Source organism: Marinitenerispora sediminis, assembly GCF_003336425.1.
Taxonomy (GTDB): domain Bacteria; phylum Actinomycetota; class Actinomycetes; order Streptosporangiales; family Streptosporangiaceae; genus Marinitenerispora; species Marinitenerispora sediminis.
Genome location: NZ_QEIO01000007.1, coordinates 1 through 57,671, shown reverse-complemented (window position 1 = coordinate 57,671; position 57,671 = coordinate 1). Strand labels below are relative to the sequence as shown.

The following is a 57,671-nucleotide window of genomic DNA, read 5'->3' as shown; positions in this document are numbered from 1 at the left end:
GGAGTCGAACTCGCCCCACCTGCGCAGCGGGGGGACCTCGATGAACCCCTTGGCGGCGAGTACGGCGTAGTAGGCGGCCGGCCCGTGCCCCTTGGAGAGCAGGAAGCGGTCGCGGTCGGGGTCGTCGACGCGGTCGGGGGTGATGTCGAGCACCCGGTCGTAGAGCACCCACAGCACGTCGAGGGTGGACACGGCGGCGGCCTGGTGCTTCTCGTCACCGGTCATGAGTCCGATGAGCGCTGGCAGGTCGGCGTACCTCGTGAAGGATTTCGTGGGCATGCGACCAGTCTCGGACTTCGAGTTAACTAGAGGTCAACACGAAGGAGCACCGACCGAGTGGGAAGTGACATGGGACACCTTCCGGTACGGCTCACCATCGGCCAGTTGGCCGAGCGCAGCGGTGTGCCGCACACCACCCTGCGGTTCTACGAGGAACGGGGCCTCATCCACGCCGAGCGGACCGCCGGCAACCAGCGCCGGTACCACCGGGCCACGCTGCGCCGGCTGGCGTTCATCGCCGCCGCGCAGCGGGTGGGCCTGACGCTGACCCAGGTCCGCGACGTGCTGGCCACGCTGCCGGACGGCCGCACGCCGACGGTCGAGGACTGGGCGCGGCTGTCCGAGCAGTGGCGCGCGGAGCTGGACACCCGCATCGACGCGCTGCACCGGCTGCGGGACCGCCTCACCTCGTGCATCGGCTGCGGCTGCCTGTCGCTGCGCTCCTGCCAGCTGCACAACAGCGACGACGCGCTGGCGGCGCTCGGCCCCGGCGCACCGCTGCTCAAACCGGCACGCGAGGGCGGCATCTGACCCTCGCGGGCGGCGGCGCGGGCGTCAGCCGGCCGACGGGGGCAGCACCGTCGCCCCCGGCACGTCGCCGTACGCCTGCACGGTGCGGGCGCAGTGCCCCGACTCCGCCAGGGCGGCGGCGATCTCACCGGCCGCGGCGCCGTCGGCGGCCAGGAAGGCGCAGGTGGGCCCGGAGCCGGACACGATCGCGCCGAGCGCGCCGGCCGCGCGGCCGGCGTCCAGGGTGCGGCGCAGTTCCGGGCGCAGCGAGAGGGCGGCCCGCTGCAGGTCGTTGGAGAGCGCCGCACCGAGCGCGGGCGCGTCCCCCGCCGCCAGCGCCGCGGCGAGCGAGGGGTCGGGCTCGGGACGCGGCGCGTCCGGGCGCAGCCGGTCGTACTCGCCGAACACCGCGGCCGTGGACAGCCCGCCCTCGGCGAGGGCGAACACCCAGGTGAACCGGCCGCCGCACGGCATGGGGGTGAGGTGTTCGCCGCGCCCGGTGCCGACCGCGCTGCCGCCGAGGAGCGGGAAGGGGACGTCGCTGCCCAGCCGGGCGGCGAGTGCGTGCAGGTCGGCGTCCGAGAGCCCCGCCCGCCACAGTGTGTTGCACGCCACAAGGGTCGCCGCCGCGTCGGCGCTGCCGCCGGCCATGCCCCCGGCGACCGGGATCGCCTTGGCCAGGTGGATGCTGACCGCGGCCTCGACCCCCGCCTCACGTGCGAGGAGTTCGGCGGCGCGGGCGGCCAGGTTCGTGCCGTCGAGCGGCACGCGCGCCGTGTGGGAGTCCAGTCCACCGGCCACGCTCAGCCGCGAAGGCCCCGGTTCCGCGCGCGTGACGGTAACCTCGTCGAACAGCGAGACAGCGTGAAAGACGTTCACCAGATCGTGGTAGCCGTCTTCACGCGCTGGCCCCACCGCCAACTGGAGGTTCACCTTCGCGGGGACCCGGACGGTCACGGCGGTCATAGCGGTCACGAGTCCTAGATCGTAAAGGAAACCCCACCTGCGTGAACCATGTCCCCGTACGGGTCACTTGTGCGGTTCGCGCGTCACACCCAGGATGGTGGGGCGTCCCGGTAGCGAGCCCTCCCCTCGCGGTGTCGCGGCGAACCCCGCTCACCGGGGCTCCGTGGCCTGCGCGGGTGGGTATCAGGACAGGATCCCCGCTACCTTTGGGGCCAGACGGAGTCAGATACCGTCACCGTCGGGGAGGGTCGCTTGCCGTCGGATGGGCTCCCGAAGAACCTGGAACCGTTGGCAGCCGGGGATCCGGCCACCATCGGTCCTTACGTGCTGGCCGGGCGACTGGGCAGCGGAGGAATGGGGACGGTCTACCTCGGCCGCTCCCCTGAGAAGGGTGCCCATGTCGCGATCAAGGTGATCCGCCCCGAGCTCGCCTTCGACGAGGCGACGCGGGCGCGGTTCCGCGACGAGATGGAGAACGCCCGGCGGGTCGCCTCCTTCTGCACGGCCAAGATCCTGGACCACGGCTCGTTCGAGAACCGGCCGTACATGGTGACCGAGTACATCGCGGGCACCGCGCTGGCCGAGCACATCGCCAACCACGGCCCGCTGGACTCCGGCACGCTGCACGGCTTCGCCCTGGGCGTCGCCGCGGCGCTGGCGGCCATCCACGGCGCCGGCCTGGTGCACCGCGACCTCAAACCGGCCAACGTGCTGCTCTCCCTGTCCGGGCCGCGCGTGATCGACTTCGGCATCGCGCGGGCGCTCAACACGGCGACCAACCACACCCAGACGGGCATCGTCATGGGCAGCCCGGGCTGGATGGCGCCGGAGCAGCTGCTGGAGGAGAAGGTCACCACCGCGGCCGACATCTTCGCGTGGGGGTGCCTGGTGGCGTTCGCCGGCACGGGAACCCACCCGTTCGGCAACGGCGACGCCATGACGCTGGGCAAGCGGGTGCTGTTCGCCGAGCCCCGGATCACCGGCCTGGACAGCCCGCTGGACCGACTGGTGGCCAAGGCGCTCGCCAAGGAGCCGGAGCGCCGCCCCAAGGCCCAGGACCTGCTCCTGGAGCTCGCCGGTGGCGGCGGCGACTCCTCCGGCGCCCACGACCCCAACGACATGGTGAGCCACGCGCTGCACCAGTCGTGGCGGCCGAACCACCTGCCCCCGATGCCGCCCATGCCCCCGCAGGGGCCGCCGCACGGGGCGCACCAGACGCTCACCGGGATGCGGCACGCGCCCGGTCCCGCCGGCCCGCCGCAGTCGTACCCGCCGCAGGGCGGCCAGCCGGCCGGCATGCCGCACCCGCCGACCGGCATGCCGGCGCAGCAGGCGCGGCAGCCGCACGGGCAGCCGCCCCCGCGGCCGACCGCCCCTCCGGCCGGGCAGCACCCGGGGCACCACACCGGCCAGTTCCCCACGGTCTCGCCGCAGCACACCGGGCCCATCCCCCCGGCCAGCGGGCAGCAGGGGCCACCGAACCACCAGCAGGCCCCGTCGCGGCCGCAGGCGCAGCCCTACGTCCCGCCGGTGCCGCCGCCCCCGCACACGCCGCTGCAGCCGGCGCGGCGCAACCGCTGGCTCGTGATCGCGGGGGTCGTCGCCGTCGTGCTGCTGATCATCCTGTTCAGCACGCTCACCGCGCTGGGCGCCAACGGGTTCAGCCTCCCGTGGAAGGACACGACGAGCCAGCAGGACGATTCAGACCAGTCGGACTCCGCCGACGCGCCGGACACCCCCGGAGGCGGCGCCGAGGAGGGCGACGCGCGGACCGACGGGGCCGTGCGGTTCCAGCTCGCCGACTACACCTGCACCACCCAGTTCGGGGACCGCTCCCGGCTGAGCAACGGCCAGTACTGCGTCTTCACCGTGGCGGCGCGCAACACCTCGGGCGACCCGGTCCGGCTGCGGCCCGAGTGGCAGCTGCTCAGCGGGACGGGCGGCCAGCTGGTCCCCGCCGAGGAGCCGTTCAGCGAGGAGGCGGCCGCGACCCTGTGGGGCACCATCGAGCCCGACGCCCGGGTCGAGGGCGAGATCGTCTTCGTGGTGAACCAGGGCGTCGAGCCGCTGCAGCTCGTCCTGCGCAGCCGCGAGAACGTGGAGGGCGCCCGTATCGACCTCACCGGCGCCACCGAACCCGCCTGACGGGCCGCCCGGCGGCGGGCACCGCCCGGTCGGCGGCCGGACCGCGCCGGGGGGCGGGACCGCCCCGACCGCCGGTTCCGCGGCGAACCGGCGGATCACCGGCCGGCAGGCGTGGCGCGGCCGCATGCGGTCGGGACGTCGCAAGCGCTGGTGCCGCTCGCGGCAGGCCTGCCAGGGACCGCGGCGTCCGGAGACGCCGACCACACCCCGGCCGCGGCCGTCGCCGCGCCGGCCGGCGGCCCGGATCCGGCCAGCTCGCCGCACCCACCGCGGCGGTTGCCCCACCGGCCGCCGGACACTCCGGCAGCGCCTTGCCCGACGCGCCCTACCCCGGCACCCGCAGGTGCTCGGCGATACGGGCGAACTCGGTGACGCCCAGCGCCTCCCCCCGGATGGAGGGGGCGACGCCGGCCGCGCGCAGGGCCGCCTCGGCGGCGGGGGCGGAGCCCGCCAGCGTCGCGAGCGCCGCACGCAGGGTCTTGCGGCGCTGCGCGAACGCGGCGTCGATCACAGCGAACACCTCGGCGCGGGAGGCCGTCGTCGCCGGCTCCGGGCGGCGGCGGAGTTCGACCAGACCGGAGTCGACGTTGGGCGCCGGCCAGAACACGTTGCGCCCGATCGCTCCGGCGCGGCGGACGTCGGCGTACCAGGCGGCCTTGACCGAGGGGGCGCCGTAGGTGCGGCTGCCGGGGCCGGCGGCCAGCCGGTCGGCGACCTCGGCCTGCACCATCACCAGGCCGCGGCGCAGCGACGGCAGCAGCTCCAGCAGGTGCAGCACCACCGGCACGGCGACGTTGTAGGGAAGGTTGGCGACCAGCGCGGTGGGCTCCGGGCCGGGGATCCCGGTGACCCGCATGGCGTCGGCGGTGACCACCTCCAGGCGGTCGGCGAGGTCGGGGGCGTGCTCGCGGACCGTGTCGGGCAGCGCGGCGGCGAGCGTCCGGTCGATCTCGACGGCGGTCACCCGGCGGACGTGCGGAAGCAGCGCCAGGGTGAGCGAGCCGAGGCCCGGCCCGACCTCGACCACCACGTCGTCGGCCGCCACGCCCGAGGCGCGGACGATGCGCCGCACCGTGCCCGCGTCGATGACGAAGTTCTGGCCGAGGGTCTTCGTCGGCCGCACGCCCAGGCGGTCCGCCAGCCGCCGGATGTCGGCCGGGGTGAGCAGCCGGGCGGAGCCGGCGGTGTCGGAGTGGGTCACCCCGCCATTTTCGCAGCCCCGCGGCGGCACCCGCGCGCGACCGCCCGCGGCATGGCGGCTCCCAGGCGGGAAAACCTGCTGCGGAAACCGCCGCGGCGGGTTAGCGTCGGCGGATATGGAGCCCTTTGAGCCCACCGAGCCCCGCGAGTCCGGCGCGTCCGCGGCCCGCGGCGACGACCTGCGGACCGTGCGCGACTACTACGCCGGCGGCGATGAGCACGACCGGCTGCGCACCGGGGCCGGGCGCCTGGAGCTGCTCCGCACCCAGGACGTCCTGCGCCGGCTGCTGCCCTCCTCACCGGTCTCGATCCTCGACGTCGGCGGCGGGACCGGCGCGCACGCGCGCTGGCTGGCCGGGGACGGCCACCGGGTGCGGGTCGTCGACCCGGTGCCGCGGCACGTCGAGCTCGCCCGGCGGCTGCCGGGGGTGGAGGCCGCGGCCGGTGACGCCCGCGCGCTGGACGCCGACGAGGGGTCCTGGGACGTGGTCCTGCTCCTCGGGCCGCTCTACCACCTCACCGACGCGGCCGACCGGGCCCGCGCGTGGCGGGAGGCGGTCCGCGTGGTGCGGCCGGGCGGACTGGTGGTGGCGGCCACCATCAGCCGATTCGCCTCGCTGCACGACGGCCTCCGCACCAGCCTGCTCGACGACGACGCGTTCCGCGGCATGGTGGCGCGCGACCTCGCCGAGGGCCGGCACCAGCCGCCGCCCGGCAGCCCGTGGTGGTGGTTCACCGATGTGTACCTGCACCACCCGGACGAGCCGCTGGAGGAGGCCCGCGCGGCCGGGCTGCCCGCGCCGGAGCGCTTCGCGGTGGAGGGCTCGGCCGGCCTGCTGCCGGAGGCGGAGATCGACGCCCGGCTGGACGACCCGGAGCGCCGCCGGCGCCTGCTGTGGGCGCTGCGCGAGGTGGAGCGCGAGCCGTCCCTGGCCGGCGTCTCCAACCACCTGCTGACGGTGGCCCGCCGCCCCTGACGGACCGCGGCCCGTCGGCCGCCGGGCAGACGTGGCCGCGCACCAAGAACGGGGCGGGAAGGGCTCCGCGCCGCCGCGCCCGGCCGAGGGCGGCGGCCGCCCCCCCCGTGAGCGGGTGGCGCCCCGGCCCGGGTCCACGGGCCCCGGCAACCGCCGGTGCGCCCCGCCGCCGCGCGGAGGAGCCGGTTCTCCGCGCTCAGCGGCCCCTCCCCCGTCATCTCGGCGAGGTACACCGCCCGCTCCGGTTCGGCGCCCAGAGCGCGGCCCGGTGGTGCTCGCCGCCGGCCTGGTTCGCCCCTCCGCCGCCCCTGACGGCTCGGCGGTGTCGCTCCCGGACGCCCTCACGGCGCTGGCCGGTCCGATCCGCCGCGCGGCCGTGCGCGTACGGCCGACGGCCGCGGGCACCTGGCCGGCGGCCTCGACCTCGGTGCCGCGCGGTCGGGCGCTGAACCACCACGTGGAGGAGCTCCGGCAGGGCGGCAGCTCCCTCGGCCGGCCGGAGGGGACCCGCCGCCGGGTCGCGCCGCGCCCCGCCGTTGTCGAGCGTTTCCCCGGCCCGCGCGGAGTGTGCTCCGTCCCGGCACGGACGGCGAGGGCGCGCACCTCCGCCGATGCCGCCCCGGGCCGCGACGACGGAAGGGGCCCGCCCAGCGTGGATCCGGGCCTGGTGGAAGAAGAACATCGGCCGGGGCAGACCGGCGGCCTTCAGCAGCACCTCCAGGCGGTGTTCGGCCTTGAGAGCGATCAGAGCGCGGACCTTCACTCTGGTCGGTGTTCCCTCAAGGCCCGCACTTTTCCCAGGTGGGCGTTCTGGGCGCGCAGGAACTCGTTCTCGCGGCGCGGCCGCTCCAGCTCGGACTCCTCAAGCGCAGGCGCGGTCGTGGGCGGGTGCCCCGCGGCTTGGGGCGCAGCCCGTTCTCGCCCTCGTTGCGATAGGTGCGCGCCCACACCTCCAGCAGCTTGGGCGAGGACAGCCCGAGTTCTCTGGCCAGGTCGGCCTTGGGCTCGCCGGCCAGGGCGCGGCGCACCGCCTCGACCTTGAACTCGAAGGGGTAGGACTTCTTCGTCCATTTGGCCACCAGCACTCCGGCCATGGATCCGCCACCGTCGGTACAGGTGCCTGATGGGCCACCGCTGCACCCCCAACGAGGTCGCCACCGCGTGATCGGCCAGGCCCTGCTCGAACCACGCTATCGCCGTCTCACGCTGGGCCGAAGTGAGCGAGCTATCCGCTCTCATACGACTGCTCCCTGGTAGATGGAACTGGATTCGCCAGTCCAACTTCCAGGGAGCAGTTCAGATCGGGCGGGCCCCTTCCGCGTCAGAGGCCGGCAGGGAGCGTGCGGACGCCGCTCAGTCGAAGAGGTGCACGCCGCACTCGGGCCACTGGCCCTGCCAGTTGCCGTTCACCATGTTGTACAGCGTCTTGGCCCGCATGGTCTGCTCGTTGGCGCTGGCCTCGCTGGGCAGGCCGCTGCCGCCCGCCGACTGCCAGGTGGGCAGGGAGAACTGGTAGAGGCCGTAGTAGCCGGCCGGGTTGACCGCCGTCGGGTCGCCGCCCGACTCGCACTGGGCCAGCGCGGACCAGTTCAGGCTGTCGGCGTCGCCGCCCACGTTGGGGCTGACGTCCTCCTTGGTGCCGATCTCGACGATGCCGTTGACCGGCTCCTCGATCACTTCCTCCTCGATGACGTACTCGGTCTCCTGACCGTCGCGCATGATCATCGCGGAGGTGACCTCCTTGATGCCGTCCTTCGGCTCTTGGACGACGTTCTCCTCGCCCTTCTCCAGGTCGGGGTTCTCCCGCTCCTCGATCTCGGCCTCGATGGGGACCTCTTCGGTCTTGGGCTCGGTGAGCAGCTGCACGACCTTGACGACCATGCCGTCGACCGGCTCCTCGTCGACGGCCGGGCTGACCTTGTCGTGCTCCCCGAGCTCGATGCCGTTCTCCGCCAGCAGCTCCTCGACCGTGCCGGCGGTGGTGTCGACCTCGGTGCGGACCCGGTCCCGGAGGATGACGACGTGCCGTCCCCGGCTCGCCTCGACCTCCAGTCCGGAGACCGGTACCTCGGCGGAGCGGTCCACCGAGAGCTCCAGCGCCTCGCCGCCCATCCCGATCTGGTCGAGCGCCTCGCCGACGGTCAGCGCGGTCACCCAGTGGGTCTGCTCCTCGCCGTCCACGTCGAGGGTGAGTTCGCGGCCGCTGCGCACCAGGACATGCGCCCCCTGGCCGAGCTCGGTGTCGAGCGCCGGCGCGACGGCGTCGTGCTCGCCGAGCTCCACGCCGGCGGAGTCCAGGACCTCCTGGACCGACGCGCCGAAGGTGTGCACGGTCTGGCTCTCGCCGTCCACGACGAGGTTGACGCGCTTGTCCATGGCGAACGCGGTGCCGCCGCCCGCGGCGATCAGCACCGCCGCGACCGCGGCGCCGATCACCACCGGGCGGGACCGGCGGGACAGCGGCGGCAGCGACGGGAGCTTCAGCTTCGGACGCGCCGCGCCCTTCGCGCCCTTCTTCGCTTGCGTCGCCGACGGCTGCCCGGTCCTCGGCAACCCGTTCGGGTCCGGCGGGGAGTTACGCGGCGCCCGGCGGGAGCCGCGGGAACGTGACGACCCAGTACGCACGATTTCAGACCTTCGCGATCACGGGGAGCAGGGGGCCGGGAGCGGATTCCCGGGTGACTACCGTGGCGGCCTTCGGTGCCCTCGCCCGGCCGGCACGCCGGATGCGCGGCTCGCTCGCCTGCCACACGGTGATACAGAGATATCGGGAAGTTACCACAGGGGCGGTGGCCCCGCTTTGGGTATGGCCGAATCCACCGGAATCCGCATCCGGCCGCGCGCCGGCCCCCTGGCCACCCCGCGTCGGGGTCCAGCCGGCGGGTCAGCACAATGGAGGTCCCCGTCCCCAGGCACGAAAGGTCCGCACACATGGGTCCACTGCACGGGATCCGGGTCGTGGAGTTCGCCGGTATCGGCCCCGGCCCGATGGCCGCGATGCTGCTCGCCGACCTCGGCGCGAGCGTCGTCCGGGTGGACCGGCCGGAGGCCGCGGCGGCCACCGGCCCGGCCCGGCCGCACATGAGCGCCGGCCGGCCGGTGGCCGGACTCGACCTGAAGTCCGCGGCGGGGCTGCGCGGCGCCCGCACGCTCGTGGCGGCGGCCGACGTGGCCCTGGAGGGGTTCCGGCCCGGGGTCATGGAACGGCTGGGGCTCGGCCCCCAGGAGTGCCTGGCGGCGAACCCCCGGCTCGTCTACGCGCGGATGACCGGCTGGGGGCAGGACGGACCGCTCGCCGAGCGCGCCGGACACGACATGAACTACATATCGCTGAACGGGTCGCTGCACAGCTTCGGCCGGGCGGGCGGCCCTCCGGTTCCGCCGGCCAACCTGGTGGGCGACTTCGGCGGCGGCGCGCTCTTCGTCGTCACCGGCATCCTCGCCGCACTGGTGGAGCGCGGGCGCTCCGGGCGCGGGCAGGTGGTGGACTCCGCCATGGTGGACGGCAGCGCGTTCCTGATGTCGATGATCCTCGACGACCGCGCCCGGGGCGCGTGGCGCGACGAGCGCGGCACCAACTACCTGGACACCGGGGCGCCCTGGTACGACGTGTACGAGTGCGCCGACGGCCGGCACGTGTCGGTCGGCTGCATCGAGCCGCGGTTCTACGCGGCCTTCCTCGACGGCCTGGGGCTCTCCGGCGCCGACCTGCCGGACCGGATGGACCCGGCGAACTGGCCGCCGCTGCGGGAGCGCTTCGCGGCGGTCCTGCGCACACGGACCCGCGACGAGTGGGCCGAGGTCTTCGCGGGCACCGACGCCTGCGTCCAGCCGGTGCTCTCGCTCGCCGAGGCGCCCGACCACCCGCACATCCGCGCGCGCGGCACGCTGCGCCGCGACGGCGAACGGGTCTACGCCGGCCCGGCCCCGCGGTTCGGCCGCACCCCCGGGGCGGTCACCCGCGCCCCGGACTTCCCGGAACCGCGGCTCTCCGACGTGCTGGCGGAGTGGGGCGTCCCCGGCGACCTCGGCCGCGACGGCGGCTAGGGCGCCGGCGGCCTACAGCCCGAACGCGCGGGCCGCGTTGGCCGCGACCGCCGCGGCCAGCTCGTCCTCGGCCATCCCCTTGGTCGCGGCGAGGGCGCGCAGGGTGTGGGGGATGAGGTACGGCGCGTTCGGCCGCCCCCGGTAGGGCTTGGGGGTGAGGAAGGGGGCGTCGGTCTCGACCAGGACCAGCTCCGCCGGCGCCACCGCGGCGGCGTCCCGCAGCGGCTGGGCGCTGGCGAACGTCACGTTGCCCGCGAAGCTCATGTAGTAGCCGCGCTCGGCGCACACCTTCGCCATGTCGGCGTCGCCGGAGAAGCAGTGGAACACGACGGTCTCGGGAGCGCCCTCCTCGGCGAGGACCGCCAGGACGTCGTCATGGGCGTCGCGGTCGTGGATCATCAGCGCCCGGCCGTGCCGCTTGGCGATGTCGATGTGGCGCCGGAACGACTCCTGCTGCGCGGCCACTCCCTCGGGCCCGGTGCGGAAGTAGTCCAGGCCGGTCTCACCGACCGCGCGCACCTGCGGCAGCGCCGCCAGGCGGTCGATCTCGGCGAGCGCGGCGTCCAGCGCCTCCGGGCCGCCGGGCGGGCGGCGGCCGCCCGTCCAGTCGGTGTCGGCGGCCTCGACCCCGGCCGCCCCGTCACCGTGGACGAGGCGCGGCGCCTCGTTGGGGTGCAGCGCGACCGCCGCCCACACGGTCGGGTGCTCGGCGGCGGTCTCCGCGGCCCAGCGGGAGGAGGGCAGGTCGCACCCGACCTGGATGAGCGGGGTCACGCCGACGGCCGCCGCGGCCGCGATGATCTCGGGCACGGCGGGGCTCTGCATGTCCATGTGGGTGTGGCAGTCCGGAACCGCCACCCGCAGCGGCTCGGGTGCGGGCGGCGGGGTCTGGGCGTTGCGGTTGCGGACGGCCTCGCCGCTGCGCTTGCTCATCTGCGTCCTCTCAGTCCTGTCCTGGGGGCGGGCGCACGTCCGGGGCGCGGCTCCGCCCGCACGCGCTCCGCGCGCCCGCCACCGGCGGACGCGCCCGTTCTGCGGCCGGCCGCACGGTGGTGCGGCCGGCGCGGGCGCGCCTCACTCCTCGGCGGCCAGCTCCAGGCGCCGGAAGATCGGCGACGGTGCGGTGACCCGGTCGCCGCCCTCGCCGGTCTGCGCGAGGATCTCGGCCGCGGAGGCGGGCAGGAACGGGGTGAGCAGCTCCCCGAGCAGGCGGCAGGTGTGCACGAGCTCGGCCAGGACGGCGTCCAGCGCGTCGGGCGCGGCGTCCTCCTTGCGCTCGGCCTTGGCCAGCGTCCACGGCGCGGCGGCCTCGACGTAGCGGTTGCCGGCGTCGCCGAGGTCGGTGACGACCTCGGCCGCCCGCCGGAAGTCGAACGCCGCCATGGCCTCGTCGATCCGGGCAGCGGCGCCGGCGCGCGCCGCGCGCAGGTCCGCGGCGGCGTCGTTGTGCTCCGGCAGCGGCGGGACCGCGCCGCCGCGGTACTTGTTCACCATGGAGACGGTGCGGTTGACCAGGTTGCCGATGTTGTTGGCGAGGTCCTCGTTGTTGCGGGTGACGAGCCGCTGGTCGGTGTAGTCGGTGTCGCCGGCCCGCGCGACGTCGCGCAGCATCCACCAGCGCAGCGCGTCGGTGCCGAACCGCTCGGCGATCTCGGCGGGGTCCTTGGCGTTGCCCGCCGACTTGCTGATCTTCTGGCCGTCGGCGGTGAGGTACTCGTGCACGAAGATGGTGCTCGGCAGCGTGAGGCCCGCGGAGAGCAGCATGGCCGGCCAGTACACCGCGTGGAACCGGATGATGCCCTTGCCGATGACGTGCACCCGCTCGCCGCCCTCGGTCCACCAGTGCGCGAAGCCGGCGTCGTCGCTGCCGTAGCCGGGCGCGGTGATGTAGTTGGCGAGGGCGTCGTACCAGACGTAGATGACCTGCTCGGGGTCACCGGGGACCGGGATGCCCCAGCCCCGCGCCCGCTTCATGCTGCGGGAGACGCTGAAGTCCTCCAGCCCGGACTCGATGAAGGACAGCACCTCGCGCTTGCGCGAGGCCGGTTCGATCCGCAGCCGGTCGGAGGAGATCAGGTCGATGAGCGGCTGCTGGTACCTGCTCAGCCGGAAGAACCAGTTGTTCTCCTCGACGACGTCCGGCCGGACCAGGTGCTCCGGGCACAGGCCGTCGACCAGCTCGTCCTCCGCGTAGAACTGCTCGCAGCCGTAGCAGTACAGGCCGGTGTAGCTCTTGCGGTAGAAGTCGTCGTTGGCGGCGCACGCGTTCCAGAGCTTCTCGACCCCGGGGCGGTGCCGCGGGTCGGAGCTGGTCCGGATGAAGTCGTCGAAGCGCAGGTCGAGCGGCCGCTGCAGCCCGAGGAACCGCTCGGCGACCCGCGCGACGTACTCGGTCGGGCTGACGCCCTCGGCCTCGGCGCTCTGCACGTTCTTCAGCGCGTTGTCGTCGGTGCCGGTCTGCGCGCGTACCTCGTCGCCGCGTTGCCGCCGATGCCGGGCGAGCACGTCGACCTGGAGGAGTTCGAGCGCGTGCCCGACGTGCGGCCTGCCGTTCACATAGGGAATGGCGGTCATGACGAAGTAACGACTCATCGGCAACCTTTCCGCCCCACCGACGCCCGATCCGCGGAGGCACCGGCCGGGCCTCCTTGAGCGGTGGGTTCAGGGCACGCGCGGGAGGCCGGAGACCATCATCATCCGGCTCGCCATCATGGCCATGCGTGCCCGCTGCATGCCTGTAATGCTACATCCGGCGGGAAGCGCTCCCCCGCGCCGCGGGAAACCGCCGGTCCCGCGGCCCGCGGCGGGACCCGGTGGCGCCCTCCCCCCGAGGTCAGCGCGCCGCCGCGTGTCGGCGCCGACACGGTTTCGGCCACTCGTGCGGATAAGGTATGGGGCCAGAGTCCGTCGTCGCCCTGTCATGCCCGGAAGAAGCCGGAGGAAGGTGCCCGCCACGGTGTTCCGTGCCCTGGCCACGCTGCTGACGGCCGTGCTGGTCACGGTGAGCGCGCCGGTGCTGCCGCTCGCCGCCGTCGCCCAGCTCGTCGCGCCCGCGGCGCCCACCGCCCCGTCCGAGCACCGGACGGCCATGGTGGGCTTCGGTCCGCACGCCGTGGTGGGGCCGGCGCAGGACTCCACGTCGGTCTCGCTCGCGCTGGCCAAGTGGGGCGGCGACCAGCGGCCGCTCGCCCGCGACCTTCCCGACGGCTACCTGCCCGGGCGCGCCGAGCTTCCCGGCCGGGGCCGGTGGGAGCACGTCCCGCCGGCGGGCGCGGTCGCCGGGCCGGAGACCGCCGGCGCCCGCACGCTGCCGCTCGGCCGCGCCCCGCCTCCCACGACGCGCACCTGAGCCACGCCCGGACGTGGACCGCCGTGCGCACCCGCCATCCCCCTCCGGCAGGCGCCGGACGTCCACATCCAGTCGTGAGAGGTTTACCAATTGTCCAGTTCTACGGGAGCAGGCGGCCGCTGGTTGCGCGGCGTCATCTCCCTCGTCATCGTGGTCGCCGCGTTCGGCGCCGCGTGGTTCGTACCGCCCAAGCTGGGGCTCGACCTCAGCGGGGGCACGCAGATCGTCCTGGAGACGCAGGACGGCGAGGACGGCACCGAGGCGAACGCCGACAACACCGACCAGGTCGTCGAGGTGCTGCGGCAGCGCGTCGACCGCCTCGGTGTCAGCGAGGCGACGATGTCGCGCTCCGGTGAGAACCGGATCATCGTCGAACTGCCCGGTGTGCAGGACCCGACCGAGGCCGCCGAGATCATCGGCCAGACCGCCCAGCTGACCTTCCACCCCGTCGTCGGGGTGGCACCGGCCGGCGGCACCGGGGTGCAGGCGCCCGCCGGCGGCGAGAGCGGGGACAACGCCAACGCGCCCGCCGACGAGGCCAACGCACCGTCGTCGCACGCGGCGGCGCCCGCGTCGTCCGCCGACGAGGAGGGCGGCGACGGCGGGACCGAGGGCGGCAGCTCGCTCTCGGAGGAGGAGCTGCAGCAGCTGCTCCAGGGCCAGAGCGGCGGCGGCGCCCCCGCCGCCCAGTCGGCCGATCCCGAGGACGTCGCGCTGACGCTGCCCGACGAACAGGGCCAGCAGCTCCAGCTCGGCCCGGCGGCGATCAAGGGTGACGAGGTCTCCAGCGCGGAGGCCGGCCTGGACCAGTACCAGACGAACTGGATGGTCAACGTCTCCTTCCAGGGCGAGGGCCGCGAGGCGTGGAAGGAGCTGACCGGCCAGGCCGCGTGCAACGAGTCGGGCAGCCCGCAGCGCCGCATCGCCATCGTGCTGGACAACCAGATCATCTCCTCGCCCGAGGTGCAGACCGACGTCGCCTGCGACGTCGGCATCACCGGCGGCACCACCTCCATCACCGGCAGCTTCGACCAGGAGAGCGCCCGCGACCTCGCCGTGCTGATCGAGGGCGGCTCGCTGCCGCTGCCGGTGCAGGAGATCCAGCGCCAGACGGTGGGCCCGACCCTGGGCGCCGAGGCCATCAAGGCCAGCTTCATCGCGGGCGGGGTCGGCCTGCTGCTGACCGCGCTCTACATCTGCGTCGCCTACCGGCTCGTCGGTTTCCTGGCGTCGGTGGCGCTCGCCTGCTACACCCTGATCGCCTACGCGGCGCTGGTCGCGCTGGGGGCGACGCTCACCCTGCCGGGCCTCGCCGGCTTCGTGCTCGCGATCGGCATGGCGATCGACGCCAACGTGCTGATCTTCGAGCGGGCGCGCGAGGAGCACCAGCGGCAGGAGCGGGTCTACGCGTCCAACAAGTCGGCCGGCATGGTGGACGCCACCGAGGCCGAGACCGCGCAGGCGGAGGCCGGCGTGCTGTCGCGCCGCCGCCGCCGGGCGATCCCGCCCAACCTGCACAAGGCGTTCGTCACGGGCACCGAGCGGGCGTGGAGCGCGGTGCTGGACACCAACGTCACCACGCTGATCGCCGCGGCGCTGCTGTTCTTCCTCGCGTCCGGCACGGTGCAGGGCTTCGGCGTGACGCTGGGCCTGGGCACCGCCGCGTCGATGATCTCGGCGCTGGTCATCGCGCGGGTGTTCGTGGAGTGGGCGGTGCGCCGCAAGGTGGTCCGCAAGCACCCCGCCATCAGTGGCATCTCGCGGATCAGCAAGGTGCGCGAGTGGCTCGTCCGGCGCAACCCGGACCTGATGAAGCGCAGCCGGCTCTGGCTGGGCATCAGCGGGCTGATCGTGGTGGTGGCCGTCGTGGGCGTCGTGGTGCGCCCGCCGAACTACGGCGTCGAGTTCACCGGCGGCCGGGTGATGGACTTCACCGTGAGCGAGTCCATCAGCGTCAACGAGGCCCGGGAGGTCGTCGCCGACGCCGGCTTCCCCGAGGCCGTGGTGCAGGAGTCCGGCGACGGCGACGTCGCGGTGCGCACCGGCCAGATCTCCGACGCGGAGGCGCAGCGGATCCAGGACGCCCTGGGCGAGCACGCCGGCGAGGTCGACCGGGTCAGCGACGAGCTGATCGGTCCGAGCATGGGCGACGAGCTGCGGAACAAGGCGCTGTTCGCGCTGGTGGCCGCGCTGGTGCTGCAGATGGCGTACCTGGCCTGGCGGTTCCGCTGGTCGTTCGGCGTGGCGACGATGGTGGCCCTCGCGTTCGACCTGGTACTCGTCATCGGCCTGTTCGCCTGGCTGGGCAAGCCCATCGACGGCGTGTTCCTGGCGGCCCTGCTGAGCGTCATCGGCTTCTCGGTGAACGACTCGGTGGTGGTCTTCGACCGGGTCCGCGACGAGTGGGCGCACGACCAGAAGTCGCCGTTCGGCAAGATCTGCAACAGCGCGATCCTGCACACGCTGCCGCGTACGGTGAACTCCGGTATCGGCGCCATCTTCATCCTCGCCACGCTCGCGATCTTCGGCGGCTCGTCGCTGACGGACTTCTCGATCGCGATGCTGGTGGGCCTCGTGTCCGGCATGTTCTCCACGATCTTCGTGGGAACGCCGCTGGCGATCTGGTTGCAGAAGTTCGACCGGACCCCGCCGCCGCACGTGGTGCGGGAGAAGAAGACCAAGCAGCGCAGGGAGCTGCGCACCGCCCGTGAGCAGAGCGACGGCGCGGTGGTCTAGCCGACCGCGAACCGCGGAGGGGACGGGCATACGCCCGTCCCCTCCGTGCGTCCGGCACCCCGCCGCGGTGGCCGGCTCCGGTCAGCGGTGCACGGCGTCGTACACCTCGCGCTTGGGCAGCCCGAGCCGCCGCGCGACCTCCTGGATGGCCTGCTTGCGGGGAACCCCGGCCTCCTCGCGCTCCGCGACGGCCGCGGCGAGGTCAGCCGGCCCGCGCGCGGCGGCCCCGGCGGCGCCCGTGCGGCCGGCCACGACCACCGTGACCTCGCCGCGGACCTCGCCGCGCGCCCATTCGGCGAGGTCGCCGAGCGGGGCGCGGCGCACCTCCTCGTAGGTCTTGGTGAGCTCCCGGCACACCGCGGCCCGCCGGTCGGCGCCGAAGGCGGCGGCCATCGCCGCCAGGGTCGCGGCCAACCGGTGCGGCGACTCGAAGAACACCATGGTGCGGCGCTCGTCGGCGAGCTCGGCCAACCGGGTGGCCAGCCCCTTGCGCGGGGGGAATCCCTCGAAGCAGAAGCGGTCGGTGGGCAGCCCCGAGACCACCAGCGCGGTGGTGACCGCGGAGGGCCCCGGGATCGCGGTGACCGGGATCCCGGCGTCGACGCAGGCGGTGACCAGCCGGTATCCGGGGTCGGAGACCCCCGGCATGCCGGCGTCGGTGACGACCAGCACGTCGTGCCCGGCCCGCAGGTCGGTGACGAGCTCCTCGGCGCGGCGCCGCTCGTTGGCGTCGTAGTAGGAGACGATCCGGGCGCCCGACGCGCCGCCGAGCCGGACGCCGATCCGGGCGGCGAACTGCCGGAGCCTCCGGGTGTCCTCCGCCGCGATGATCTCGGCGTGTTCGAGCGCCGTGCGCAGCCGCGGCGGCGCATCGTCCCCCTGCCCGATCGGCAGCCCGGCCAGGACCAGCGTCCCCGGCACCGGCTCCCCCGTCGCGGCGTGTGTCACGTTGCACCCTTTCTGGAGCGTTACGGTGGGTGCCACGGTGCCGGGCTCCGAATCGCCGCGGACGGTCCCCCGCGACCCCCGGGGACGTTCCCCGCGCCCCCGGCGCCGCCGACACTCCTCGATCTAGTATGGCCGCGATGACCACCACAGCCCCTCCCCCCGGTCTCACGCCGGAGTCAGGCGCCACCCCGACCATGCGCGCGCGGCTGGTGCCTCCGATGCCCCGTCCCGCCTGGATCGGCTGGCTGGGCGCGCTGCTCGTGGCGGTGTTCGCCGGCGCCCTGCGGTTCATCCGGCTGGGCGAGCCGGCGCAGATCTACTTCGACGAGACGTACTACGCCAAGGACGCGTTCGCGCTGCGCACGTTCGGTGTGGAGCACGAGACCGTCGACAACGCCGATGACCTGCTCGCCCAGGGCGTGCACACGATCTGGACCGGGGCCGGCGACTTCGTCGTGCACCCGCCGGTGGCCAAGTGGATGATCGCCGGCGGCGACTACCTCTGGAGCCTGCTGCCGTTCGGGGCGTCGATGTCGCCGACGGGGTGGCGGGTCGCCGCCGCGTTCTTCGGCGCCCTGTCCGTGCTGCTCCTGGCACGGATCGCGACGCGGATGACGCGGTCGGTGCTGCTCGGCTGCTCGGCCGGACTGGTCCTGGCGCTGGACGGCCTGCACTTCACCATGAGCCGCATCGCCATGGTGGACCTCTTCCTGACCTTCTGGGTCCTCGCCGGGTTCGGCTGCCTGGTGGTGGACCGGGACCGCGCCCGGGCCCGGCTGGCCGACCTCGCCGACTCCGGCCGGGCGTCCGCCGGCTGGCTGGGCGTGCGGTGGTGGCGGCTTGCCGCCGGTGTCTGCCTGGGGCTGGCGTGCGGGACGAAATGGTCGGCGCTGTTCTACGTCGCGGCGTTCGGCCTGCTCACGGTGGCCTGGGACTACGGCGCGCGGCGCAGCGCGGGCCAGCGCCGGGTGGCCGGGCGCTGGTTCCTCCTCGACGCGGTTCCGGCGTTCGTCCAGATCGTCGTCGTGGGCGCCGCGACCTACCTGGCCACGTGGACCGGCTGGCTGCTCAGCCCGATCGGGTGGGGCCGGCAGTGGGCGGCCGAGCACACCACCGGCGTGTGGGCCGAGCTGCCCGGTCCGGTGCTCGCCGTGGTGAACCCGCTGCGCAGTCTCGCGCACTACCACGCGGAGATGCTCGCGTTCCACTCGGACCTGTCGGCCCAGCACGACTACGCGTCGCGCCCGTGGGACTGGGTCATCATGCGCATACCGGTGGCCTTCTACTACGACGGCGACCAGACCGGGTGCGGGGCGGCCGAATGCTCCAGCGCGATCCTCGGCATCGGGTCGCCGGCCGTGTGGTGGCTGTCGATCGCGGCCAGCCTGGTGATGCTGGGCTGGTGGGTGACCTACCGCGACTGGCGGGCCGGCGCCGTGCTGCTCGGGATCGCCGCCGGGTGGCTGCCGTGGTTCGCCTACCCCGAGCGCACCATGTTCGTGTTCTACGCGCTGCCGATGCTGCCGTTCCTGGTGCTGGCGCTCGTGCTGTCGCTGGGGCTGGCCATGGGGCCGGGGGCGGCCGATCCGCGCTACTCGCCGCGCCGCCGGGTGATCGGCGGCGTCCTGTACGGCGTGGTCATGCTGCTGGTGGTCGCGAACTTCGGCTACCTGTACCCCGTGCTGAGCGCCGAGGTCATCCCCTACGAGCAGTGGGCGGACCGGATGTGGTTCGACACCTGGATCTTCGGGAACGCGACGCCGCGTTAGCGCACGTCCAGCGGTCGGAGGCCGTGGCGGATTGAGGTGAAATTTCAGCATTTCCTCCACGATTTTCCTCGGCTGAAAGTCTCGGCAATCGCGGGATCCGGCTGGTAGTTTGGTGGGCGGTTGCGGTTGTAGTTTCCATGGATGCCCCAGGCGCCTCGCGGAACTTCACGTGGGCGCTTGTTCATTGGGCGGTAACTCCCGGGGATGGGCGCTCAGCAGCCCGAGACCAGCAGGGTGCGGTCTCGTTGTAGTCCCCAAAGGGAGAGCAGATGGCTCAGGGCACCGTGAAGTGGTTCAACTCTGAGAAGGGTTTCGGGTTCATCGCCGTTGAAGGCGGCGGCCCGGACGTGTTCGTTCACTACTCGGCGATCGCGGGATCCGGCTTCCGGAACCTGGAAGAGGACCAGTCGGTCGAGTTCGAGATCACGCAGGGCCCGAAGGGCCCCCAGGCGTCGAACGTGCGTGCGCTCTAACGTCGCCTGTTTCGTTTCTCGGCCCTTCGCTCGTCTCCCGGGCGAAGGGCTGTTTGTTTTCCCCCGGCGCCGCCGTCCCGCCGCGGCCGCGCGCCGCTACCGGCTCAGCGCTCCGCCGCGGGCCCCGGGCGCCCGGGGGCGGCGCCGCCGGGCTCGGCGCCCCGCGCGGCCGGCTCCTGGCCTCCGGCCGCCAGCAGCCGCACCTGCTCGGTGAGCCGCGCCACCTCGTCGGTCAGCGCGTTCAGCCGGATCATGACCGCCTCGTGCTGGCGCAGTTCGAGCTCCTGGTCCTCCTCCCACCGCTCCGCGCTGACCTCCTGCTCCATGGAGGTGACGATGACCCCGATGATCAGGTTGAGCACGATGAAGGCGCTGACCACGATGAAGCCCACGAAGAACACCCAGGCGTAGGGCGCCTCGTCGATCACCGAGTCGGAGATGTCCGGCCAGTTCTCGGTGGTGAGCAGCATGAACAGCGTGTACAGGGTGGTGCCGAGGTCGCCGAAGTAGTCCGGCGAGATGTCCTCGAACAGGCTCTCGCCGAGCACCGCCGAGGTGTACATGATCACGAAGAGCAGCCCGATGACGGTGCCGAGCCCCGGGACCGACCGGAACAGCGCCGAGACGATCTCCCGCATCTGCGGGATCACGCTGATGAGCCGCAGCAGCCGGAGGATCCGCAGCAGGCGCAGCACGGAGAAGCCGTCGGTGGCGGGCACCACCGCGACACCCACCACGAAGAGGTCGAACCAGTTCCACGGGTCGCGGAAGAACGCCGCGCGGTAGACGAAGACCTTCAGCAGCAGCTCGATGACGAAGACCGCCACGAACGCGCGGTCGGCGAGCGTGAAGTAGTGTCCGTACCTGCCGAACTGGTCCTCGTAGGTCTCCAGGCCGAGCGAGACCCCGTTGAGCACGATCACGGCGACGATGGTGTTCTGGAACCACCGCGCCTCGACGACTGCCCGCACCTGCTCCCGCAGCGAGCCTTCTCCCACTGTTCCCCTCCGCACACCGGCCGCCCTGTCGCCCCGATCCCGAACCTCGCCACCCTAACGTCCCCGGTTCGCCGCGATGGCGGCGGTATCCCGCCGCAGTCCGTGCCCGCGCGGGCGCACCCGGTGCCGCATCGCGGCCGGCCGGCCCCAGCGGCGGGGACCTAAGCTGGAACGGTTCGGTCGACCGAGGGGACCCGGGCCGTGACGTCTCGCAACGCTGCGTCCGCAGCCGCCTGGTGGCGGCCATATGTCCTGTGGCTGGTGGTCGCCGCGGCCGCGCTCACCGCCGTCACCTGGCAGGTGGTGGCCGGCGGGCCGCTCACCGCCGCGGACTGGCCGGTGCACCGGGCGGTGGACGCCCGCCAGCCCGAGGGGGCACCGCTGGCGCTGGCGGTGGCCGTCGCCCGGCTCGGCCAGCGCTGGCTGACCGCACCGGTGCTGCTGGGTGTCGGCGCGTGGGTCGGCTGGCGCCGCCGCGACTGGCGCCCGCCGGCGGCCGCGGTCACCGGCCTGGTCTCGCTGGCGGTGCTGGGGACGCTGCTGAAGGTGGCGGTCGGCCGCACCCCTCCGGTCATCGGGGTGGACGTCGTCGACCCCGGGCTCGGCAACGTGGCCGCGTGGCTGGCTGCCGTGCTCTCGCCGGGCGGGCCGCCCTACGACGGCTTCGTGTCCTTCCCTTCGGGGCACACCGCCAACGCCGCACTCACCTACCCGCTGCTGGCCTGGCTGCTGTTCGGCCGCAACGGCCGGTGGCCGGATCCGCGCGCACTGCGGTGGGCACTGGCCGGCGCGGCGGTCCCGGTCCTCGCCGTCGGTGTGATGATGACCGCCCTCGACTACCACTGGGCGAGTGAGTCGCTGGGCGGCTGGGCGCTGGGGATCGTCGTGGCGCTGCTGGGCCGGCTCGCCCTGGGGCCGGGCGACACCGGCGCCGTGCCGGCCGGGGCTCCACCGCCGCCGAGGAGACGCCGCGCCCCCGCTGAGGCCGGCCGCGGCGGGCCCGGCGCCGGGCCCGCCGGACCGGCTGGCGGTCCCCCCTGAGCCGCTGTGTCCCGTCATCCCGATACCGGCTAGTCTGCTATCGGCGCAGACAGGAACGGCAGTCCGCTGGAGGAGTGCGCATGTTCAACATCGGAGGGTGGGAGTTCATCACCCTCGGGCTGCTCGCGCTCCTGATCTTCGGGCCGGAGCAGCTCCCCAAGGCCGCGCAGCAGGCCGGGCGCATGCTCCGGCAGCTGCGCCGGATGGCCGACAGCGCCAAGAACGACATCCAGGAGGGGCTGGGGCCGGAGTTCCGGGACTTCGATGTCCAGGACCTTAACCCCAAGCGCTTCGTGCAGAAGCACTTCTGGGAGAGCGAGGACGAGGAGGAGGCGCCGGCCCGCCGGGCCACCGCCCAGCTCAACGGGCGCCGTCCCCCGTTCGACGACGAAGCCACCTGAGCACGTCGCCGCCGAGAGCCGTGCCCGGTCGCGGGGCTCCCGCGCGGCAAGCCTCATCCGAACAGCAGCACGAGGACGAGCAGCACCGCGAGCACGACCAGGGATCCGGCGATCACCAGCGCCGATCCCGCCGTGAGCGCCAGGAGCTCGGCGGCGAGCGTGCCGACCACGGCCGCGAACGGCCAGGGCCAGCGCGGCTTGGGCGGCCAGCCGTACGCGTGCTCGCGGTGCAGGCTCACCAGCGCGGCGACCGCGACCAGTGCCCAGAACACGGCGTGTTCGGCGAACCGCACCCCCAGGGAGACGTACTCGGCCGAGCCGGCCGCCGCCATGACGAACAGCACCGTGCCGGTGGCCAGGCCCCAGAACCCGGGCCGGCGTTCCCGCACGATGGGTTTCAGCCGGGCGGGGGTGAGCCGCCGCAGCGGCGGCCGCGCGGGCTCCCGGGGCGGCGGCCGCTCGGCGTCGTAGGGGTCGGGGAGCGCCGGCCAGTGGTCGGCGGTGTGCCGGGGCCACACCTCGGTCGGCCGGGCGTCCTCCGCGGTCCCGGCGGCCTCGGCGGTCCCGGCGGCCTCGGCCCGCCAGGCGCCAGGGTCCGGTGGCGGCCACGACTCCGGCGTCCCCGGGTCGTCGGGACGTCCGCGGTCCACGCCTCATCACCCGCTTCCCGCGCGTGCCGGACGTCCGCCGCCTGCCTGACGCCGGGAGCGCCCTCGGACGTCGGCGCCGGGGCGCGCCCCGGCGGGAAGGCTGCGGCGGGCCTCGCCCGCCTCGGTGCTGTCGTCTCGCACAGGAGCATGACCGGTCACGGGCGGCGCGAACCGCCGTCCACGCGGCCGAAGGAACTTCTGGCGGCCGCGCCAGCCCGGCACCGCCCGCTGTCAAGCGCCGACACGCGGCGGTGCCGGGAGACCGGCCTCACATCCGGCGGTCCCGCGGCGCCGGGCCCATACCGCCGGTCAGGGGCGCTGCTGCGGGGCGGTGCCCGGCAGGCCCATCTCGCCGGCCGGGATGGTGTAGCGGGCCAGCGTCTCGACCCCGGCTCCCGGCCGGGTCACGTAGGGAACGATGCGGAAGTCGGCGGTCAGGCTCTCCCGGGTCGCCTCGCAGCGCAGGTATCCGCGCTGAGCGTTGTACAGCCGCACGTGCGGGTTCTGCAGCCAGATCTGGGCTAAGGAGTCGCTGCGCGCCCCGTCGCGGTCGGAGCTGATGGAGCTGCACACGAGCTCCACGCCGAGCGTCCTGGAGTCGGGGTCGTCGAAGTCGGCCTTGATCTCGGCGGCCACGTTGCGGTGGATGTCGCCGGTCAGCACCACGAAGTTGCGGATCCTGGCCCGGCGCAACGCCGTGAGCACCCGCTCCCGGCAGGCCGGGAAGCCGTCCCACTGGTCGTTGCTGTACAGCCGGCCGGATCCGAGGTCGCGGTCGATCTGGGCCATCACCACCTGGTTGGCCAGCAGGTTCCAGCGCGCCGTGGAGTCGCGGAAGGCGCCGGTCAGCCACCGCTCCTGCTTGCGGCCGAGGATGGTGCGGGCCGGATCGAGCCGCTCGGGGGAGTTGTCGACCACCCGGCCGGCCGGATAGGTGTCGCGGTACTGGCGGGTGTCGAGGACGTGCACGTCGGCGAGCGACCCGTAGGGCAGGGTCCGGTACATCCGCACGGAGGGCCCGTCCGGCGTCTGGACGGAGCGCAGCGGCAGGTTCTCGTAGAACACCTGGTAGGCGGCGGCGCGGCGCGCCAGGAACTCGCGTTCGGGCACCCCGTACTGCGACACGGCGGCCGCGTAGTTGTTCTCGACCTCGTGGTCGTCCCAGGTGACCACCCACGGCGCGGAGGCGTGCGCCGCCTGGAGGTCGGGGTCGGTCTTGGTCAGCGAGTAGCGGAGCCGGAACTGCTCCAGCGTGGTGACCTTCACGCCGTGCTCGGGGCCGAGGTCGGCCTGGCGCTCCAGGTTGTCGCCGGCGACGATGCCGTACTCGTAGATGTAGTCGCCGAGGAAGAAGATGACGTCGAGGTTGTCGGCGGCCATGTGCCGGTAGGCGGTGTAGTAGCCGTGGTACCACGCCTGGCAGGAGGCGGTGGCGAACCGGAGGCGCTCGACGGCGGCGCCGCGCGCCGGGGCGGTCCGGGTGCGGCCCGCCGGGCTCGTGAACCCGCCGACGCGGAACCGGTAGTAGTAGTCGCGGCCAGGCTTGAGGCCGCCGACCTCGGGATGGACGGAGTGTCCGAGTTCCGGGGTGGCCACAGCCGTGCCGCGCCGCACCACCCGGGCGAACCGCTCGTCCTCGGCGATCTCGTAGCGCACCCGGATGTCCCGGTTCGGCATCCCGCCACGGCCGTCGGCGGCGAGTGGTCTCATGGCGAGGCGGGTCCACAGCACCACGCCGTCGGGCAGGGGGTCGCCGGAGGCGACGCCCAGGGTGAACGGGTCGGCGGGCAGCGCCTCGGCGGCGTGCACCGGGGTGGGGGCGGCGCCCAGACCGAGGAGGAAGGCGGTGGCGCTGACGCCGGTGAGGCTGAGGAACGTGCGGCGGCCGACGCCGCCCGGCACGGAATCCGGGGTGAACTCGGACACGGGGTGGTCCCTCCCGACTGTCACATGTCACAGACGATGCACCATTCTGCGGGCAGATATGCACGTAACGTAATCAGGCGCGCACAGAGGGATGACAAAGAAACGAACGTTCACTGGTTTCAGCGGGTATGCCGCTTTTTTTCGGACGCGGCCCCGGCGGCGCCCGCCGGGACCGCGCCGGAGCGGGCGCACCGGAGCCGCCGGAGCCGGCCCGCGGCCGTCAGCGCACGCCGAACAGGTGGTCGAGGGCGAGCTGGTCCAGGCGCTCGAAGTGGTAGCCGCGCCGTCCGACCTCGTCGAGGTCGATCTCCTCGGCCATCAGGTCGGCCAGGGTCTCCTTGGGGCCCAGGGTCGGCTCGGCCAGCTCGGCGACCCGGGCCGCCGCCAGCGCCTCGGCCACCTCGGGGTCGGCCCGGAAGGCCGCGGCCTTCTCCCGGAGGACCAGGTAGTTGCGCATGCAGGCGGCGGCCGATGTCCACACGCCGTCCATGTCCTCGGTGCGCGGCGGCTTGAAGTCGAAGTGCCGCGGGCCGTCGTAGCCGGCGCGCTCCAGCAGGTCGACCAGGAAGAACGCCTCCTTCACGTCCCCGGCGCCGAACCGCAGGTCCTGGTCGTACTTCACACCGCGCTGGCCGTTGAGGTCGATGTGGAACAGCTTGCCGTGCCACAGCGCCTGCGCCACCCCGTGCGCGAAGTTCAGCCCCGCCATCTGCTCGTGCCCGACCTCGGGGTTGAGGCCGACCATCTCGGGGTGCGCCAACTCGCCGATGAAGGCGAGGGCGTGCCCCACCGTGGGCAGCAGGATGTCGCCGCGCGGCTCGTTCGGCTTCGGTTCGATGGCGAAGCGGAGGTCGTAGCCGCGCTCCCGCACGTAGCCGCAGAGGATGTCGAACGCCTCGCGCAGCCGGTCCAGCGCGGTGCGGTGGTCCTTGGCCGCCTCGCTCTCGGCGCCGTCCTGGCCGCCCCAGCAGACGTAGGTGCGGGCGCCCAGCTCCGCCGCGAGGTCGATGTTGCGGAGCACCTTGCGGATCGCGTAGCGCCGGACGTCCCGGCTGTTGGAGGTGAAGCCGCCGTCCCGGAACACCGGGTGCGCGAACAGGTTGGTGGTCACCATGGGGACCGTCAGGCCGGTGTCCTCCAGGGCGCGGCGGAACCGGCCGACGACGGCGTCGCGGGCCGCCGCGCCGCTGCCCGGCGGGATGAGGTCGTCGTCGTGGAAGGTGATGCCGTAGGCGCCCAGTTCGGCGAGCCGGTAGACGGCCTCCGCGCCGTCGAGCGGCGGGCGCACGGGTTCGCCGAACGTGTTGACGCCCCGCCATCCGACCGTCCACAGGCCGAAACTGAACTTGTCCTCCGGCGCGGGCTGGTAGTTGCTCAACGGGTGCCTTCCCTCCTGCTCTCGCGGTCGGGCCGAGCGGTTCGGCCCGGTCGGATACCGGTCCGCCTCACACCTGCGGCCGGGCGTCGGCGCGCGCGGCCGCGTACTGGTCGCGGATGACGGGCGCGGGGTCGGCCTCGTGGACGCGCGGCGCGACCGCGGCCGGCCACTCCGGCGGCTCCGCGGCGCCGGACAGCGCCCAGGCCGCCTGGCGGGCCGCCCCGTCGGCGACGTACTCGCCGGCCGGCGGCACGAGCACCGGGCGGCCGAAGACCTGCGGGGCGAGCGCGCGCACCGCGACCGATCGGGCGCCGCCGCCGATGAGCAGGATCCGGCGTACCGGTACGTCCTGGTCGGCGAGCGCGTCCACGGCGTCGGCCAGGCCGCACAGCATGCCCTCGACGAAGGCCCGGGCCACGTGCCCGGGACTCAGGTTGGCACGGGTGAGCCCGGACAGCCGCCCGGTGGCGCCGGGCAGGTTCGGGGTGCGCTCGCCGTCGAGGTAGGGCAGCAGGGTGAGGCCGCCGGCACCGGGCGGCGCCGACAGCGCGAGGTCGTCGAAGGCCTCCTGGCTGACGCCGAGCGCGTGGGCGCCGGCCGTGAGGACCCGCGCGGCGTTGAGGGTGCACACCAGCGGCAGGAAGCGCCCGGTGGCGTCGGCGAAGCCGGTGACCAGCCCGGAGGGGTCGGCGGTGGGGCGCTCGGCCACGGCGAAGGCGGTGCCCGAGGTGCCGATGCTCACCACGACGTCGCCGGGGCGGGCGTCCACGCCGAGGGCCGCGGCCATGTTGTCGCCGGTCCCCGCCGCCACGACGCCGATCCCGGGCAGCCCGTCGGCGCGCACCGGGCCCAGCGCCTCCGCGGGGGCCGCCACCCGGGGCGGTTCGGCGTCGCGGCCCAGCGCCATGTGCAGCAGGTCGCGCCGGTAGCGTCCGGTGGCCGGCGAGAAGTACCCCGTCCCCGAGGCGTCGCCCCGGTCGGTCGCCGGCTCCGCGGCACGGGTCAGGCGGGCGGTCAGCCAGTCGTGCGGCAGCAGCACGCGCGCCACCCGGGCGGCGTTGCCGGGCTCGTGCTCGGCCAGCCAGCGCAGCTTGCTGACGGTCAGGCTCGCGATCGGCACACTGCCGACGGCCGCCGCCCAGCGTTCGGGGCCGCCGAGTTCGGCGACCAGGTCCGCGGCCGCCCCGGCCGACCTGGTGTCGTTCCACAGCAGGGCCGGCCGGACGACCCGGCCGTCGGCGTCGAGGGCGACCATGCCGTGCTGCTGCGCGGCGACCCCGATGGCCGCCACTCCGCCGAGCAGCCCGTCGCCCGCCGCTTGGCGCAACGCCCGCCACCAGGCCTCCGGGTCGATCTCCGTGCCCTCGGGGTGCGGCGCCTCGGCCTGGCGCACCAGTGCGCCGGTACAGGCGTCGCGCACCACGATCTTGGTGCCCTGGGTGGAGGAGTCCACCCCTGCGACGAGCGGCATCGGTCCTCCAGGGAAGGGCGGGCCGCCGGGCCGTTGCGTGGCCCGGATCACGCAATTAGTTTGGTTACTGAACTAAGTGGCGTCAATACCCTGGGAGCACCGCACGGGTCGCGGCGCCGCGACCTGCGGTCCCGTGGGGCCGCCGCCTCCGGTGCGGCACGCGGCGGCGGGGCGAGTGACGACGGGACGGGACGACAGCGTGCTTCGGGGAGCTCCGGCCGGCGGCCCGGCCGATTTCCAGACCGTGCGCGAGAGCAACCTCGGTCTGGTGCTGCGCACCGTCCGCGAGCGCGCCCCCTGCTCCCGGGCGGAGGTCGCCGCCGCCACCCGGCTGACCAAGGCGACCGTCTCCAGCCTGGTGGCGGACCTCATCGCGCACGGCCTGGTACGTGAGATCGGCGCGGCCCCCGCGCGCCGGGTGGGCCGGCCCGGGGTCATGCTGGCACTCGACGAGCGGCGGATCGCCGCGGTCGGGCTGGAGGTGAACGTCGACTACCTCACCGTGGTCGCCGTGGACCTGGCGGAGCGGGAGCTGCTCGCCCGGCACGTCCCCTTCGACGCCGGCGCCGCCGGACCGCAGGCCGCCGCCGAGCGCCTGGCCGCGCTGGCCGGGGCCACGGCCGCCGACCCGCTGCTCGCCGACCGCACGCTGCTCGGCGTCAGCGTGGCGGTCCCCGGCCTGATCGACTCCCCCGCCGGGGTGGTCACCGACGCGCCCAACCTGCGGTGGCGCGGCTTCCCGCTACGGGACCGGCTGCGGGAGCTGCTGGGCGCGGCCGGCCTGACCGGGATGCCGCTCCTCGTGGACAACGACGCCAACCTCGGCGCGGTCGCCGAGTACCGGAGCGGCCACCTCGCGCACACGCTGGACCTCGTCTACCTCACCGGCGAGGTGGGAATCGGCGCGGGCGTGCTGGTGGAGGGCCGCCCACTGCGCGGCTCCACGGGCTACGGCGGCGAGATCGGGCACATCCCGCTCGCACGCGATCCGCTCTGCGGCTGCGGACGCCGCGGCTGCCTGGAGGCCCTGGCCGGGATCCACGCGATCGTCCGCCGGGCGGTTCCCGACCTCGTCCCCGCGGGGCCGATCACCGGCGAACGGGTGGCGGCGGCGGTCGCCGCCACCGTGCGGCGGGCCGAGGACGGCGATCCCGGGGTGCGGCGCGCTCTGGCCGAGGCCGGGGAGTGGCTGGGCCGCGGTGTCGCCACCCTGGTCAACCTGCTCAACCCGCAGGCGGTCCTCCTGGGCGGCTACTTCGTCCCGCTGGCCCCGTGGCTGCTGCCGCCGTGCGCGGCGCAGCTCGACGCGCACGTGATCGCCCCGGAGCGCGGCGGCTGCCGCGTGGAGGCGTCCCGGTTGGGGCTGACCGCGGCGGCCCGCGGCGGAGCGGCGGCCCTGGTCGACGCGCTGGACACCGGCCGGCTCCCGCTCCCGGCCCCGCGGCCGGGCTGACCGCCCGGCGCGCCCGGTTCACGGACCGCTCGAAGCGGCACCGCGCGGGGTGGGGACGGCGGCGTCACGGCGGTGCTCCCGTCGACCAGGACGGCGTGCGGTGCGGCGCGGCTGCTCGACGGCCGGCCCGCACGCCGTGGTCGGGGGCGCCCGGTCACTGGGGGCGGCCGGGCGCCGGAACGGCGGTCGAGGATCGGGCGGGGCGACTAGTCGACGACGTCGCCGGCCTTCTCCTCGGCCAGGGTCAGGACCCAGTCCCAGAGTTCGGTCGACACCTGGGTGACCTCCTCGGCAAGCCACCACTGCCAGGTGGGGGAGAAGGTGGTGAGTGAGCCGGAGTCCTCTGCGGAGGCCGGGAGCGCGGATCCCAGCAGCGCAGCGGCCGAGATGGCCGTCACGGCACAGATCTTCTTGAGCACACTGCTCCTTTCGCTCATACGCGAGCCCATCCCCGCGTCATACGATGACTTATCAGTCACAGCGCACACAAGGGCTGGTTCCGGTCAATCATGGCGATTGTCACCATATTGGAATATCGGCTTTAACTTACCAAAAATCTCATTAACGGAATATGGCATGTTCCTCCCGGAACACGACATTCACCCACGTGACCTGCGACGACACCCGGAAGACGCGCCCACAGCACCGGATCCCGGCCTCCAGGACGTGCGGACGGCCACCACCGAAGCCCGGGCACCGGGTGAATACGGCGCCGTTACGCGAAGACTCTGCTCCGTAGGTGCGTTATCGCGCGCCGTGACCGACGAATCGGCAGCCGGGCTCCGAGTCGGACGCTGGCCGGGAAAAGAAGAAGGCCATTTCCGGTTACCGGAAATGGCCTTTCTACCCTGGTGGAGCTGAGGGGATTTGAACCCCTGACCCCCTCGATGCGAACGAGGTGCGCTACCGGACTGCGCTACAGCCCCTCAAGGACGTCTAAAGACTAGCAGCTCCTCGCCAGTAGTCGAAACGGGCGAGGAGCGCGCCCAGCGGCCGGCCGTCAGTCGCCGGCCGCACGCAGGTGGGCGTCGGCGTACTGGTCGTACACCTGGTCGCGTTTGGCCGCCAGCTCGATGATCTCGGCCTCGCGGGCGGCCTGCGCCGCCGCGCGCCGGGCGCGGGCCTCCTCGTGGCGGCGGCGGCGCTCCAGGTCGGCGGCCAGGCGTTCGGCGTCGGCCTTGGCGGCCTCGCGCAGCAGCAGCAGGTGGCCGAACAGCAGCAGAGCGGGCGGCACCAGGACCCACCACGGACCGTAGCCGAGAGCGACCGCCGCACTCGTGGCGGCCAGCAGGGTGGTCAGGCCCACCGTGCGGCGCCGCCGCCGCGCGATGAAGCGGGCGCGCGGTGCCGGCGGGTACGGGGCGGAGTCGGCGGACGCCTCGTCCTCGTCGTCCTCGGGCCCCTCGTCCTCGAACGGCTCGCTGCGGAGGGCCGCCTCGGCCTCCTCGCCCGCCGGGTCGCCGGCGCGCCCGGCATCGCGGTCCGCCGCGTCCTCGGCGGGGCCGGTCCCGTCGGCGGCGCGGTCGGCGGCGATGCCGGCCGAGCGGGCCACGGCGTCGGTCACGTAGTCGGCGCCGTAGGAGAGCACCTGCGTCTTCTCCGCGTCGGGGCTGCCGGTCTCGTCCTCGTCGTCCACGTCGTCCACATCAGGAAAGTTCTCAGCGCCGTCGGCGTCGTCCGCCTCGGCGGCTCCGCGTCGTCCGGCGCGGCGCAGCGGTCCGGGGAGCGGATCGGCGGCGTCGCGACGCAGCAGCATCGGCACCAGCACGATCGCCCAGACCACCACGATGGCCAAATACAGAGGAGAGCTGCTCATCGCCCCTCCTCGCACCGCCGACCACAGGACATCCGCAGACGCGCCGGCGACGCGGCGGCAGGTACCCGGCTCAGGGGTGAAGGCGGTTGTGGGGCGGTTCGGCCGGATTCTCCGGTGGGGCGTTCTGCACACCCGCCGCGCCGCTCGTCATGCCTCTGCTCCCATGCGCCATATGTACGTGTTGCCTGCATCGTTGATGCGTCTACGTTCCGCACCGTACGACCCGGTGTCCGAGAATGCGCAGTATTCGGGCCGGAGTGTCGTGAGATCGCAGTCTTTCCTCTTCCTCAGATGGGGTCTCCGTTACCAGAAACGCAGGTCAAAACGGTAAATACATACCGTGAAACCCGGAAAACGGAGAGTAGTAATACGCTTCCACCCAAGGTCCGCGCGCCACGCGGGTCTCGGCGATTATCCCGCGAACGGTGGTGCGCCGGTAGCCCTTTGCCCACCTCGGACCGGGGCCGGCGCGACCGCCGCGGCTTCCGCGGCGCGGCGTCACGGACGCTCGGACCAGGGGCTCGCCGCTCCCGGCGCCTGCTCCCCCGGAGCGGGGTCGTCCCCGGCGGGACCGCCGGAGGCCCTGCGGGACCGGGCTTCCCGCCACCGCGCGAGCACGCCGCGCGGCACGTCCTCCACGGTAAGCGCGTAGCAGACGTGGTCCCGCCACGCGCCGTCGATGTGCAGCTGCCGTCGACGGATCCCCTCCTCGCGGAATCCGAGCTTCTCCACCACCCGGCGGCTGGCCCGGTTTTCGGGCCTGATGTTGGCCTCGATCCGGTGCAGCCCCACGGTGAAGAAGCAGTGGTCCACGGCGAGCGCCACCGCCGTGGGGGTGATACTCCGTCCCGCGTACGCGCTGTCGATCCAGTAACCCACCTGGGCCGACCGTGCCGAACCCCACACGATGGCGCCGACGGTGAGCTGGCCGACGAAGCGTCCGTCGTAGGTCACCGCCCAGGGGAGGGCGACGCCCTGCCGGGCCTCCCGCCGGATGGCCTGCACCATGGCCGCGTAGGGCGTGATGTTCGCGGTCCGCAGCGGCATCTCCGGGTGCGTCGGCTCCCACGGGCGCAGCCAGTCGGCGTTGCGCACCCGCGTCTCGCGCAGTGCCGCGGCGTCCCGCAGCCGCAGCGGCCGCAGGCCGACCGGCCCCTCCTCGAGGGATATCGGCCAGCCTCGAATCCGGTTCACTGCCCTTCCCTCCGCCACCGATGCCAGCCACCGTCACGGGATGTGGTTCGACACGAAGACCGGCGATCAGCCGGCCGCGCGGGCCGTCGCCGCCCAGTATCCCACTCCACGCGAAAGGTACGGGGGGACGAACGTCTATCGCACCCCTAATTCGGACAAATCAACCACCAGGAATTCGCGGGACCGTATCCGCCGAAATGCCGGGTCTCCCGGGATTCCCGAGCCCGATACCGGGGAACCCGGCCGGGAGCACCGCGTCGCGGCCGGTCAGCCCGCCGGCGCGCCCCCCGGCCCGGCCGCCGGGCGCGGGTGGTCGCCGCCGCGCAGCTGGTCGAGCGCGTGGCCGAGCACCGGCCCGAGCACCGCCATCCCGTCCCGGACCCCGCCGCGCGAGCCCGGCAGGTTGACCACCAGCATCCGGTGCCCCGGGCGCTCCGCGACCCCCGCCAGCCCGCGGGAGAGCATCGCGGTGGGCACGCCCTTCTCCCGTCCGGCCGCGCGCAGGGCCTCGGCGATCCCCGGGACCTCGTAGGACAGCAGCGGCCGGGTGGCCTCCGGAGTCGCGTCACCCGGGTTCAGGCCGGTGCCTCCGGTGGTGACGGCGACGTCGTAGCCGTGCTCCAGAGCCCGCCGCAGCGCGTCCCCGACCGGCTCCCCGTCCGGGACCACCCAGGGGCCGTCGACCACGCAGCCCGCCTCGGTGAGCAGTTCCGCCAGCAGCGGCCCGGAGGTGTCGGCGTACACACCGGCCGACGCGCGGTTGGACACGGTGACGACGACGGCGCTGCGCGCGGCGGGCCGCGACGGCGGGTTCCCCGCTCCCCCGCTCACCGCGGCCGGGCCCAGTGGCCGGTCCTGCCGCCGGTCTTCTCCTCGACCCGGACGTCGGTGACCACCGCCGCCGGGTCGATCGCCTTGACCATGTCGACCAGCCCGAGGGCCGCCGTCATGACACAGGTGAGCGCCTCCATCTCGACACCGGTCCGGTCGGCGGTGCGCACCGTCGCGGTGATGGCGACGCCCTCGTCGACCACCTCGACGGCGACGTCCACGCCGTGCACCGCGATCGGGTGGCACAGCGGCACGAGGTCGGGCGTGCGCTTGGCGCCCTGGATGCCGGCCAGCCGCGCCACGGCGAGCGCGTCGCCCTTCGGCACCTCGCCGGCCCGCAGGGCGGCGACCGCGTCCGCGGCCAGCAGCACCCGCCCGGTGGCGGTGGCGGTGCGCGCGGTCACCTCCTTGGCGGAGACGTCCACCATGCGGGCGGCACCGGTGGAGTCGAGATGGGTGAAGCCGGACGGATGACTGTCGGACATGGAGCGCTTTCCAGACGGGGACGTTGGCCGTTCCGACGTTATGCGACCACCGCGGGCCGGCGGTAGGGACCAGCGGCCCGCGCCGCGACCGCCTCCGCCGGGGACCCGGCCGCGGAGGCCGCGGATGGCCACCGCGGATGGCCACCGCGGCCGGCTATGCCGCTCCGGTGGGGAGCTGGAGGACCTCCACCACGCCGCCCGCCGGAACGTCGGTGACCTCCTCGGGGACCACGACGAGCGCGTTGGTCTCGGCGAGGGCCGACAGCTGGTGCGAGCCCTGCCGCACGGCCGGGCGCACCGCGTACCCGGGGCCGCCGTCGCCGCGGTCGTAGTCCAGCACCGCCCGCAGGTAGGAGCGGCGGCCCGGCGGGGAGGAGACCGGCACGAGGAGGCGGGCCGGCACGGAGGGCAGCGGCTCCGGCGGCATCCCGCGCAGCCGGCGGAGCACGGGCAGCACGAACAGGTGGAAGGAGACGAAGGCGCTGACCGGGTTGCCGGGCAGCGTGATGATCGGCGTGCCCGGCTCGCCGACGGTGCCGAACCCCTGCGGCATCCCCGGCTGCATGGCGACCTTCTCGAAGCGCACCGTCCCGAGCCGGGCCAGCGCCTCCTTGACGACGTCGTAGGCGCCCATGCTGACCCCGCCGGTGGTGAGGACGAGGTCCGCCCGCACCAGCAGGTCCTCCAGGGTGCCGAGCACGGCCGCGGGGTCGTCCGCCACGAACCCGTGCCGGTAGGCCACGCAGCCGGCGTCCAGCACGGCCGCGGCGAGCATGTAGCTGTTGGACTCCCAGATCTGACCGGGGCCGACGGGGTCGCCCGGCTCCACGAGTTCCGCGCCGGTGGACAGCACCACCACCCGGGGCCGGGGGCGCACCCGGACGGCCCGGCGCCCCACGGCGGCGAGCACCGCCAGCTCGGCGGCGCCGATCCGGACGCCGTCGCGCAGCACGCGGGTGCCGGCCTCGACGTCCTCTCCGGCCCGGCGCACGGCGTTGCCCGCACGAGCCGGCCGGTGGACGGCCACCCGCGCCACGCCCGCGTCGGTCCACTCGACCGGCACCACCGCGGTGGCTCCGGCCGGCATGGGGGCGCCGGTCATGATGCGGGCGCACATCCCGGGGCGGATCGCGTGCGCGCCGGGGTCGCCGGCCGGGATGTCGGCCACCACGGGCAGCGTCACCGGCCGGTCCGGCGCAGCGGCGGCCACGTCGTCGGCCACGACCGCGTAGCCGTCCATGGCGGAGTTGTCGAAGGCGGGCAGCGAGACGGCGGAGGTCACCGGCTCCGCGAGGACCGCTCCGTGCGCCCGGAGCAGGTCGAGTTCGATGGGATCCAGCGGTTCGACCAGCTCCAGCACGTCGGCGATGTGCCGTTCGACGCTCTTCATCGCGCTCCCTCACCCGTGCGCCCGGTCTCCGGCCGACACCGTGTCCGGACGCGTCCCTCCGGCGTCCCGTGCCGGCGCGCTCGCGCACCGGCGCCGCGCGCCGGGCGGGCGCGGGGCCGGGCCGTGGCGCCGGCCACCGCCAGCACGACACTAGGGCATGCGCGGCGGGCGCCCGTTCCGCGCCGCGCGGCATCGGCGGCGGCGCCCCACCGCGGCGTCCACGCGGTGAATCCGGGGACCATGGCGCGGGGCCGCCGCACGCCCGCCCGGGCCCGCCGGACGCGCGGGTCAACCGGCCAGGTGGCCGACCACGAACGCGAAAGCCGGCCGGGCGGGCGCCCGCCGGTCGTGGATGCGGCTGACTACGGCAACGGCCACACGGTGGAGTGCGGGATGGACCGGCTCGGACGCGACCGGGCGGCGGCCACCCGCTCCGACACGCAGCCGTGTGGTTTCGAGCCACCGTCCTGGTCGCGGGCATCAGGGAATGGGGCCGAGCTCTCCCGGCACGCCCTAGTCGAGCGCGACGTCGCGCTTGGCGACGAACTCGTGCAGCCAGGGCAGGAACTCGGCCGCGAGGTCCGGGCGGTCGCACGCGAACTCCACCACGGTGCGGAGGTAGTCGACCTTGTTGCCCGTGTCGTAGCGCTGGCCGCGGAAGAGCACGCCGTGCACCGGGCCGCCCTCGTCCGGTCCGCGGTGCGCCAGCTCGCGCAGCGCGTCGGTCAGCTGGATCTCGCCGCCGCGCCCGGGCGGGGTCTCCCGCAGGACGTCGAACACCGCCGGGTCGCAGATGTAGCGGCCGATGATCGCCCAGCGGCTGGGGGCCTGGTCGGCCGGCGGCTTCTCGACGAGGTCGGTGACGGTGACGACGTCGTCCTCGCCGGTCGGCTCGATGGCCGCGCAGCCGTACAGCGACACCTGCTCCGGCTCCACCTCCATGAGCGCCACGACGCTGCCGCCGTAGGTCTCGCGCACCTCGATCATGCGCTGCAGCAGCGCGTCGCGCTCGCCGATGAGGTCGTCGCCCAGCAGCACCGCGAACGGCTCGTCCCCGACGTGCCCGGCCGCGCACAGCACGGCGTGCCCCAGGCCGCGGGGCTCGCCCTGCCGGACGTAGTGCACCTGCGCGAGCTCGCTGGAGGCGCGCACCGCGTTCAGCCGCTCGGTGTCCTCCTTGGCCCGCAGCGCCTCCTCCAGCTCGTAGGCGCGGTCGAAGTGGTCCTCGATCGAGCGCTTGCTGCGGCCCGTGATCATGAGGACGTCGGCGAGTCCGGCGGACACGGCCTCCTCGACGACGTACTGGATCGCCGGCTTGTCGACGATGGGCAGCATCTCCTTCGGCGTCGCCTTGGTCGCGGGCAGGAAGCGGGTTCCGAGACCGGCTGCGGGGACGACGGCTTTGGTGACGGAGGCCGGGGCACGATGCGTATCTGCCATGTCGGCACTTTAGGCCAATGCTTCGCGCCCGAACGCGCGGCGCGCGCGTTCCGGTCTGCGTCTCGCCCACGGGGTGCCGGTCCACGCGGCATACCGCCGCCGAGGTTCACATTCCGTTCCACGAGTTCTCATCTCGCCGTCGGTTCCGCGTCCCCGACCTGCGGCGGCGCGTGCGGGCGTACCGGCCGCGGGCCGCCCGCTCCGGCTGCGAGACTGCTGCCATGGACGCTCGTGAGTCGAAGCGCGAGATGCGGCGGCGGATCCTCGCCGCGCGCCAGGAGATGCCCGCGGAGCGGCGCGAGGAGGCCGGGTCGGCGATCAGGGACGCGCTGCTCGGCCTGCCGGAGCTCACGATGGGCGGGACGGTGGCCGCCTACTACTCGGTGGGCACCGAGCCCGACACCCGGCGGCTGGTCTTCGCGCTGTGGAAGCACGGGGTCTACGTGCTGCTGCCGGTGCTGCTGCCCGACGGCGACCTCGACTGGGCCGCGTACGAGGGACCGGACTCCCTCGCTCCGGCCGGTCGCGGGCTACTGGAGCCGACCGGGCCGCGCTACGGCCCCGACGCGGTCCGGCGCGCCGCCGCGGTGGTCTGCCCCGCGCTCGCGGTGGACGGCTCGGGCCGGCGGCTGGGCCGCGGCGCGGGGTGCTACGACCGGGTGCTCGCGCGGGTCGGCCCGCACACGCTGACGATCGCGGTGATCTACGACACGGAGGCGGTCCCCGACCTGCCCGCGGAGCCGCACGACCAGCCGGTGCGCGGCGTGGTCACCCCGGGCGGCGGGGCGCGGATGTTCCGCGGCCGCACGGGCTGAGCGCCGTCCGCCGTGTCAGAACCGGGGGCCGGCCCCCGGCGCCGGTCCAGTGTGCCGGTTCCGCGGCGGCACAGCGGCGGCATGGCAGCGGCACGGCGGCGGCATCGCATCGGCGCAGCGCCACCGGAACATCCCGGAGCCCGCCGGCGTTGCGTTCACCGGGCGGCATGACCAGGAACGGCGCCCACCTCCCCACGTGCCTGTGTCGCGATCCCGCCGCCCGACCGCGTACTATTTAGCAGTCGATGGGCGAGAGTGCCAGCAAGGAGGATCCGTGCCTACGTACCAGTACGCATGCACCCAGTGCGAGGCCCAGATGGAGGTCGTCCAGAGCTTCAGCGACGACGCACTGACCATCTGCCCGGAGTGCCAGGGCAAACTGCGCAAGGTGTACTCCGCCGTCGGCATCGTCTTCAAGGGGTCCGGCTTCTACCGCACCGACAGCGGTTCCAGCTCCAACAGCTCCAGCATCACCGGCTCGTCCGGCAACGGCTCGTCGTCCGCGAACGGCGCGGCCAAGAGCGAGTCCACGTCCGACTCCGCCTCCAGCGGTACTTCCGGCAGCGCCTCCGGCGGCTCCTCGGGCAGCTCCGCCGCCACCAAGGTCGCCTGACGGCGGACCGCGTCTGGTGCGGCCGACGGCCGGCCGGAGCACTCATCCCATCACGCCCGGGCTCCCGGGCGCCGCGTCTTCGACCGGGGCCGGCCCGACCACGGGCCGGCCCCGGTCGTGTGCGCGGTCGGTGCGCGGTCGTGTGCGCGGCGGGTCCCGCCCGCGCGTCCGCCGGTCCCAGGCCTGTGGACAACGCCGACCGCGGCCGCCCGGCCTCGCCTACCGTGCGTCCATGAACCCGAACGCGGTACGGCGCGGCCCGGCGCGCCCACCCGGGCTGCTGGCGGTCCTCGCCCGCCGGCGGCGGCCGATCGGCGCGGCCTGCGCCGCCCTCGCCGTCGCCGGAGCGGTGCTCCTGCTCCGGCCCCCCGCTCCCCCCACCACCGAGGTGCTCGTGGCGGCACGCGACCTCACCGCGCTGGAGCCGCTCGGCGACGGCGACACCGCGGTGCGCGCCGTCCCACGGGACACCGTGCCCGCCGGAGCGCTCGGCCCGTCCGAGAACCCCGCCGGGAACGCGCTCACGGCACCCGTGCGGCGCGGCGAGGTGCTCACCACCGCCCGGATCGCCGACCCGCCGGCCGCCGCCTACGGAGCGGGCATGGTGGCCGCGCCCGTGCGCGTCGCCGACCCCGGCGCGGTGGCGCTGCTGCGCCCGGGCAGCCGCGTCGACGTCCTCGCCGCGGCCCAGGACCCGCTCGCCGCGGAGTTCGGCGCCGCCCCGGCGGCGCCCGCCGAGGTGGTGGTCCGGGACCGGCCGGTGATCGCCGTGCCGGGTGCGGATCCGGGCGGGGGCGAGTCCGGCGCGCTGCTCCTGCTGGCCGTGACGGAGGAGGAGTCGAGATCCCTGGCCGGCCGGGCGGTCGCCGACCGGCTCTCCATCACGATCCGCGGCTGACCGGTAACCTCTCGTGGTGCCACGCCGGTCCGCGCTCCGGCACGGCACGCGTTCCACAGCGGGCACCCGCACCCCCGTGCGTCCACCTCCTCCGGTGCCCGCCTGACCACGTCGATGGGGGTCCCATGAGTGGATTCAAGAAGTTCCTGTTCCAGGGCAACCTGGTGCAACTGGCGGTGGCCGTCGTCGTCGGCGCCGTCTTCTCCAACCTGATCACGGCGTTCACCGAAGGCTTCATCACCCCGCTGCTCGGCGTCTTCGGTGGCATACCGGAGTTCAAGGGGCTGTACTTCGAGATCAACGGCAGCCGGTTCCTGTACGGGCAGTTCGTCGACGCGCTGGTCTCGTTCCTGCTGACCGCGGCCATCCTCTACTTCTTCGTCGTGCTGCCCATGACGAAGCTTTTGGAGCGGTTCGGCCGGGAGGAAGAGGCCGCCACCCGCACCTGCCCCGAGTGCCGCAGCGACATCGACCGGCTGGCCACCCGCTGCCCGCACTGCACCTCGCAGGTGGAGCCGGAGCGCCAGGGCGTCTCCTCTTAACCGCCGGCGGGCCGGGCGGCCGTCCGCGCCGGCCGGACCCGCACCGGTCCGGCGCCGGGGCCAGCCGCCCGGCCGGCGGGCGCCGGCTGGCGGCTCGGACTGGCGGCTCAGCCCCCGCCGGCGGCCTCGTACTCCCAGTGCCAAGGCTCGAAGGGGCTGGAGTACGCCCATTGCGGGTGGTACCACCCGTATGTTCGGGAGTTGGCCTCCAACCAGTTGAACTCCGGTGATCCCTGGTTCTGCACGCCGCCGCACATGTCGACCGCCAGCCCGAGACCGTGGTTGCTCGTGCCGGGGACGGCCGCGTTGCCGGGGGGCTGCTCCACGTACACCCGCTGCTGGTTGGCCAGGTCGCGGTAGGAGCTGGTGAGGCAGATCTGCTTGCCGAAGTTCTCGGTGAACGCCTCGTTCATCATAAGGAAGTCCACGGCGGCGTCAGCGCGCAGGAAGTGCCCGCTCTCGTGGAGCTCGCACAGCGCGTTCTGCGGCAGCAGCCCGTTGGGGTAGCCGGAGGCGGCCTGGCCCGCGTTGGGGTCGCACTCCACTCCCGCCATGTAGGCGTCCACGGACAGCCCGCGCTCCTCCAGCTCGCTGGTGAGCCGCTCGGTGCTCTCCTCGGACTTCTGGCGCAGCTCCTCCAGGTCGCCGGCCAGCTCCACCCGCTCCAGCTGCGTCTGCGACTGGAGCTCCTGCGCGGCGGTGGTGAGCTCGGTCTGCTGCTCGCGCAGCTCATTGGCCTCCGCGAGCATCGCGTCCTGGTCCTCGGAGAGCTTGACCACGTGCGACTCGGCCCGCAGGTCCTCGTCAATCGTGTCGGAGGTCATGAGCCCCATCACGCCGACATCGGGCTGCTTGTACAGCGTGCTCGCGAGCTGGGCGAGCGGCACCCGCATCTCGGACAGCTGCAGCTCGGTCTGCTGGAGCTCGTGCAGCGTCTTGACGAGATCCTCCTGCGCCTCCTCCAGCGCCTCCTCGCGCTCGGTGTAGGCGTCGGTGGCCTCCTCCAGCTCCTCCCGGGCCTGCTCCGCCTCCTCCTTGAGGGTGTCCAGGTCCACGTCCGCGGCAGCCCGGTCGGTCAACGGCGCCAGCAGCACCTGGGTGCCGGGCCCCGCGAACAGGGAGAGCACGAGCGTCACCGTCAACCCGACGGTGAACCGAGACCGCCCCTGACCGGCCGAGGCCACGCTTCTCGGCACACGGGTCACCGGCCGCGGCGAATCGCGAAAGAACGGCACGTGGATCCTCCGGCTGCCTCTCGGTCGTTGGCGTGGCCGCATCGCAACGTACTACACGCACACATGAGGGGTGCGGCCATGTGGTCGACCGAACACGTACTGCGAGAGCACCCTCCGCATCCCTGCCTCCCAGGACCGCGCGGGCACTCGACGCATCAGCTGATCAGAGCCGCCATCGCTTCCCGACCGGCCTCCATCGGGGGGAAGACCGCGCCGCACACACCACACCACTGTGATGCACGCCACCCAGAAACAATGACAACCCTTCGGGGAGACAGGGTACTCAACCTCACGCCCTCCAGAGGCGCCCTCACCCCACCTTCTCCCGACGCTGCCCCCATCGGCGACGTTCGTCCGTTAGTCTTGGGTTCCCAACGGCCTCATAGCTCAGGGGACAGAGCACCGCTCTCCTAAAGCGGGTGTCGCAGGTTCGAATCCTGCTGGGGCCACCACACAGACCGGCAACTCGGGACATGCCAGGATACCCGCAACCCGCGCGGCCACCTCCCGCACCGCCGCGACGGTCTCCGGGAGCAGGGTCACCCCCACGGACAGTCGACCATTCTCCTTGTCCACCCGCAGTTTCAGCCGGAACGCCTCGAAGAGTGGGCGCAGGACATCCTCCGGGACATGCTGAAGGTCCATCGATGTGATCGGCATAACATCGAGGAGTTCGGGCACCTGTACAGGCTCCCGCTGAACGTCCAGCTCGCAGAGCCGCTGTTCCTTGGCCCGCCCCTCCTCCGCCAGCTCGGCGATCCGGGCCTTGATGTTCGGACCCACTGGGCTCTGCGGATCTTCGAGTTCGATGCTGCGGACCAGGCGTGTCTGCCGCAGCGTGATGTCCGCGACCTCCCGCCGCAACCGCTCGATCTCCTGCGCGGTGTCCGCTTGGCAACCGCGTCGCCGCGATCATCTCGGCTTCCACACCGCTCAGCACACCGCGGCGAACCACGCCGACCAGAACGGGGTCGGGATGCCCTCCACCCTCCTCCGCCACCGCCAGCCCCGCAAGCTCAACCACGAGGAGCAGCCGGCTGGCCTCACCATGCGGGCGCGCAGCCCGGCACGCTCCGCACGGCACCGCAACAGCCACACCAGGTTCGACCAGCTTGTATCGACCTGACGCACCGCCACCAGGAAGCCCGCCAGGATCCTCGCCATCCGCGACAGCCTGAGCGTCCAATCCCCGACTGGTACGACGGGCGACGGCCTTCAACGCCAGCATTCGGAGCCTGGCCGCCCCCACCATCCACTCCCCGGACACCCGCGCACGACGAACCACAACCCGCCACACACCATCCCGCAACTCACGCGACGTGCCACCGCGCAACAGCAGCGTCCGGAGCTCTACCAGCCCGACCTCACGTTCCAATACCTCCGCCACCGACCGCCCGCCCAAACACAACGGTTCCGGAACCTCCAAACGAACTCCCGCTCCACCACATCCAACGGCGAAACAAGAAAACCCGACACAAGACCTCCCCGGGGTCGGCGTCCAACATGGCGCCGGCCACGAAAGAAGAACCCGTAATCAGAACACACTCACCCCACAATCAAGCCGCAATCAAGAATTAATCAGTCAACAATCACGAGACGATCAGAGGGCGATCAACGACCACACGAGACCGGCCTACCATTCCGAAAGAACGAGCCAGTACGCCGATATAGCGTTCACCCTTACCGCTAGGAGGTAGGGACCAGCTCACCAACCGGGCAAACTTGGCGGCGGAGGCAGGGAACATTTCCTCCATCTAGTGGCACCCCTGGCGACGCCATTCAGCGAGCTGCCAGCCCAGCCGAGTGCACGTCGGGGCCACACCTCGACACCACTTCGGCTTCATCGGTGGAACGTTCCACAGCAGTGTTGTCGGCAAGGAGGGACGGCGCTACTACGACCTCGCCTCCCTTCGCACCGAATATGGTCCCCGGACGAATCACGTCCGGGGACACCATCACGTATGAAGTTTCCGTCAGTTGGACAAAAGCAGGGCGGTCTTAGCAGTTAGCTCAGCCCACCTCACCTGATCCTCTAGTTCCTGGCCGGCACGATCGCCGATCCTGTAGAGGGCTGCGGCTGTGTCGACCTTTCGAAGGGAACACTGAACGGAAATACCCCCAGAAAACCACACCAAGCAGCACGGTTGCACACACACAGAAAACGACTCCGCGTGGATCGCTTAGCTTGTCGGGTCTTATGTCCATGTCTCCTCACTACAACTAGGCATCGCGGAGCGAGCCTAGCGGACTGACGCCATGGTCGAGGGCATACCACCGAAGCTTCCGGAGCCGATTGCGAAGTCAGTCCACCTTAGGGTTGCCCACACACCAAAGACAAGATTCCGAGGTTTATGTCCGATTTTAGGACACATGCGTTAGCTAATCAAAGATGGGAGTGTTTTATATAGGGGGCGGCTAGCTCCCACAGCTCCCGCCCCCTTGCAAGAAATGCGACGACGGCATGCCACCGTTGCGATCCTCAGCCCCCACAGGGCTGCCACTTCAAGGAGCGTAACGCTGCCGCCCGACTGTACGGGTTGAAATCCTCAGTCACCCACACATGTTCGGCCCGGATGACCCTCGCATCGTCGACACCGAAGGGCTCGGCGAGTTCACGCGGACATGCGGACACCTGCCGCTGGCGTTGAAGCTCTCTGCAACGCTGCTAACCAGCCACCCCCACCAGACCCCGCGTGCCCTGGCAGCCCGACTCGCCGACACTTCGAAGCGCCCGGACGAGATAGAACTGGGGGCAAGCTCATCGAGAATGCGGAGTGCCTTCGACGCCTCATTTGAAAAACTGAGCGAGCGTCAGGGAGAGATGTTTGTCCGCCTCACACTGAACCCGGGACCCGACATCTCGACCTGCGGCGCTGCTGCGCTTGCCGGCATGCCAACCGAGGATGTGGAGGAGATACTCACCGATCTGGCCGCTGCCCGCCTCATCCGCCACGACACCGAGAGCAGACGGTGGTCCATGCACGGTCTGCTCCGTGACTACGCCGAGGTCCAACGCGCCACCCACACTGACAGCGCCCCGAGAACTGCAACAGCTCACGAAGAGGCGCGCGATCGTCTTCTCGACTTCTACTTGGTCCGCGCCGAGGCGGCCGCTGGTTGCCTGCGCGCTCTGCCAGGTGACGAGAGTCCACATATCTTCGATGGACGCGACGATGCTTTGGCGTGGCTGAACGCCGAACGCCGAACGCCGAACGCACCAACCTCATCGCCGTTGTCACCACGGCTGGAGGCGATCACCCTCACGTCGCTGTTCGCGTGAGCGCTCCCCTCTGCGAGTACCTGTCCTGGCGACGATTCCTCAGCGACCAGCTAACCGTGGCCACCATGGCCCGCGATATCGCCCGAGCGATCGGGGATCTCCGCAATGAAGCCGACTTCTGGAATAACCTTGGCTCCGCGCTACAGGATCTCCACCGATTCAACGAAGCGATCGCTGTTTTGCAACGCGCCCGCGACCTCTACCAACAAATCGATGACTGCCACAGCGAGGCCGACGCATGGAACAACCTCGGCCTCACACCCCGCTCCGTCCACCACTACGACGAAGCCATCACTGTCCACGAACGCGCCCGCGACCTCTACCAACAAATCGGCGACCTTCATCGCGAAGCGGGGGCGTGGAGTAACCTCGGCCTCACACTCCGCGAGGTGCAGCAAATGTTTGAGGCGATGCATGCCTTCCAGCGCGCGGCGGTCTTGTACGCGGAAGCACAGGACGACGACCGACGCCAAGTCCTGCGGTTGTTGAGTTCGGCGCGCGATGCACACGAACGCCTGCGTCGTGAGGCGTTGGCCCGCATCATCGGATCACATTCTTGAAGCAGTCGTCACTGCACACCAGTCGTCCTGACCTGCACGCGTCCGACGGGCCCCGTGTGTTTAGGACGAAAGGCCGCAATCGCAAGTGATCCCCGAAGGGCGGCTGCCACACGCCGACGTCTACCAGAACCCTGACCACGGAACGTTACGATCCTCAGCCTCCCGAAGGGCGGCTGCCCCCGGAGCGTCCTCGTCGTAGCCGGGGTGGCTCTCCGGGTTGCGATCCTCAGCCGCCCCGGAGGGCGGCTGCCACCGGTCGCCGTCGCTCCACGCCGTGTGGTCGATGACGTTGCGATCCTCAGCCGCCCCGGAGGGCGGCTGCCACCGGGATGCCTACGACCGGCTCCGGAAGGAGGGGCGTTGCGATCCTCAGCCGCCCCGGAGGGCGGCTGCCACACGCACCATGGCGATGCCGTGCCGGCTATCCAGCGTTGCGATCCTCAGCCGCCCCGGAGGGCGGCTGCCACCGCATATCGACAGTGCGTCGATGTGCTGGTTCCAAGTTGCGATCCTCAGCCGCCCCGGAGGGCGGCTGCCACTACGCCTGCTCGGCGACAGAGAGGCTGTCAGTCGAGTTGCGATCCTCAGCCGCCCCGGAGGGCGGCTGCCACTGCTGCCACCACGCGTACTGCATGAGGCTGGAACAGTCGTTGCGATCCTCAGCCGCCCCGGAGGGCGGCTGCCACCATGCCGCGCAGCACGTCACCAGGGCACGAGGTGGGTTGCGATCCTCAGCCGCCCCGGAGGGCGGCTGCCACACACCCAGGCCACGGCCGAAGGCATGAGCCCCGAGGTTGCGATCCTCAGCCGCCCCGGAGGGCGGCTGCCACACTCCACCAGCTCGTCGTCCAGGTAGACCTCGATCGTTGCGATCCTCAGCCGCCCCGGAGGGCGGCTGCCACCGGCCAGGGCGCAGATGACCGAGACGAGGAGCCCTGTTGCGATCCTCAGCCGCCCCGGAGGGCGGCTGCCACTCGTTCGCGCCGGCGAGGCGTGGCACGTCGAGGGGCCGTTGCGATCCTCAGCCGCCCCGGAGGGCGGCTGCCACATTGAGCTCTTCAATCAGCGCCACCAGGGCGTCACGTTGCGATCCTCAGCCGCCCCGGAGGGCGGCTGCCACATCGACTCCTCTCGCTTGTCAGGGTTTCTTGACGCGTTGCGATCCTCAGCCGCCCCGGAGGGCGGCTGCCACGTCGGCGTAGGTCAGAGACGTGAGTGTGCGTTCACCGTTGCGATCCTCAGCCGCCCCGGAGGGCGGCTGCCACGACCCTCGCACCCGCTCCCGGCTGGTCGAGCCCAAGTTGCGATCCTCAGCCGCCCCGGAGGGCGGCTGCCACCGGGAGACGGTCAAGATCGTGGACATCATGACGGAGTTGCGATCCTCAGCCGCCCCGGAGGGCGACTGCCACCTCAGACCCGGTCGTCCTGGTACTGCATCCGGCCGTTGCGATCCTCAGCCGCCCCGGAGGGCGACTGCCACCCGCCACGATCGAGCTGTGGCCGACCGCCGGCAACGTTGCGATCCTCAGCCGCCCCGGAGGGCGACTGCCACGCTCCCCCGACAGCCGGTAGCCGGCCTGTTGCTCGTTGCGATCCTCAGCCGCCCCGGAGGGCGACTGCCACGCCCGTGACACCGTTTACGCGGACCTGAGATCCCGGGGTTGCGATCCTCAGCCGCCCCGGAGGGCGACTGCCACCCCGGGAGGCCCGCGAGCTCGAACTCCAAGCGTCGGTTGCGATCCTCAGCCGCCCCGGAGGGCGACTGCCACGCCGCTGCCTGTTCGGCCGCCGCGAGTCGCTCGGTGTTGCGATCCTCAGCCGCCCCGGAGGGCGACTGCCACCGGTCCGAGCCCCCTCGACCTCTGCGGCAGGAGGCGTTGCGATCCTCAGCCGCCCCGGAGGGCGACTGCCACCCTCGTCGCCGGGCCGCAGCCGCCGGTCGCCGAGCCGTTGCGATCCTCAGCCGCCCCGGAGGGCGACTGCCACCCTGGCGCCGGTCCTTGCGGCGACGCTGGGGAGCAGTTGCGATCCTCAGCCGCCCCGGAGGGCGACTGCCACGCCGCCTGAACAGGGGAGATGCGCCACGCTGAGGCGCGCCCCATGTTCTCACGGCTTCCATTCGAACCCTTTCGTCCGTTTTTCGCTTGGGAACCTCCCCGGGATTCTCTGCTCACTTCAGGTCCCCAAGCAGAGGCCAAGGCGTTCATCAGATGATGATCGCGTCGTTGTGCCCAACCGCCCGGGCGGCCCCGAGGGTGCGCACCACCGTGAATCCGTCAGGCGGAAGCCGGTAAACGCGGATGCTGTCGGCCTCGTCGTCGATCACGCGGCCGATGCGGTCGATCAACGTCAACACCCCAGGCTCGTCGCTGATGATCTCGAAGACCGACTTTTGAACACGCCGGCCATACCCTTCGCAGATCTGGGCCACCGTCCGGAGCCGGCGCCGCCCTTCGGGTGTGGTGGTGTTGACGTCATAGGTGAGGAGAAGCAGCTGCATCACGCCGGAATCCAAGGAAGGTAGTCGGAGAGTTCCCCGCGCAGATGGCGGGCGAGGAGGCGGGCCTGTACCACGGGGAGTAGCGCTGCGGGAACCCCGCGTTTCAGCAGTTTGTGTTTCCATTCCCGCTGTTTCCAGCGCTGCCATTCGGTGAGGACGATCGTGCGGCCTTCATCGGTGAGGTTGACCGCCCCTCCCGGCAGCGTTTCGAAGTGGCGGGCTTGGACCTGGTGGCGGTTGAGCATCGTGAGGGCGAGCCGGTCAGCGAGTACCGGGCGGAACTCTTCCATGAGGTCGAGCGCGAGAGCGGGCTTGCCCGGGCGCAGGCTGTGCAGGAACCCGACGTAGGGGTCGAGCCCGACCTGTTCGGCCGCACCGTGCACGAGGCTGCGGGTCAGGCCGTAGAGGAAGGACAGCAACGCGTTGACCGGGTCGGTCGGCGGGCGGCGGTTGCGGCCCCTCATCGGGCCGGTGTCGTTGTCAGGGCGCAGCATCCACCCGAACGCCTCGTAGTAGGTCTGCGCGGTCTTGCCTTCGATCCCCATGAGCTGGTCGACGGACACGGCGCCGGCGGCGTCAGCCAGGTAGGTCTCGCACTCCTTGATGTTGGCCCGGATGTCGCGTTTTCGGTCGGCATCGGGGACGTCACGGGCTCCGCGCAGCATGATCTGCCGGGAGTTCTGGATCTTGCCCGCGATGAACGCGCGGGCGATGGCCAGACGGGTCTGTTCCCGGTCGTGGATCTGGTGCTGGGCGTGCCGGAGCAGCACGTTGCCGCGGACAGGGCCCTCCATACGGGAGAGGAAGCGGCCGGCGCGTGACATCCACACGATGCTGCGGCCGTCCTCGGCGCAGCGGGCCTGCAGTTCGGAGCTGATGTTGACGTGTCCGTAGACGACGATGGCGTCGAGCCTGCGCAGTGGCAGGGTACGGCGGGATTCGTCGTCGGGGGTGCGGATGCGGACGCTGTCGTGATCGAGGTACAGGCCAGCGCCCTGGGTCTGCACGTAGAGGGTGTTGAGAAGTTCAGTCATTCCAGGTCGCTTCTGGCGCCGGGCGGAAGAGTTGGGCCGCGGCGCTGGTGTAGGAGCGTTGGTTGGCCAGCAGTTTGGGCATGCAGGAGGTGTTCATCGAGCAGCGGCGGCAGCGCGCGTCGGCGGCCGGTGGCGGCAGCGAGAGTTCTTGGATGAGTTTCCGGACGGCGTCGGCGGTGTCGAGGACGCGCTGGCGGAGTTCGTCGGTGATGGCGACACGGTGACGGCGGCGTTGGGTGCCGGAGTAGATCTGGCCGGAGGGGATGGTGCGGCCGAACATTTCTTCCAGGCACATCGCCTGTCCGGCGAGTTGGACGTCGGCGGGGCCTCCGGGTGTGTAGTCGCCGGACTTGTGCTCGACCGGGATGGCGTGGCCGTCGCTGCGTAGTTCGACGACGTCGCACACCCCGGTGAGGCCGTAGGTGTCGGACCAGACGGGCAGGGCCCGCAGGACGCGGAGTTCGCCGCAGGTGTCGATGCCGGGTTCGTGGACGCGCTGGTGCAGCAGTGTTCCGCGAGTGGTGGCCGCGTCGTCGACGTAGCCGTCTTCGAGAAGGATGAGCCCGGCCTGGCGCCCGCAGTAGGCGTAGTGCTCCAGGGCTGAGAGGGTGACCTGGGGTGGGCCGCCCGGCGGGGCGGCCCACGTTGTGGCGCTCGTCATCCGAGGAGCGTGGTGAGCGTGACGCCGGCGGGCACTGCCTCGGCGTCGATCTGGACGGTGTAGTCGTTGAAGGACCTCGTCACCGGGCCGTCCTTCTGCGCCCGGTCGATCCGGAGGAGGTCGAAGAGGCGGCCGGCCGGGACGCGGCCGAAGGCATCGTCGTGGGTGAAAACGTACAGGCCACGCAAGGTCATCTCGCCGCGGGTGGCGGCCCGATCGTGTTCGAAGGCCAGCGTGAACGCCCGCCAGAACATGTCAAGGTCATCGTGGGTGACACCGGTGCGTCGGGCCAGCGGCGCGCTGAAGTAGCCGTGCCCCCGGTACAGGCCGTAGGGAATGGTGTGCTTGGTGCCTATCTCGGTGCTCTCGCCGTTGGCGACGTCTTCCTCGCGGGTCTGGGTGACGCGGGTAATGCCGTTCTCTAGGGGAAGGACGACGTCGACGCTGCGGGAGAAGGTGAGCTGCACAGGGCCTTGGACGCGCCCGCAGGAATAGCGAACACGCGTGGTCTTGGCCTTCTTCCCCTTGCCCTTGCTCTTGGAGGTCGGCTCGCTCTCGCCGTCCTCGGCCGCGGCGCTCTCCTGCGCGGTGCCGGTGGACATGACCGCGCCGAACATGCGCACGTCGAAGAACGCTTCGCACATCCAGTCCCGGGCCTTGTCCTCGGCGCCGGCCTGGCCGGGCGTGAGGTCGAGTTCGGCGTAGGCGCGCTTGTGCTGGGCGTTGAGCGCGACACCGGCCTCGACGTAGATGTCGTAGCCCGGCTTCTTCTCTCCGAGCAGCGCCACCATGTTGCGGATCTTGCGTTTGACGGCGACGTCGGTGACGATACCCTGTCCGGTCTCGGGGTCGGTGCGGGGCGCGCCGCCGGCGTCGGGGTCGCCGTTGGGGTTGCCGTCGCGCACGTCGAACAGGAACACGAAGTCGTGCTTGCGCGCCGGGTCCAGGTGGGCGGTCAGGTCGGTGGTGGGCGTGCTCATGCGGTCGGGCCTTCCTCGGTGTCGTCGGAGTGGTCGGTGTCGCCGGAGGGCGGGGTGTTCTTGGTTTTTGCGGCCTGCTCGCGCATGGCGCGCAGATCATCGGCGCGCTGGTGGTACAGGCCGAGCAGGAAGCGGCCCTGGTCCTCGGCGGTCAGGGTGGCGGGCAGTGGGCGCGGGCCGAGAAGCTCGTGGAGCTCGGCCAGCCGTCGCTCGCGCAACGTGGCCCAACCGCCCTTGTCGCTGCTGCGGCGCAGTCGGCTCAGGTGCTTGTTCGCCTTGTCCAGCAGCGACGGGTACACGGCCTGGGGTCGAGTCATGGCCACACGGAGAAAGCGGTCCTCGATGCCGGCGTTGACCTCACCGAGGGCGTCCCGCTGGATGCGGGCCAGGGTGGCGAACATGCGGCCCCACACATAGGCGGGGTGGCGGGCGTCGGGGTCGAGTTCAGGTGTCACGGGTTCCTCACCGGGTCGGATCGAACGTGTGAGCAGCAGGCGCAGCAGCGCGGCGCGGGCCGAGTCAAGGCGGCGGTCGCTGCCGATGCGCTGGAGCAGACGCGCCAGGAACTGGGGCGGTAGGCGGGTGTCGGTCAGCGCGGCCCGTAGCAGGCGGGGGCGGGCGGAGCGGGGCTCGGACTTGGCCACGTAGCGGCCGGCCTGGTCGTCATAGCGGGCAAGCGCGAGCGCAAGCCGCCACAACGGCTGGGCTTCGAGTTCCCCGGCCGGCCCGTTCCACGGGTTGAGCACCTCGTGGTCGTCGAACCAGCGGACCAAGCGTCGGCGAAGGTCCGGGATCGTGGTCTCGATCCAGTCCCGTACCACCAGGCGACTGCGGTTCGCGCTGAGGGTGAGCGCGTAGAAGGCGTCGTCGTTGTCGTCGTGCGGAGCGGGACGGTGGCGGGGACGGTCGACGGAGGCGCGCAGGTTCTTCACCACCTGGGGAGTGGGCTCCCACAGCGCGTCCCACATGTCTTCGGAGGTGCTGCGGCGGGTCCACCAGGTCATGACGCTGTCGGCGGCACGGGTGTGGTGGCGCTCGTCGCTGAGCAGCAGGGTGAGCGCACCGGTGGCCCGGGCGGCGCACTGGCCGCAGACGGGGGTGTTCCCCAGCTGGATCTGACCGCCTCGCCCCTGGGCGGGCTTGTTGATGCTGACGACTTGGACTTCGTTGCCGCGCCCGTCGGCCACGGGGATAAGGGTGGAGCGCACCGACTCCGGCATGGTGGTGACGAGCAGAGCGCGCTGGCCGCAGACCAGGCAGATGCCCGTGGTGGCCTTGGGGTTCTTGCGGCGGATCACCACGTCGGACCAGAAACTCTGGGCGGCGGGGTGGGTGTCGATCCACTGGCCGTCCACCTGGAAGGAGACGATCTCGGACGCCTGGAGTTCATCGGTGGGCAGGGCGCGGTAGCGGCCGCTGGAGAAGAACGTGGCGACAGCCTGAACGGTGGGGTCGTCGGGGTGGGCGTCGGACCACTCATCGAGGAGCTTGCGATAGGCGGCGTGGCGATTGACGGCGGCCGTGGCGCTCTTGACTGAATCGTCCTTGGCCACGCCCAGGACGTACTCGGCGGTGTCGACGACCAGGGCCGGGGCGATCCCGCTGGTGCGCACCGCCAACGGGGTGGGCCGCGGCGTTCCTGTCGGGCTGTCGGCACCGCCGAGTTCATGGATGGGCGTGCGCGCGTTGGTGATCTCACCGGCGCTGTTCAGGCTGATCATCCGGCGCACGCCACGAACGCGGTGGTAGGCGGGCGGAAGGTCGTCCTGGCGCCGCCGCGCGTAGTCGACCAGGGCTGTCAGCAGCATCAGGGGGCTCCCATCGCGATGATCTCCGGGTCAGCGAGCAGCCCCTGCTCTGGGACGGTGAGGACGCCGCGCTGCAGGCGGGCGCGGAACCACCGGTAGTTCTCGCCGCCCCCTGGTTGGTAGTCGATGCTGTGCAGCATCAAGCCGAGGTCAGCGCTGTGGTCGATCGGCGGCTGGTCGCCGGCTTTGCCGAAGTCGCACGCGAACTCCCGGGTGCCCAGGAACGGCTGGGAGAAGCAGGCGCCGCGGTCGACCCGGCGGCGGAACTGGTCCCGCCAGCGCGCCTCGGGGCCGTCTGCGTGGGGGCGCGGCCGGATCTGGGCGCTGATGCGGTAGGCGACGTCGCGCAGGCAGACAGTGTTGCGCTGGTCGCGGTCGCGCTCGATGTCGTAGCGGAGTGTCGGGTCGCGGCGGGCTCGGGCCACCCAGTGGTGGCTGAGCATGCTGCTCGCCTCGTTGCGGCGGATCGAGAACCACGCGATCGGCCGCAGGACCTCGATCCGGGTGATGAGGTAGTCGAACTCCGGTTTCCAGTAGATCGACTCCAGCAGCCCCTTGGCCGCTGAGGGCGTCATGACCGGGTAGCTGACCCGTTCGGCCTTCAGCTCCGGGCGGGTGAAGCAGGCGAAGGGGCCGGCCACCTCCACGACGAGCGGCGGGTGGGGGAAGTGCGGGCGTGTCACCAGACCATGTCCTCTTCGTTGAAGGTGTCGAGTCCGCGGTGCTCGTCGTACGCGCCGTCCCACAGCAGGAGGTCGCCGAGCCACTGAGCGTCGCCGGCATCGACGGCGCGGCGAGCGCGGTGCTGAGGCAGGGAGGCCATGAACGGCTGGAGCCGCCGTATCAGGGATCGCTGCTGGGCGGGGTCGACGTGGGGCAGAGCCCGGAGGAGGTCGTCGGCTTCCTTCTCCCGCTGCGGGTTGCAGCGCGGGACCACGACGGGCACCGAGTGCTCGTCGATCATGCGGAACGCCTGCGCCACCCGGGGAAAGTCACCGTCCTGCCGCCACCGCTGGATCATCGCCCCGTTGACACTGCGCGGCTTGTCAGCCGAGCCCGTCGGGTGTTCCAGGTTCTGGTTGATGAACCGGCGCCGGTAGTACGCCCGGATCGCTTCCCTGTCGTCGGGGTCGGCCAGGCCGGGGCCGAAGAACTCCGCGGTGGCGGCCAGGGCCGCCTTGTAGGACTCATCGCTGGGGTGTCCGCCGTCGACGGGGTCGAAGACCACCACATGCCCGCAGTCCAGGTCGCCGTCCCGGTTGCAGCGGCCCGCGGCCTGCTGGAGGGAGTCCGCGCACGTCCACGCCCGCCATACCAGCGGGAAGTCCAGGTCGACCCCGGCCTCGATCAACTGGGTGGACACCAGCGCGATCGGGCCCCCCGCGCGCAGGCGCGCCTTCACCTCGGCGATCACACGCGCGCGGTGCTCGGCGGCCATCCGCGTCGACAAGTGCCGGCAATGCAGGCTGCGGTCGGGCAGCAGGCGGTGCAGCGCGGCGGCGTCGCGGGTCGTGTTGACGATCGTCAGGGACTGCCGTGCATCGGCGAGTTCGTCGGCGACCTTCTCCCACGTGGGGCGCGGCTGCAGCCTCCACTCGTAGCGCACCCGACGCGCCCTGTCGTCCAGCCCGGCGGCCGGCGGCACGATGTCACGCACGGGAAGGTCGGCGAACGGCGCCAGTGCCCAGTAGCTGGGCTGGGTGGCCGAGGACAGCACCACCGTCGTCCCGAAGTGCTCGGTCAGGGTGCGCAACACCGACAGGATCGGCAGCACCAATCGGTCCGGGATCGCCTGGACCTCGTCCAGCAGGATCACCGCGCCGGCGAGCCGGTGCAGCTTGCGCATCGCCGAGGGGCGGTGGGAGAAGATCGACTCGAACAGCTGCACCATGGTGGTCACCACGAACGGCGCATCCCAGTTCTCCGCCGCCAAGCGCTGCCACGGCTTGCCCTGCGGCGTTTGGCGTTCCTCTGCTGGCTCCAGTTCGACGGCGCTGTGGTGCTCCAACACGGTGGGCAGCTGTCCCTTGGCGTCGAGCAGGCGCCGGAGCACCTCGGCGTTCTGGTCGGTGATCGACAGGAAGGGCACCGCCATAACGACCCGGCGCATGCCATGAGCGGCCAGGTGGCGCAGGCCGAACCCGGCCATGGCCAACGTCTTGGCGGTCCCGGTCGGGGCGGCGAGCCGGAACACGCCCGGCGGGAGCTTGGCCGCCGTCGCCGCGTAGTCATACACCTCGCCACGCAGTCCGGCCAACCGCGAGGAGCTGCCGGCGACCATGGCCGCGCGCTGGCGTTCGAACCGCTCGACCAGACGGCCGGGCTCCTCCGATGAGACGGGGCGGGCGCCGGAGTGGTGTCGTTCGGTGTCGAGGAAGTCGGCGTCCACAACCGCGCTGAACAGCATCCGCATGAACACGTCGCACGTCGGCCAATCCCGCCCGTCCACCCACGACGGCACCTGCGGCCGTTCTGCCGGGACGATTTCGGGCACCTCTCGGGCCACCCGGTCCACCGTCGCCTGAAACTCCGCGAGCCGGTCGCCGGTCACCCGCCGCACCGCGTCTTGGAGGTCCTGCCGGTCCGGCAACCCGCCGTGGTGCCCCAGCACCACGGCCGACCACACCCCGGCATGGCGAGCCGCCCACCACGTTCCCTCGTGCTTGTGGGGAACACCAACCGGCCGATCGGCACCAGCCACGCATACCAGACCGTCCTGCCAGACTGGCTTTCCTTTGCCGACATCGTGCGCCAGACCAAGAAAACGCCCCAAATCGCCCGACTGGAACGCTTTCGCATATTCGTATGCCAAATCCCCCGTTCCACGAAGGTGATCACGAAGCGAATGCCATTGCCCGTCGCTGTTCGGGCTGTGCGCGACAAGTTCTCCCACCATCTCCCCTCCTCCCGAGCACCGGAAGGAAAGGTAAGACACCCCAGAGACAATCAGAGCCACACGGAACCAGCGTGACCTGAAATGGACAACTGAGAAGTGGTTTTCCCAATTCACCATTCTTGCGAGGAGTGCTGTGCTATAGAGCAGGTGGGCAGGCCCGGTGTAAGGCAGGTTGGGTCCTCAGCGTCTCCGAAGGACGGTTGCCACCCGACGAGATCGGCCTCACCGAACAGGGCTTGCGGTTGCGATCCTCAGCCGCCCCGAAGGGCGGCTGCCACCTCCGCCCTCGACTGGTGCGAGGTCGGCGAGGTCCAGGTTGCGATCCTCAGCCGCCCCGAAGGGCGGCTGCCACGCCGAGCATCATCATGATCGCGCAGATAGTGAGGCCGTTGCGATCCTCAGCCGCCCCGGAGGGCGGCTGCCACACGGGCCAGTCGGGGCCGCGCAGGGTGAGAGCGCCGTTGCGATCCTCAGCCGCCCCGGAGGGCGGCTGCCACAGTTCGTGGACCAGCGCCACACCTCGCGTGTGCAGGTTGCGATCCTCAGCCGCCCCGGAGGGCGGCTGCCACCCTGCACATCCTCGGGCAGTCCATCACGCAGTTCGTGTTGCGATCCTCAGCCGCCCCCGAGGGCAGCTGCCACCCCCCGGTGTCCACCTCCAGCCCTTTCGTCAGCCCGTTGCGATCCTCAGCCGCCCCCGAGGGCGGCTGCCACTGCTCCCCCGACAGCCGGTAGCCCGCCTCGGCCTCGTTGCGATCCTCAGCCGCCCCGGAGGGCGGCTGCCACCCGCCGACGTCGAGGCCGCCATCCACCGCGCCAGCGTTGCGATCCTCAGCCGCCCCGGAGGGCGGCTGCCACGCCCGCACGGGCCGCGTTGAGGCGCTGCTCGAAGTGTTGCGATCCTCAGCCGCCCCGGAGGGCGGCTGCCACCTCGGCGCTCCACCCGGCCGGCAGTTCGGGCCGGGGTTGCGATCCTCAGCCGCCCCGGAGGGCGGCTGCCACCCGTCACGGACGGGGAGTTCCGCGAGATGGTGCTGGTTGCGATCCTCAGCCGCCCCGGAGGGCGGCTGCCACCGGTTCCTCCGCCGCTGCTGCGCCGCACGGACCTGTTGCGATCCTCAGCCGCCCCGGAGGGCGGCTGCCACGTCGCGTGGAAGCCCGCACGGTCGCTGCTTCTTGAGTTGCGATCCTCAGCCGCCCCGGAGGGCGGCTGCCACTCGGGTGCCGGACGGCAACCAACCAGATCGAGCAGTGTTGCGATCCTCAGCCGCCCCGGAGGGCGGCTGCCACCGCCGGGGCCGTCCGGTCCACCTGGCCCCGCCGGCGTTGCGATCCTCAGCCACCCCGGAGGGCGGCTGCCACCCCTCAACGCGCACTACACCGACTTCTCCCTGGTGGTTGCGATCCTCAGCCGCCCCGGAGGGCGGCTGCCACCGAGTGCTCGCAAGGAGAGCCGCGAGTTCCTGATGGGTTGCGATCCTCAGCCGCCCCGGAGGGCGGCTGCCACCTGGTCGGACAGTCCGGGACCGCTGTTGGCCTGCGAGTTGCGATCCTCAGCCGCCCCGGAGGGCGGCTGCCACGGCACTCGACCAGCGGTTTCGTGAGCACGAACCCATTCGCCGAGCTGCAAGACGGGGAATTTCATACCCCTGTGCCCAATTCATGCTTAAGAACCTCCCGGGGATTTTCTGACCACTAGAGGTCCCCAAGCATCCAACCCAGACCTTTCCATACTTCCTTGAAAGACGCGAAACCCTTAACCGCCGACATACACTCCACGCCCTCACGTGTGCAGCGTCGCCAACAGCAAACGCACCACCTCCTGAACATCCGCCGCCGGAACCACCGTCCTACCGCCGCCGACGCTACTCCACTCGAAGACCCCGCTCCGGCACCACACCGTAATCCCGCTCGGCAGCGACAGCACCGACACCGACACGTGCACCGCTCCATAGATCCGGTGCACGCCGTGCGAGCGCAACGCCGCGTACAACCGCTGGGCGGGGCCGACAGCGTCCGCTCCTGCACCTACCGGTGGACCGGAATTCGGCATGGTTCGCCAGCCCGCCGACTGGAGCTTCCGGGTGGAAGGGCGGGCGCCGCTGCCATCGACTCGCCTCGGTCGTTCGTCATGATGAACGCGAGTGTGGCTGTTTCCCCGGGGTCGTGGGCGCGCGATCGTCCTCATCGGGCGCCTCCCACAACTAGAACCGGCACATGTCGGCGCGTGTCTCGCGCTGAAACGCCGGGCCCCATCGCCATGGGCCCCCCGACAAGGCTGGACGACCAGGCTCGCCCCAGACCTTCCGGTCAGCGTGTCCCTGCCGGAGGCAAGGAACCACACACCCATGCCCTGATCGACGCATCCGCGTCGCCTTTCCGCCCGACCAGCCGCCCGGTGCGGCTGGTCGGGGTCCATGGAAGCGCTACTCTGTGTATCCTGACAACACGTTTCCGTGAAGATGCTCGGAAATACTCGGCGGACGGCTACGCCGATTGCCAGGGATAAACCGCCTCGATCGTCAGGATCCGGCGGCGGTTGGGCTGCCCATCTGCTGGGAGGCCCCCTAAAGCCCACTTCATCCGGATGCCCCTCACCCCCGGCGTCGTCTGAGTCCCCTCCGCCATGCGTGTTCGAGTGTCGTCAGGGCCATCGGTCCGACCGGGGTTGTCGCTCCCAGGGCCAGTTCGCGGGTGAGGCCGCTGCGGCCGTCGAGGAAGTCGAGGACGCCGGGGAGTCCGTTGCGGCGGAAGAGGCGGGCGAAGAAGTCGGCTCCGTCGAGTCTTCCGGTGTCGAGTGCGCGCAGCAGGACGGCGTCCATCGCGAGGTGGCGTGGGCGGTGCGGCACCGGGGGGACCGGGGTGCGGCCGTGGTGCAGGGCGGTGGTGATCGCGGTGGCCTGGCGTTGGATGCCGCTGAACGTGTATCCGGTGGCGGGGCGGGTGGCGCCGCCGGAGGTGCCGATGCGGAAGACGCGGCGGCCGGCCCGGGTGTGCCAGCGGCCGTCGGTCATCGGGATCGCCCCCTGTTCGACGGCCGTGACGGTGAAGGGGCCGAGGTCGAGGCAGCGGCCGGTGTAGTCGCGCAGCGCGGCCGTGTAGCCGGCGTCGTCGAGGGCCGCGCGGGTGAACTCCGTGTACTCGACCAGCGCCTCCCGCGCCGAGAGCGGCAGCAGGTAGCCGAAGCTCACCCCGCGGCGCGGCTGGGGTGTGCGCAGGTCCATCAGGCAGGCGGTGTCCGGGGTGAACGCGTCGCCGGATGTGCGGACGAACCAGCCGCGGAAGTGCTGGAGCAGGGCCGTCGCGTCGGCCGGCGCCCGCGCGAGGGGGCGGGAGTCGAACACCCATCGGGCGGCCAGCTCCGATTCCGCGCCGGCCGGGTCCCTCATCCGCAGCACGGCGCGCTCCGGGCCGTCCTCGATCGCGGTGACCGTCGCGGTCAGCTGCTCCCGCTCGCGGAGCGCGCCGCGGACGTGCCGGTCGACGTCGCGTGAGCGCAGCATCTTGTACGTCAGTGGCTCGGCGGAAGCGCGGTGCCGGGTGCCGTCGGGCTCGACGACCTCCAGGTGCTCCCACCGCGCCGCGACGATCGGATCCCACGGGCCGGGCCCGCGCTCCCAGAAGCACCATGTCCGCTCCGGCGGGGTGCCGGGTCCGGGAGGCGGCTCCAGCAGCGCGATGGTAAGGGGGTGACCGGAGGCGGCGTTCGCCGCGGCCAGGCGGTGGGTAAGGGACAGTCCGGCGGCACCCGCACCCACCACGGCGACGTCGACCTCGCGCATGGCGCCAGCATGGCACGGGCGGTGGCCGCGCACCCGGTGGGATGAGCGGGGAGTCGCCGATCGGGCACGGGAGGGATGCCATGGCGCACGCGGAGGCCGCCGCGTCCGACGACGCGGACGGGGAGTCGCGGGCCCTCCCGCACGGACCAGGCGACATGGCGCACGCGGAAGCCGCCGCGTCCGACGACGCGGAC

The 57,671-nt window shown here is 72.4% G+C and carries 47 protein-coding genes, 2 tRNA genes and 2 CRISPR repeat arrays (1 of these 51 running past the window's edge); of the genes, 19 read left to right on the top strand and 30 right to left on the bottom strand.

Going from position 1 to position 57,671, the window contains the following annotated elements:
• Positions 1-279 carry the 5' portion of a thiamine pyrophosphate-dependent enzyme gene (locus DEF28_RS02390; RefSeq protein ID WP_114399875.1) on the bottom strand. It extends 498 nt beyond the left edge of the window, so the window shows 279 of its 777 coding nt (coding positions 1-279); the start codon lies at positions 277-279; its stop codon lies beyond the left edge, outside the window.
• A gap of 69 nt (positions 280-348) precedes the next feature.
• On the opposite strand from DEF28_RS02390, the gene soxR reads away from it, so the two are divergent.
• Entirely contained in the window at positions 349-810 is a 462-nt protein-coding gene (soxR, locus tag DEF28_RS02385) for a redox-sensitive transcriptional activator SoxR (protein ID WP_114399874.1), read from the top strand.
• Between the two features lie 24 nt (positions 811-834).
• On the opposite strand, the gene DEF28_RS02380 is transcribed toward soxR, so the two are convergent.
• The gene (locus tag DEF28_RS02380; RefSeq protein ID WP_181874406.1) at positions 835-1,755 is read right to left on the bottom strand and encodes a 4-(cytidine 5'-diphospho)-2-C-methyl-D-erythritol kinase; all 921 of its coding nucleotides are present in this window, start codon (positions 1,753-1,755) and stop codon (positions 835-837) included.
• Between the two features lie 252 nt (positions 1,756-2,007).
• On the opposite strand from DEF28_RS02380, the gene DEF28_RS02375 reads away from it, so the two are divergent.
• Positions 2,008-3,900 carry a protein kinase domain-containing protein gene (locus tag DEF28_RS02375; protein ID WP_114399872.1) on the top strand — a complete coding sequence of 631 codons (1,893 nt, stop codon included), beginning with the start codon at positions 2,008-2,010 and terminating at the stop codon, positions 3,898-3,900.
• A 325-nt stretch (positions 3,901-4,225) separates the two neighbouring features.
• On the opposite strand, the gene rsmA is transcribed toward DEF28_RS02375, so the two are convergent.
• Entirely contained in the window at positions 4,226-5,101 is an 876-nt protein-coding gene (rsmA, locus tag DEF28_RS02370) for a 16S rRNA (adenine(1518)-N(6)/adenine(1519)-N(6))-dimethyltransferase RsmA (protein ID WP_114399871.1), read from the bottom strand.
• Positions 5,102-5,216: 115 nt separating this feature from the next.
• On the opposite strand from rsmA, the gene DEF28_RS02365 reads away from it, so the two are divergent.
• Positions 5,217-6,077 (top strand): class I SAM-dependent methyltransferase, encoded by an 861-nt coding sequence (locus DEF28_RS02365; RefSeq protein WP_114399870.1) that lies wholly within the window; start codon positions 5,217-5,219, stop codon positions 6,075-6,077.
• Between the two features lie 779 nt (positions 6,078-6,856).
• On the opposite strand, the gene DEF28_RS02355 is transcribed toward DEF28_RS02365, so the two are convergent.
• Complete coding sequence (locus tag DEF28_RS02355; RefSeq protein ID WP_114400048.1) at positions 6,857-7,171, bottom strand: helix-turn-helix domain-containing protein; 315 nt, start codon at positions 7,169-7,171, stop codon at positions 6,857-6,859.
• A gap of 259 nt (positions 7,172-7,430) precedes the next feature.
• On the bottom strand, positions 7,431-8,630 hold the full coding sequence (locus DEF28_RS02350; RefSeq protein ID WP_309485846.1) for a ubiquitin-like domain-containing protein: 1,200 nt from the start codon (positions 8,628-8,630) through the stop codon (positions 7,431-7,433).
• A 378-nt stretch (positions 8,631-9,008) separates the two neighbouring features.
• On the opposite strand from DEF28_RS02350, the gene DEF28_RS02345 reads away from it, so the two are divergent.
• Complete coding sequence (locus tag DEF28_RS02345; protein WP_114400049.1) at positions 9,009-10,124, top strand: CaiB/BaiF CoA transferase family protein; 1,116 nt, start codon at positions 9,009-9,011, stop codon at positions 10,122-10,124.
• A 12-nt stretch (positions 10,125-10,136) separates the two neighbouring features.
• Here the strand turns inward: DEF28_RS02345 and DEF28_RS02340 are convergent, their stop codons facing one another.
• Together DEF28_RS02340 and DEF28_RS02335 are read right to left on the bottom strand one after the other, a co-directional pair.
• Positions 10,137-11,057: a TatD family hydrolase gene (locus DEF28_RS02340; protein ID WP_114400050.1), complete on the bottom strand. Its 921-nt coding sequence runs from the start codon at positions 11,055-11,057 to the stop codon at positions 10,137-10,139.
• A gap of 141 nt (positions 11,058-11,198) precedes the next feature.
• Positions 11,199-12,716 (bottom strand): methionine--tRNA ligase, encoded by a 1,518-nt coding sequence (locus tag DEF28_RS02335; protein ID WP_114400051.1) that lies wholly within the window; start codon positions 12,714-12,716, stop codon positions 11,199-11,201.
• Between the two features lie 364 nt (positions 12,717-13,080).
• On the opposite strand from DEF28_RS02335, the gene DEF28_RS02330 reads away from it, so the two are divergent.
• Positions 13,081-13,473: a hypothetical protein gene (locus tag DEF28_RS02330; protein WP_147280230.1), complete on the top strand. Its 393-nt coding sequence runs from the start codon at positions 13,081-13,083 to the stop codon at positions 13,471-13,473.
• A gap of 90 nt (positions 13,474-13,563) precedes the next feature.
• Positions 13,564-16,209, top strand: coding sequence for a protein translocase subunit SecD (gene secD / locus DEF28_RS02325; RefSeq protein WP_114400053.1), 2,646 nt, complete (start codon positions 13,564-13,566; stop codon positions 16,207-16,209).
• Between the two features lie 81 nt (positions 16,210-16,290).
• On the opposite strand, the gene rsmI is transcribed toward secD, so the two are convergent.
• Positions 16,291-17,157, bottom strand: coding sequence for a 16S rRNA (cytidine(1402)-2'-O)-methyltransferase (gene rsmI, locus DEF28_RS02320; protein ID WP_233515049.1), 867 nt, complete (start codon positions 17,155-17,157; stop codon positions 16,291-16,293).
• Positions 17,158-17,294: 137 nt separating this feature from the next.
• On the opposite strand from rsmI, the gene DEF28_RS02315 reads away from it, so the two are divergent.
• Positions 17,295-18,926, top strand: a complete 1,632-nt coding sequence (locus DEF28_RS02315; protein ID WP_114397493.1) for a dolichyl-phosphate-mannose--protein mannosyltransferase — start codon at positions 17,295-17,297, stop codon at positions 18,924-18,926.
• A gap of 269 nt (positions 18,927-19,195) precedes the next feature.
• A complete protein-coding gene (locus DEF28_RS02310; protein WP_106582483.1) occupies positions 19,196-19,399 on the top strand; it encodes a cold-shock protein in 204 nt (67 codons plus the stop codon).
• 104 nt (positions 19,400-19,503) lie between these two features.
• Here the strand turns inward: DEF28_RS02310 and DEF28_RS02305 are convergent, their stop codons facing one another.
• Positions 19,504-20,397 carry an ion transporter gene (locus DEF28_RS02305; protein WP_233515048.1) on the bottom strand — a complete coding sequence of 298 codons (894 nt, stop codon included), beginning with the start codon at positions 20,395-20,397 and terminating at the stop codon, positions 19,504-19,506.
• Between the two features lie 201 nt (positions 20,398-20,598).
• Between DEF28_RS02305 and DEF28_RS02300 the strand changes: the two genes are divergently transcribed.
• Both DEF28_RS02300 and DEF28_RS02295 read left to right on the top strand, forming a co-directional pair.
• On the top strand, positions 20,599-21,438 hold the full coding sequence (locus tag DEF28_RS02300) for a phosphatase PAP2 family protein (RefSeq protein WP_114397468.1): 840 nt from the start codon (positions 20,599-20,601) through the stop codon (positions 21,436-21,438).
• 80 nt (positions 21,439-21,518) lie between these two features.
• Positions 21,519-21,839, top strand: a complete 321-nt coding sequence (locus DEF28_RS02295; protein ID WP_114397469.1) for a sec-independent translocase — start codon at positions 21,519-21,521, stop codon at positions 21,837-21,839.
• 53 nt (positions 21,840-21,892) lie between these two features.
• On the opposite strand, the gene DEF28_RS02290 is transcribed toward DEF28_RS02295, so the two are convergent.
• The 4 genes from DEF28_RS02290 to xylB all read right to left on the bottom strand — a co-directional run bounded on the left by DEF28_RS02290 (position 21,893) and on the right by xylB (position 27,264).
• Positions 21,893-22,489, bottom strand: a complete 597-nt coding sequence (locus DEF28_RS02290) for a hypothetical protein (protein WP_158562744.1) — start codon at positions 22,487-22,489, stop codon at positions 21,893-21,895.
• Between the two features lie 309 nt (positions 22,490-22,798).
• Positions 22,799-24,415, bottom strand: coding sequence for an alkaline phosphatase D family protein (locus DEF28_RS02280; RefSeq protein WP_114397471.1), 1,617 nt, complete (start codon positions 24,413-24,415; stop codon positions 22,799-22,801).
• A gap of 220 nt (positions 24,416-24,635) precedes the next feature.
• The gene (gene xylA, locus DEF28_RS02275; RefSeq protein ID WP_114397472.1) at positions 24,636-25,793 is read right to left on the bottom strand and encodes a xylose isomerase; all 1,158 of its coding nucleotides are present in this window, start codon (positions 25,791-25,793) and stop codon (positions 24,636-24,638) included.
• Between the two features lie 67 nt (positions 25,794-25,860).
• Positions 25,861-27,264, bottom strand: a complete 1,404-nt coding sequence (xylB, locus tag DEF28_RS02270; protein WP_114397473.1) for a xylulokinase — start codon at positions 27,262-27,264, stop codon at positions 25,861-25,863.
• 244 nt (positions 27,265-27,508) lie between these two features.
• Between xylB and DEF28_RS02265 the strand changes: the two genes are divergently transcribed.
• Complete coding sequence (locus tag DEF28_RS02265; RefSeq protein ID WP_233515047.1) at positions 27,509-28,717, top strand: ROK family transcriptional regulator; 1,209 nt, start codon at positions 27,509-27,511, stop codon at positions 28,715-28,717.
• Positions 28,718-28,923: 206 nt separating this feature from the next.
• Here the strand turns inward: DEF28_RS02265 and DEF28_RS02260 are convergent, their stop codons facing one another.
• The 8 genes from DEF28_RS02260 to galU all read right to left on the bottom strand — a co-directional run bounded on the left by DEF28_RS02260 (position 28,924) and on the right by galU (position 35,873).
• The gene (locus DEF28_RS02260) at positions 28,924-29,136 is read right to left on the bottom strand and encodes a hypothetical protein (RefSeq protein WP_114397475.1); all 213 of its coding nucleotides are present in this window, start codon (positions 29,134-29,136) and stop codon (positions 28,924-28,926) included.
• Positions 29,137-29,566: 430 nt separating this feature from the next.
• Positions 29,567-29,643: transfer RNA gene (locus tag DEF28_RS02255), tRNA-Ala, on the bottom strand.
• 74 nt (positions 29,644-29,717) lie between these two features.
• A complete protein-coding gene (gene sepX, locus DEF28_RS02250) occupies positions 29,718-30,533 on the bottom strand; it encodes a divisome protein SepX/GlpR (protein WP_114397476.1) in 816 nt (271 codons plus the stop codon).
• 498 nt (positions 30,534-31,031) lie between these two features.
• Positions 31,032-31,727 carry a GNAT family N-acetyltransferase gene (locus tag DEF28_RS02245; RefSeq protein ID WP_114397477.1) on the bottom strand — a complete coding sequence of 232 codons (696 nt, stop codon included), beginning with the start codon at positions 31,725-31,727 and terminating at the stop codon, positions 31,032-31,034.
• 267 nt (positions 31,728-31,994) lie between these two features.
• Positions 31,995-32,558: a MogA/MoaB family molybdenum cofactor biosynthesis protein gene (locus DEF28_RS02240; protein ID WP_114397478.1), complete on the bottom strand. Its 564-nt coding sequence runs from the start codon at positions 32,556-32,558 to the stop codon at positions 31,995-31,997.
• Entirely contained in the window at positions 32,555-33,043 is a 489-nt protein-coding gene (gene moaC / locus DEF28_RS02235; RefSeq protein WP_114397479.1) for a cyclic pyranopterin monophosphate synthase MoaC, read from the bottom strand. Before moaC ends, DEF28_RS02240 begins: the two co-directional genes overlap by 4 nt.
• 154 nt (positions 33,044-33,197) lie before the next feature.
• Positions 33,198-34,433, bottom strand: coding sequence for a molybdotransferase-like divisome protein Glp (gene glp / locus DEF28_RS02230; RefSeq protein ID WP_114397480.1), 1,236 nt, complete (start codon positions 34,431-34,433; stop codon positions 33,198-33,200).
• A gap of 513 nt (positions 34,434-34,946) precedes the next feature.
• A complete protein-coding gene (gene galU / locus DEF28_RS02225) occupies positions 34,947-35,873 on the bottom strand; it encodes a UTP--glucose-1-phosphate uridylyltransferase GalU (RefSeq protein WP_114397481.1) in 927 nt (308 codons plus the stop codon).
• A 221-nt stretch (positions 35,874-36,094) separates the two neighbouring features.
• Here galU and DEF28_RS02220 point away from each other — a divergent pair, with 221 nt between their 5' ends.
• From DEF28_RS02220 to DEF28_RS02205, 4 genes are all read left to right on the top strand, one after another.
• A complete protein-coding gene (locus DEF28_RS02220; RefSeq protein WP_374058091.1) occupies positions 36,095-36,688 on the top strand; it encodes a 5-formyltetrahydrofolate cyclo-ligase in 594 nt (197 codons plus the stop codon).
• A gap of 274 nt (positions 36,689-36,962) precedes the next feature.
• Complete coding sequence (locus DEF28_RS02215; protein ID WP_114397483.1) at positions 36,963-37,301, top strand: FmdB family zinc ribbon protein; 339 nt, start codon at positions 36,963-36,965, stop codon at positions 37,299-37,301.
• Positions 37,302-37,533: 232 nt separating this feature from the next.
• Entirely contained in the window at positions 37,534-38,199 is a 666-nt protein-coding gene (locus DEF28_RS02210; RefSeq protein ID WP_114397484.1) for an SAF domain-containing protein, read from the top strand.
• 125 nt (positions 38,200-38,324) lie between these two features.
• Complete coding sequence (locus DEF28_RS02205; protein ID WP_114397485.1) at positions 38,325-38,741, top strand: MscL family protein; 417 nt, start codon at positions 38,325-38,327, stop codon at positions 38,739-38,741.
• Between the two features lie 107 nt (positions 38,742-38,848).
• Here the strand turns inward: DEF28_RS02205 and DEF28_RS02200 are convergent, their stop codons facing one another.
• The gene (locus DEF28_RS02200; RefSeq protein ID WP_233515045.1) at positions 38,849-39,976 is read right to left on the bottom strand and encodes a M15 family metallopeptidase; all 1,128 of its coding nucleotides are present in this window, start codon (positions 39,974-39,976) and stop codon (positions 38,849-38,851) included.
• A gap of 376 nt (positions 39,977-40,352) precedes the next feature.
• Between DEF28_RS02200 and DEF28_RS02195 the strand changes: the two genes are divergently transcribed.
• From DEF28_RS02195 to DEF28_RS02180, 4 genes are all read left to right on the top strand, one after another.
• Positions 40,353-40,428 (top strand) — tRNA-Arg (locus tag DEF28_RS02195).
• Between the two features lie 356 nt (positions 40,429-40,784).
• Positions 40,785-41,102, top strand: a complete 318-nt coding sequence (locus tag DEF28_RS27400) for a hypothetical protein (RefSeq protein WP_147280098.1) — start codon at positions 40,785-40,787, stop codon at positions 41,100-41,102.
• A gap of 1,434 nt (positions 41,103-42,536) precedes the next feature.
• Positions 42,537-43,256, top strand: a complete 720-nt coding sequence (locus DEF28_RS27210; RefSeq protein ID WP_147280099.1) for a hypothetical protein — start codon at positions 42,537-42,539, stop codon at positions 43,254-43,256.
• Entirely contained in the window at positions 43,160-43,816 is a 657-nt protein-coding gene (locus DEF28_RS02180; protein ID WP_147281050.1) for a tetratricopeptide repeat protein, read from the top strand. Before DEF28_RS27210 ends, DEF28_RS02180 begins: the two co-directional genes overlap by 97 nt.
• 216 nt (positions 43,817-44,032) lie before the next feature.
• Positions 44,033-45,874: direct repeats of the CRISPR family, unit length 37 nt; unit sequence GTTGCGATCCTCAGCCGCCCCGGAGGGCGGCTGCCAC.
• A 148-nt stretch (positions 45,875-46,022) separates the two neighbouring features.
• On the opposite strand, the gene cas2 is transcribed toward DEF28_RS02180, so the two are convergent.
• The 8 genes from cas2 to DEF28_RS02135 all read right to left on the bottom strand — a co-directional run bounded on the left by cas2 (position 46,023) and on the right by DEF28_RS02135 (position 57,477).
• Positions 46,023-46,316 carry a CRISPR-associated endonuclease Cas2 gene (gene cas2, locus DEF28_RS02175; RefSeq protein WP_114397494.1) on the bottom strand — a complete coding sequence of 98 codons (294 nt, stop codon included), beginning with the start codon at positions 46,314-46,316 and terminating at the stop codon, positions 46,023-46,025.
• Entirely contained in the window at positions 46,316-47,350 is a 1,035-nt protein-coding gene (gene cas1c / locus DEF28_RS02170; protein ID WP_114397490.1) for a type I-C CRISPR-associated endonuclease Cas1c, read from the bottom strand. The genes cas2 and cas1c overlap by 1 nt, the downstream gene beginning before the upstream one ends.
• A complete protein-coding gene (cas4, locus tag DEF28_RS02165; RefSeq protein WP_114397491.1) occupies positions 47,343-48,011 on the bottom strand; it encodes a CRISPR-associated protein Cas4 in 669 nt (222 codons plus the stop codon). Before cas4 ends, cas1c begins: the two co-directional genes overlap by 8 nt.
• Complete coding sequence (locus DEF28_RS02160; RefSeq protein WP_114397492.1) at positions 48,008-48,991, bottom strand: type I CRISPR-associated protein Cas7; 984 nt, start codon at positions 48,989-48,991, stop codon at positions 48,008-48,010. Before DEF28_RS02160 ends, cas4 begins: the two co-directional genes overlap by 4 nt.
• Positions 48,988-50,799, bottom strand: a complete 1,812-nt coding sequence (cas8c, locus tag DEF28_RS02155; protein WP_114446098.1) for a type I-C CRISPR-associated protein Cas8c/Csd1 — start codon at positions 50,797-50,799, stop codon at positions 48,988-48,990. The genes DEF28_RS02160 and cas8c overlap by 4 nt, the downstream gene beginning before the upstream one ends.
• Positions 50,799-51,482: a type I-C CRISPR-associated protein Cas5c gene (cas5c, locus tag DEF28_RS02150; RefSeq protein ID WP_233515044.1), complete on the bottom strand. Its 684-nt coding sequence runs from the start codon at positions 51,480-51,482 to the stop codon at positions 50,799-50,801. Before cas5c ends, cas8c begins: the two co-directional genes overlap by 1 nt.
• Entirely contained in the window at positions 51,479-53,695 is a 2,217-nt protein-coding gene (locus DEF28_RS02145) for a CRISPR-associated endonuclease Cas3'' (RefSeq protein WP_114398536.1), read from the bottom strand. Before DEF28_RS02145 ends, cas5c begins: the two co-directional genes overlap by 4 nt.
• A gap of 241 nt (positions 53,696-53,936) precedes the next feature.
• Positions 53,937-55,275: direct repeats of the CRISPR family, unit length 37 nt; unit sequence GTTGCGATCCTCAGCCGCCCCGGAGGGCGGCTGCCAC.
• A gap of 1,014 nt (positions 55,276-56,289) precedes the next feature.
• Positions 56,290-57,477, bottom strand: coding sequence for a lycopene cyclase family protein (locus DEF28_RS02135; RefSeq protein ID WP_114398538.1), 1,188 nt, complete (start codon positions 57,475-57,477; stop codon positions 56,290-56,292).
• Between the last annotated feature and the right edge of the window lie 194 nt (positions 57,478-57,671).

What these genes read in the sequence shown, in the direction of transcription:
- soxR (WP_114399874.1), top strand. Translation starts at nt 349, where the DNA reads ATGGGACACCTTCCGGTACGGCTCACCATCGGCCAGTTGGCCGAGCGC.
- DEF28_RS02380 (WP_181874406.1), bottom strand. Translation starts at nt 1,755, where the DNA reads ATGACCGCCGTGACCGTCCGGGTCCCCGCGAAGGTGAACCTCCAGTTG.
- DEF28_RS02365 (WP_114399870.1), top strand. Translation starts at nt 5,217, where the DNA reads ATGGAGCCCTTTGAGCCCACCGAGCCCCGCGAGTCCGGCGCGTCCGCG.
- DEF28_RS02355 (WP_114400048.1), bottom strand. Translation starts at nt 7,171, where the DNA reads ATGGCCGGAGTGCTGGTGGCCAAATGGACGAAGAAGTCCTACCCCTTC.
- DEF28_RS02345 (WP_114400049.1), top strand. Translation starts at nt 9,009, where the DNA reads ATGGGTCCACTGCACGGGATCCGGGTCGTGGAGTTCGCCGGTATCGGC.
- DEF28_RS02340 (WP_114400050.1), bottom strand. Translation starts at nt 11,057, where the DNA reads ATGAGCAAGCGCAGCGGCGAGGCCGTCCGCAACCGCAACGCCCAGACC.
- DEF28_RS02335 (WP_114400051.1), bottom strand. Translation starts at nt 12,716, where the DNA reads ATGAGTCGTTACTTCGTCATGACCGCCATTCCCTATGTGAACGGCAGG.
- DEF28_RS02315 (WP_114397493.1), top strand. Translation starts at nt 17,295, where the DNA reads ATGACCACCACAGCCCCTCCCCCCGGTCTCACGCCGGAGTCAGGCGCC.
- DEF28_RS02310 (WP_106582483.1), top strand. Translation starts at nt 19,196, where the DNA reads ATGGCTCAGGGCACCGTGAAGTGGTTCAACTCTGAGAAGGGTTTCGGG.
- DEF28_RS02295 (WP_114397469.1), top strand. Translation starts at nt 21,519, where the DNA reads ATGTTCAACATCGGAGGGTGGGAGTTCATCACCCTCGGGCTGCTCGCG.
- xylB (WP_114397473.1), bottom strand. Translation starts at nt 27,264, where the DNA reads ATGCCGCTCGTCGCAGGGGTGGACTCCTCCACCCAGGGCACCAAGATC.
- sepX (WP_114397476.1), bottom strand. Translation starts at nt 30,533, where the DNA reads ATGAGCAGCTCTCCTCTGTATTTGGCCATCGTGGTGGTCTGGGCGATC.
- moaC (WP_114397479.1), bottom strand. Translation starts at nt 33,043, where the DNA reads ATGTCCGACAGTCATCCGTCCGGCTTCACCCATCTCGACTCCACCGGT.
- glp (WP_114397480.1), bottom strand. Translation starts at nt 34,433, where the DNA reads ATGAAGAGCGTCGAACGGCACATCGCCGACGTGCTGGAGCTGGTCGAA.
- galU (WP_114397481.1), bottom strand. Translation starts at nt 35,873, where the DNA reads ATGGCAGATACGCATCGTGCCCCGGCCTCCGTCACCAAAGCCGTCGTC.
- DEF28_RS02220 (WP_374058091.1), top strand. Translation starts at nt 36,095, where the DNA reads ATGGACGCTCGTGAGTCGAAGCGCGAGATGCGGCGGCGGATCCTCGCC.
- DEF28_RS02210 (WP_114397484.1), top strand. Translation starts at nt 37,534, where the DNA reads ATGAACCCGAACGCGGTACGGCGCGGCCCGGCGCGCCCACCCGGGCTG.
- DEF28_RS02205 (WP_114397485.1), top strand. Translation starts at nt 38,325, where the DNA reads ATGAGTGGATTCAAGAAGTTCCTGTTCCAGGGCAACCTGGTGCAACTG.
- DEF28_RS27400 (WP_147280098.1), top strand. Translation starts at nt 40,785, where the DNA reads ATGCTGCGGACCAGGCGTGTCTGCCGCAGCGTGATGTCCGCGACCTCC.
- DEF28_RS27210 (WP_147280099.1), top strand. Translation starts at nt 42,537, where the DNA reads ATGTTCGGCCCGGATGACCCTCGCATCGTCGACACCGAAGGGCTCGGC.
- cas2 (WP_114397494.1), bottom strand. Translation starts at nt 46,316, where the DNA reads ATGCAGCTGCTTCTCCTCACCTATGACGTCAACACCACCACACCCGAA.
- cas1c (WP_114397490.1), bottom strand. Translation starts at nt 47,350, where the DNA reads ATGACTGAACTTCTCAACACCCTCTACGTGCAGACCCAGGGCGCTGGC.
- cas4 (WP_114397491.1), bottom strand. Translation starts at nt 48,011, where the DNA reads ATGACGAGCGCCACAACGTGGGCCGCCCCGCCGGGCGGCCCACCCCAG.
- DEF28_RS02160 (WP_114397492.1), bottom strand. Translation starts at nt 48,991, where the DNA reads ATGAGCACGCCCACCACCGACCTGACCGCCCACCTGGACCCGGCGCGC.
- cas8c (WP_114446098.1), bottom strand. Translation starts at nt 50,799, where the DNA reads ATGCTGCTGACAGCCCTGGTCGACTACGCGCGGCGGCGCCAGGACGAC.
- DEF28_RS02145 (WP_114398536.1), bottom strand. Translation starts at nt 53,695, where the DNA reads ATGGTGGGAGAACTTGTCGCGCACAGCCCGAACAGCGACGGGCAATGG.
- DEF28_RS02135 (WP_114398538.1), bottom strand. Translation starts at nt 57,477, where the DNA reads ATGCGCGAGGTCGACGTCGCCGTGGTGGGTGCGGGTGCCGCCGGACTG.